We start from the raw sequence: 57,213 nt of genomic DNA, 5'->3' as shown, positions 1-57,213 counted from the left end.
GCCGGACCGGTGCTTCAGCCGGTGCCTGAGATGTAATGTCCCGCTGAAAGAGGTCTCCAGGCAGGAGGTTCAGGATCGGGTGTCTCCTTATGTGTTCGAGCACCACGCCCGGTTCATGACCTGCCCGGCGTGCGGAGGGGTCTTCTGGCCGGGAACGCACAGCGAAAACATCCGGAATCGGATCAGGGCACTGCGCATTCCGTTTCGTCGCCTTTGATCTTTTCCATGGCATGCTTCAGGGCAGGAAGGACGACAGCCAGATTTTCCCGCACGCCCCTGGGGCTTCCGGGGAGATTGATAATCAAGGTCCGGCCTCGAATGCCGGCAACCGCCCGGGAGATCATGGCATGTGGGGTGATTTTCAGGCTTTCCTGCCGCATGGCTTCGGCCATTCCCGGGAGGGCCCTGTCAATCACTTCCAGCGTGGCGTCGGGCGTCAGATCCCGTGGGGTGACGCCCGTTCCGCCCGTTGTAACAATCAGATCCAATGCCTTCTCGTCGGAAAGATCCGTCAGGGTCTGGCGGATCCGATCCTTTTCATCGGGGATGATAACCTTTTCAGTGACCAGTATGGAAAGCTCCTGAAGCATTCGAATGACCTCTTTTCCGCTCAGATCTTCCCGCTCACCCCGGGAGCCCTTGTCGCTGACGGTCACAACCCCCGCTCGAAATTCCATCAGTTATCAGGCCTCTTCCTTTTTGGATTCCGCAATGATTTTTTCAGCCAGGTGGGCCGGCACCTCTTCATAGTGGGAATGCGAATAGGTGAATGTCCCGCGGCCGCTCGTCATGGAAGTAAGATCCGGCGCATACTTTAGGATTTCCGCAAGGGGAACCTGCGCCTTGACAATCTGGTGATGGCCTTTACTGTCCATACCCAGGACCTTTCCGCGGCGACTGTTCAGATCGCCAATGACGTCCCCCATGTATTCATCGGGAATCTCGATCTCGATGTTGACGATCGGTTCCAGCAGGATCGGCTGGCAGAGCATGACGCCCTTTTTAAAGGCCATGGAGCCGGCAATTTTAAAGGCCATTTCAGAGGAGTCCACGGTGTGGTAGGAACCGTCAACAAGAGAAACCTTGAGGTCGACGACGGGATAACCGGCAATGACGCCGTCCGCCATGGCCTCGACGATGCCCTTTTCCACCGCGGGCCGATACTGCTGGGGAATCACGCCGCCGACAATCTTGTCTGCGAATTCAAACCCGTTCCCACGAGGCATGGGTTCGATATCGATCCAGCAGTCACCGAACTGCCCCCGACCGCCGGACTGTTTCTTGTAGCGGCCCTGAATGTTTGTTTTGCTCTTGATGGTTTCCCGGTAAGGAACTTTGGGCTGCTTGAGCAGAACATCCACGCCGAATTTCCGCTTCATTTTTTCCACATTGACTTCAATGTGAACCTGTCCCATTCCCGAGAGGATCATCTCTTTGGTTTCCTCGTTGCGGCTGAAGGTGAGGGTTGGATCCTCTTCGCTGAGGCGAAGGATGGATGACACGATCTTCTCTTCGTCGCCCCTCGTCTTCGGCTCGATGGCAAAGGACATGACCGTGGGCGGGGGCTCTACCTTCTCGAAAGCAATAGGGAACTTCTCGGCGCAGAACGTGTCGCCGGTCACCGCTTCCTTGAGTTTGGCGACGGCGGCGATGTCTCCGGGAACGAGGAGTTCGGCAGGCTTCTGACTCTTGCCTTCCAGGTAGAAAACGTTTCCGAAGCGCTCGCTTGATTTGTGTGACGGGTTGTAGACGGGCGTATCGGATTTCAACGTTCCTGAATAGACGCGGAAGAGAGTCAGGCGGCCGGCATAGGGATCCGCAATGGTCTTGAAAACATAGGCTGAGAAAGGGGCGCTTTCATCGGGGAGACGCTCTTCCACCTCGTCGGTGCCCGGCTTAGTGCCGACAGCAGGGCCGCGGTCCAGGGGAGATGGGAGGTAACGGACAATCACGTCCATCAGGGGACCGATTCCGATGTGCTTCAACGCAGAGCCGCACATCGCCGGAACGATGGATCCGGAGATCACGCCGGCCCGCAAGCCCGCCTTCATGTCTTCCGCACTGATTTCCCCATCCTCCAGGTACTTTTCCATCAGGTTCTCGTCAGATTCGGCGATGTCCTCCATCATCGTTTCCCGCATGCCTTCCGCCTCATTTTTCATGTCCTCCGGGACATCGACGGTTTTATATCCGCCTTTGGGGTCATCAAAGACATAGGCCTTCATGGCAAGAAGATCGATCACGCCCTTGAAGGCGTCTTCGGAACCGATGGGAAGAAAAATCGGCGTAATTTTTTTAATCCTGGATTTAACGCTCTCCACGGCATTAAAAAAGTGAGCCCGTTCCCGATCCATTCGATTAATGAATACCACACGGGGAAGTTTATATCTGTCGGCATATTCCCAGACTTTCTCCGTCTGGAACTCAACGCCGCTCACGGCGTCGACCAGAATCACCGCTGCATCGGCGGCGCGAAGACAGCTTCTCGTATCATAGGCAAAATTTGAATCCCCGGGAGTGTCCACGATATTCACTTTGTGCTTGTCCCAGTCAACAAAATTGGTCGCAGAAGAAATCGAGATGTGCTTCCTCTGTTCTTCAGGCTCGTAGTCGAAAGAGGAAGTGCCTTCATCCACCCGGCCGGCTCTTTCATTTTTTCCGCTGACAAAGAGAAAGGATTCGCAGAGCGTGGTTTTTCCGGTGCCACCATGCCCTACGATTACGACATTTCTCAAATTTTTTGATTCGTATTTTGCCATGAAAACTCCTTTCCGTAGATATCCATTCCTGTCATGAAGACGCTCTATGATGCAGCGGCTGTTTAGCGTATTATTTCCTTTAAAGTCAAGTCAAATTTGGCTCTTACAAACAATCTGTCCTGGATTCCGCGGAGATATTCCCGGCAGGCTCCGGAACGTCACAATCTGATTGACAGCATCCCGGGAACCCGATATAAATTCTCATTCTGAAGAATCATCACGCTCTCAATAGATACCCTCCTGTTGCACACATCCGTCGCATATTCCAAATATCTAAGGGATGAAGGGCCAGCGCGCGGGCGGTTTGACCATCCGCACAGGCAGGGTAGCTGAACACTAAATGAGGAAGAACAAACATGGGTAACCAGAAGAAAAAGATCCGGAAGGTTCTCATCGCCAACAGGGGCGAGATCGCGCTGCGCATCCTGCGCACCGTGAAGGAGCTTTCCATGGATAGCGTCGTGATCTACGAGAAACAGGACAGTGAAGCTTATTACATCCGACTGGCGGACGATGCCATCATGATCGGTGATGGTCCCCGAAAGGATTATCTGGATATCGAAAAAATTCTCTGGGCGGCCCGGAAAAGCGGTTCCGATGCCATTCATCCAGGTTACGGATTTTTATCTGAAATTCCCGAATTTTCTGCGGAATGCGAACGGGCCGGAATTGTGTTCATTGGCCCGCCGCCGGATGTCATCCGGAGTCTTGGCAATAAAGTTATCGCCCGGGACATCATGCAGAAGGCCAATATTCCCTTTATACCGGGAACGAAGGATCTGTACCGCGGCGATGCCGGACTTCGCGAGGCCATTGCCTTCGGGCGAAAATATGGCTACCCCGTCATGCTGAAGGCTTCTTCAGGTGGAGGCGGCCGGGGCATACGAAAGGTGACGGGAGAGGCGGATCTTGAGGTTCAGCTTCCCCTGGCTCGGGCCGAGGCCCTTTCCGCCTTCGGCGATGAAAGCGTCTATGTTGAAAAATGCATCGAAGCGCCGCGGCATATCGAAATACAGATTCTGGCCGATCAATACGGCCATATTATCCACCTGGGATCCCGGGACTGTTCCATTCAGCGGCGCCATCAGAAACTCCTGGAAATTGCCCCTGCCGACCTGCCTGCGGAGGTCATGAACGCCATGTACCAGGCCGCCATTGAAGCGGCCCGTGTGGCGGGATATGTAAATGCCGGAACCGTGGAATTTCTCGTGGATTCAAAGACCAATGAATTCTGGTTTATGGAGATGAACACCCGGCTCCAGGTGGAACATACCGTCACGGAGGAACTGACAGGGGTGGACATCGTCCGCGAACAGATCAGAATTGCCGAAGGGGAACACCTGAGGATCCCCATGGAAAGGATTCATCTGCTGGGCAAAGCCGTTCAGGTCCGGATCAATGCGGAAGATCCGAAAAACAATTTTCTCCCGGAAGGCGGCAAGCGCCTCGAAGTTTACCAGTCTCCCGGCGGGCCGGGAGTCCGCCTGGATGGTCTGGTTTACCAGGGTTATAAAATTCCCACGGAGTACGATTCGCTGATGGTGAAGATGACCATCCGGGGGTTTAACTGGGAGCAGACAATCCAGCGGTTGAAAAGGGCCCTTCAGGGATTTCTCATCGTTGGCCCGAAAAGTACGATCCCGTTCTATATGGCGATTTGTGACGAACCGGATTTCCTGGCGGGAACGTTCGATACCGGCTACCTCGAAACCCATCCAGAGATCTTCAATTATCCGGAAGGTGAGCGGGAGATTGCAAAACTATCCAGGTTGATCGCGGAGACGCACGCAAAGAAGATCAATCCGTATGCTTATTGAAAGAAGAAGCAACTTATGAAGATACCCGAAAAACTGCTTGAAGAGAGAATATCGCCGAGAGATCTGAAGGAAAGGGGGGTGTCCTTTGTCCTTGAGAAGATCCGGCGGACTGCCGGCTACTACCTAACCAACACCGAACGGGATCTTTCCCAGTCCGATTTCAAGAACCGGGTCATGCCCCACACCCAGCTTCTTGTGGCCAAGGAAAGAAACGACGCGGGCTATTTTTCCATCGAGATCACCGGAGGGGCTTCCATTCATGTGGATATGCTGCGCAAGCAGATGAATCCCCTGGAGAAACTGGAAGTGTTGAGCGCAAACATGCCCGATACGCTTTTTCAGACCCTTTGCCGGGGAATCAACCTTTTTGGCTACAGACCATACCCGGAGAATGTGATCCGCTTGACGGTTCGGTCCTTTGCCCGATATGTCCATGTATGGCGGGTTTTTGACTTCCTGAATTTCGTTCCGAACATGGTGCCCATCTTCGAAGAGGTCCAAAAGGCGGGATGCCTCCTGGAACCGGCCATCTGCTTTTCCACGGGTCCGGAGCATACCGATGACTTCTATGTGAAGAAGGTAGGCGAAATTCTTGAGGTGACCGGCCCGGAAATTTTGCTGGGAATCAAGAACCACGGGGGCCTGGGAACCCCGAGGCGCATCGGAAGGCTGGTAAAGGCCATATTGAATGCCCATCCGGAGCTTATTGTCCATTACCACGGCCACAACACCGATGGGGCGGATATCGGACGGATTGTGGAAGCCGTTCAGAACGGGGCGAAAATCGTGAATGCCGGAGATCACGCCTTCACCGGTTTTTACGGCCCGCCGCCACTCCTTTCCGTGATCGACATCCTGGATGACCTGGGATACCACGCAGCGGGGCTCGATCGTCAGGCTGTGATAGAGACTTCCAATAAACTCCGGCCTGAGAGGGAATACTATCGCGATTTTGAATCGCAGTTTCTCGGCTTTGACCCAACCGTCCAGACTCACAAACTTCCCGGCGGGGCCACCGGATCAAGCTTCGAACAGGCCCTGAAAGGCGGTTTTCTGCATCGCATGCCGGAAATTCTTCAGACGGAACTGCCGCGGGTGCACGTCGAACTGGGAAACTGGTGGAGCGTTACGCCCGGTTCCCAGATCCTCTGGACGACCGCGGCAAACAATGTCCTGAAAGGGAAGCGCTATAAGGACGCTACGGACGATCTGAAAAATCTCATGCTGGGGCGCTATGGAGAGTTTCCCTTCTATCGGCCCTCCGATGACATCTACGAGTCCGTTTTCGGGCCGGATTGGAAACGGATGGTGGATGAGGAATACGGAATTCAAAAAGTGGACGATATCGATCTGAGCGTTGAGAAAAAAGTGCTGGAGCATCGCCTGGGGCGCGAAGCTTCGGAGGATGAACTGGTCCTTTATCTGCAGCATCCCAACGATGCGGTGGATTTTTTCAAGTTTGAAGCAAAATTTGGAAAAACCTGGGTCCTGCCGCCCCGGATCTGGTTTAAAAAGGGCGGCTTCAACCTGGGAGAAAAGTTTGAAATCCTCGATGTCTTCGGAAAACTGCACATCATCGAAATCGGGACACAGCGGAAGACCAAAACGGGCGATGCCGTGACCTATATGCTCATCGATCACCATTCGCAACCCATTTTGACGGAAATGGAAATCGAGGGCACGGCGAAGGAAAGAAAATTGCAGTTGACTCCGAAGGAGATTGACGCCTTGGCCTTGTCCGGTGATATTCGTTCGCACATTACGGGGACTGTGAATGAAATTCCCGTCTCGGAAGGAGATGAAGTTTCCACGGGGCAAATTCTCGTCATCCTGGAGGCGATGAAGATGCTGAACAATGTCGTTTCCGACCTGAACGGCCAGGTGTCAGAAATCTTTGTCGGGCCGGGAGACAAGGTCGAGGTTGGCACTCCCCTGCTCATGATCAAGAAGGAATAAGGCGATCAAGAGAATCATCCTCCGTATAAACAGATGGGATATCGCCTGTCTTCAATTTCTGCTTGAAGGGTATGAAGGCGTCTGCTCCGTCTCTACGATAGATCCGCGGATTGCACTGCTTCAAATCTCGGCGATGCCGGGTTTTGAAGACACGGTCTCGGAGATCCTTTGCCGGCTGAAAACAGAAATTGAATTTCATGAGCCATTGCTTCCAGGGAACTGACAAAGCGCTCCTTTAAGAACGCAGAAAAAAGGCGATCTTTCTTTCGTTTTCCAGAGGCCCAACAATGTTCATGATGACTCATACCTGGATCCTTAAAGAGTTTCTCGGTTCGAATTTCCGAGAGTCTCTGGATCTCTACGTTTATAATGTCTGTCCGGATCTGCTGCCGATCCAAAAGGGCATTACCGCTGAATTTACCCATGGAATTCCACGGCGTTTTTTCTACCCCCCGCAACATCAGAAGGCCGCCTATGTGCTTTTTCATCTCCTGGTGGATGACATGGCCCACCATGGTCAGATACATACCGATCCTGTCTGCGGTTTTAATCCAAACTCCCAGGGGTATGCCTACCGGCGCGGCCAATCGCTGATAGAGCCGATTCTGGAATTTCAGCAGAGGATGGGAATGGACGTCGATCGCAGGACGGCCGCTTATCGGGCCCACACCATCATTGAACTGACCTTTGATCTGCGGCTTGTACAGGAAGCGGGGGAGGTGAGGTTATACGAATTGTTCAGTGAGGCGGTCGATCATACGGTAGACAAAAAAATGGATGAGCTCTGCGAAACCCTTGACTGGTTTTTTGGTGTGGAAGCGGCGGTGATTCGGCAGGCACTTGAGAAAGGATTGAGTTCAGGCACCTTGGAAAGAATCAAGAGCCTCAAGGATATTGAAGGCCGAATCGGCTTTTATATCGACCGGTTCGGCCTGGATCGCGATAACGATGCCGCTTGGGAAGGAACCAGGACGCTTCTGCTTCAGGCGATGCGCCTGGTTGACGATTTTGACGCGTTTCTGAGTCCTACCCTTTGCGCAATAAAAAATTCAAGTATCCCCTGCTTTTTATAAGGCCTTCTTCACAAATCCGGAACGCAGGCAACGGGTACAGACCTTCACCCTCTTGACAGTGCCCGTCTTGCTGTCTATGCACCGGATCTTCTGAAGATTCGGGTACCATACTTTTTTCGTTTTATTGTTCGCGTGGCTGACATTGTTTCCAACGACGGGCCCTTTGCCACAAACGTCACAAATTCTAGACATGTCTCTTCTCCCTTCAAAAGAATGCGTTGGTTACTAAACCAGAACGGATCATTTTGCAAGCTTTATTTATGTCAAAGCGCATTACCATGTATACAATTTGCTTATCGAATATGGTATCATATTTCTAAGAGATACGTTAAATTTCCCTGGGTGGAGAAGAAAAATGAAGATGAAACTTGCCGTGTTGACGGGTGGTGGTGACTGTCCGGGTCTCAATGGTGCCGTTAAGTGGGTCACTAAAAGTGCCATGGACTCATGGTTGAGCTCAAAGCGCTCCATAAACTTTGAAGTAATAGGGGTTACAGAGGGATGGCGGGGTCTTGTTGATGTGAATCCGGAGGACCCGAAAAGCCTGGAAAAATACATAAGGCCCTTGGATGAGGAAACCGTGCGAACGTGGGACCGCTACGGCGGAACGAATCTCGGGACCTCGCGGACCAATCCTTTCAATCCGAAAAATGACCGGTCGGAAATCCTGCTTGACAACATCAAGAAACTCGGGGTCGATGTGGTGGTGGCCATCGGAGGGGAGGATACCCTGGGCGCGGCCTACCGCCTTCACAAACTGGGCGTTAAAACGGTCGGCATCCCCAAGACCATTGATAACGACCTGATGGGGACCGATTATTCGCTGGGATTCGATACGGCCGTCAACGTGATCATGGAAGAAATTGACCGGTTGCGGACAACGGCAGGTTCCCACAGCCGTATCTTCGTTGTGGAGACCATGGGACGTCATGCCGGATGGCTGGCTCTCCATGGAGGGGAATGCAGTGGCGCTTACATTATCCTCATTCCCGAATATCCCTTCAATCTGGATGAAGTCGCCCATCTGCTGCAGGAGAGGAAAGGCAGGGAGATCCGCTACGCCATTATCGTCGTGGCCGAGGGCGCCAAGGTGGCGGGCCGGGACGAATTCATCCAGAGTGGCAAGATGGACGAATTCGGGCATGTCGCTCTTGGAGGAATCGCCAAGTATGTTGCGGAGGAAATTGAAGCCAGAACAAGCTTTGAAACCCGCCATTTGACTCTGAGCCATTTGCAGCGGGGAGGAACACCATCAGCCCACGATCGTTTGATGGCGAGATGGTACGGCATTGCCGCCGTGGACATGATCATTAATGAAGATTTCGGACGGATGGCCAGCCTCCAGAGGGGAGAAATCACCAGCGCCCCCCTGAAGGAATGTATCGGTAAATTAAAACTTGTCGATATTGAAAAAAATTACGACAAAGATCGGTACAACGGAAGGCGTTCCATCATCGGCTGACGTCAGCATGGATCATCCATCATGGTGGTGGGCTGCCCCGTTGATTCAAGAACCCGCATCCAAAGATTTCCCTCCGGATCGATCTGTTTTCCGGAGGTGACAACCCTGATGGGCAGGTGGACATATTCATCTTTCATCAGGGCGACCAACATTCCGGTTTTGCCTGCCATGCCGGCATGAACGGCGTATTGTCCCAGGGCGGAGCAATAGATGCAGTCGCTTGCGTTTGCAGGGACACTGCGGATCATGTAACTGGGGTCTATGTACTTGAGGTTGATCTCAAGGCCGGTTTTTTTGAAATATTCTTCAATCCGGACTTTCAGGAAAAATCCGATATCCAGCAGGCGGACATTTCCGGAAGCATCGGTTTCCTGAACCATCTTGTCGTTGCGCATCAATTCCTGGCCTGCGCCTTCCGCAACAAGAATCACGCAGTGTTTCCTTGCTTTCAGCCGGGCTTCCAGAGACTTGAGCAGGCCATGTTCCCCTTCCAGGCAGAAGGGGACCTCCGGGACAAGGACAAAATTGACGTCGTTTTGTGCCAGTGCGGCGCCGACGGCAATTTGTCCGGACAGTCGGCCCATGATCTTCACGAGGCCGACTCCCATGGGTGCACCCCTGGCTTCGGTATGGGCGCAGGCGATCGCCTTTACGGATTCAGCGATTGCCGTGTCAAAACCGAACGTCTTTTGAACAAAATTCAGGTCATTGTCAATCGTCTTCGGGATTCCAACCACACTGATGCTCAATTGCCGCCTGGTGATCTCCTCCGTGATACGTTCGGCCGCCCTCATGGTTCCATCACCGCCGATGCAGAAAAGAATGGAGACATTCATCCGGACAAGGGCGTCCACCATTTCCCCGATGTTCTGCTGACCACGAGAGGAGGATAGAATGCTTCCTCCTTCACGATGAATGTTCTCTACGACTTCAGGGGTCAGCTCGGCAATCTCATGGCCAAAAGACGGGATGAGCCCCTGAAACCCGTACTTGATGCCGATAATATTGCGAACTCCATAGCGGTGATGCGATTCCATCACAATGGCTCGGATCACATCATTGATGCCGGGGCATAAGCCTCCGCAGGTGACAATGGCCGCTTTGGTCTTGGGGGGATCGAAGAATAGTTTTTCCCGAGGCCCTGCCAACTCCACTGAAGATGAGCACTCCCTTCTGCCCCTGGTCGTTTTTGCCTTTGCCGGGGCCTGATCATCCAGATAATTCTGAAGCAGAAGACGCTTATTGTCCGATGTATAGTAATTCACCAATACGGGAGTCTGGATGTTGCATCTGCCCAGGGTCTGTATGGTGTAATCCGTAACGGAATCCTTATTCATGGCCTTTTGTTTCCTCCTGCCAGTCGGGCGTTAATATGCACTCCTGTCTGACTTAAAAGCCGGAAAGGTTTGGGTTGTGAAGAGATGAATGCTCCTCACAGAGTCCTTCAGAAATGATCACTTTACGGTTTTTGAGATGGATTCTTTCTGAGGCGAAAAACTGGATGGCCTGGGGGTATATCCGGTGTTCCTCTTGTAATATCCGGGCAGAAAGAGTCTCTTCCGTATCGCTCTCTAGAACAGGAACCACGGCTTGGATGATGATGGGACCGGAGTCAACTCCGGAATCGACGATATGAACGGTGCAACCGGAAAATTTCACGCCGTAATCGACAGCCTGGCGCTGGGCATGCATCCCGCGAAACGACGGAAGCAGCGCGGGATGGATGTTCACAATCCTGCCGGGATAGGCGTCGAGTAGAACAGCGGTAATAATGCGCATGAAGCCGGCCATGACGACAAGTTCCACGCCGCTCTCGTTTAAGATATGAACGACTTCTTCATCAAAGGCTTCACGCTTCTGAAACTTCTCGTGAGGAATGACAAACGTCGGAAGGGAGTGGTTCCGGGCACGCGTCAAGGCGTAGGCGTCCGGAACGTTGCTGATCACGGCCTTGATGTCTGCATTCAGCCGGCCCCGGTCAATCGAATCGATGATGGCTTGAAGATTGGAACCGCTTCCCGAGACAAGAACTCCAATGGGCAGTTTTTTTTTCATAGGGAGCTAAAGCTAAACGGATTAGATAAAGGAAACGGAAGGTTGATCCGAGGCTGCTTTTTCAATTGAACCGATCATATAGGCCTTTTCTCCCAGGATATTCAGGCGTTCCAGAATATCGGCGGCCTCCTTTTCGGAAACAACAAGCATCATGCCGATACCCATGTTAAAGACACGGAACATTTCATCCAGGTCGACATGGCCGATTTCCTGAATCCTGCGGAAAATCTCCGGGACCGGCCAGCTGTCTCTCTTGATTACCGTGCAGCACTGGCGGGGAACAATCCTGGGTATGTTGTCAAAAAAACCGCCGCCTGTGATGTGAACAATTCCCCTAATGCTGAAATTCTTGAGTAAATTTAAGACGGGTTTGACATAGATTCGAGTGGGTCGAAGGAGTTCTTCTCCAAGAGATTGCTCCAATCCGTCCAGCTGGTCCTGAACCGTCAGCCCGGCTTTTTCAAATAACACGTTGCGAACCAGGGAATAGCCGTTGCTGTGAATCCCGTTTGAGGCGATCCCGATGACCGTATCGCCGACACTGATGTCCGATCCGTCGATAATCCTGCCATTTTCCACAACGCCAACGCAGAAGCCCGCCAGATCGTATTCGTTCTCACCGTATATTCCCGGCATTTCGGCTGTTTCGCCGCCGATCAGGGAGCAGCCGGCTTCCTGGCAGCCTGCCACGACCCCTTCAATCAGTTTCACATTGCGTTCGACATCCATCCGGCCAATGGCGATGTAATCCAGGAAAAAAAGAGGTTCGGCACCCTGAACAACAATGTCGTTGACCGACATGGCGACGAGGTCGATGCCCACCGTATCGTGCTTGTCCATCATCTGGGCGATTTTGATCTTTGTCCCGACGCCATCGGTCGAGGCAACCAGCACGGGATCCTTGATTTTTTTCAGATCCAGATGAAAAAGTCCGCCAAATCCTCCAATACTGTTCATGACCTCTTTTCTTGAGGTCTGTTTAATGAGAGGAAGAATCTTCGTTATAAAGAGGTTGGCTTGATCGATGTCAACACCCGCATCTTTATATGATGCCTTTTCGTCCATAGAGGCTCCCTGACCGGAATGTAATGATCTTGTAAACAGCCGTCGTAATCTTCATCCTTTATTTTACATCGTTCCAAAAGTCAAATCTTTCCTTGCGCTAATCCTGAATATTTGTTAGCAATACGTTTCTCCGGATTTACAATTATATCGCAGAATCAACGTGTTTTATCGGTGAAAACGTATTGGTTCGAAGGGTTCCTTTTCGATGAGGCTTGACATCCTGCCGCCTGGAATCCTCGAAGTAGAAGGAGACTTTTGTAGATGAGACATATTCACTTGGGGCTGATCGGCTTCGGGAATATTGGAACCGGTGTTGTGAAGCTGTTGAGAGACAATGCCGATATCCTGGAAAAACGCCTGGGAACAAAGCTTGTTCTGAAAAAAATCGTGGATATCGATATCGAATCGCCGCGTCTGACTGCCGTGGAACCGCAGCTTCTGTCAACAGACGCCGACGCGATCCTCAATGATCCAGAGATCGATATTGTCATTGAGCTTGTGGGGGGCTATCAACCGGCTCTGAAATTCATCTCGGACGCGCTGAACAACCGGAAGCACGTGGTTACGGCCAACAAGGCGCTGCTGGCGACCTATGGGAACGACCTCTTTCAACTGGCGGCGAAAAAGCAGCGGAACATCTGCTTTGAGGCCAGTGTCGGGGGGACAATACCGATTATCAAAACGATCCGGGAAGGTCTGGTGGCCAACCGGATCAGGTCTGTGCTGGGCATCATGAACGGCACGTCCAATTACATCCTGACGAAAATGACCACAGATCGGGAGGATTTTGAAACCGTTCTGAAAGAGGCGCAGGAACTGGGTTTTGCTGAAGCGGATCCGACCTTTGATGTCGAGGGAGTGGACGCGGCGCATAAACTGGCGCTGGTTCTGACGCTGGCCTATGGCAGGAGAGTTCCCCTTGACGATCTCTACCGGGAGGGAATTTCAGGCATCAGTCAGCAGGATGTCGAATTCGCCGGGGAGCTGGGGTATCACATCAAGCTGCTGGCTATTGCAAGGCAGCACGATGAGCTTATCGAGGCGCGGATTCATCCGACGATGGTTCCCTTTCATCACCTCCTGGCCAATGTCAATGGAAATTACAACGCCTTTCACATCATCGGCGATGCTTCGGACTCCGTCTTTCTCTACGGCCAGGGGGCGGGCATGATGCCGACGGCCAGCGCCGTCATCAGCGATGTGATCGACATTTCCCGTGATATCCTGAAGGGCGTTTCGTGGCGCGTACCGGCAAGATCCTTTCAGGAAGAGACCATTGAGGATATCAACCTGATGCCCGTTGAGAATATCATGACCCATTATTATTTCCGTTTTTCGGCATTGGATCGACCTGGGGTTCTCTCGCGGATAGCCGGCATTCTTGCCGAGGAAAACATCAGCATCGCCACGGTCATCCAAAAAGGGAGAAAAAAAGGGCAGGCTGTACCCATTGTCATGACAACGCACAAATCCACTGAACAGAATGTCCGCAGGGCACTCGAACAGATTGACCGTCTGGATATTGTTCAGGGACAAACCGTATTGATCCGGATCGAGGACGACAGGCTGCCATGAAATACGTCATTATTTTAGGGGATGGAATGGCGGATTATCCCATAGCTGAACTGGACGGCAGAACGCCCCTGGACGCCGCCGTCACCCCTTTTATGGATCGAATGGCTTCAGAGGGGACCCTGGGGCTGGTCGATACGATTCCGCAAGGCCTGTTGCCGGGAAGCGATGTGGCCAATCTCTCCGTTCTGGGCTATGATCCGGAAAAGACCTATTCAGGAAGGGGGCCTCTGGAGGCCGCGAGCATGGGGCTGGTTCTGGGTCCCGATGATGTAGCCTTCCGCTGCAATCTTGTGACTCTCGGACCGGGGGAAGACCCGGTCATGGTGGATTTTACCTCGGGGCATATCAGTTCGGCAGAGTCAAAGGAAATTCTCGCCGATCTTAATCGCGAACTGGGCAGTGAGAACATACGGTTCTTCCCCGGTGTGGGTTACAGGAATTTGATGATCTGGCGGTCAGGCAGGAATGCCGTCAAGCTGACCCCACCTCACGATATTACCGGCAGATCGGTTCAAGGCTATCTTCCGGAGGGCGAAGCAGCCGGGAAGATCCTCGAACTGATGCAGCGTTCCCGGCAGGTTCTGAAAAGCCATCCTGTAAATCGGAGGCGCGTGGAGTCCGGCTTGAAACCGGCAAATTCCATCTGGCTGTGGGGGCAGGGAAGGGCGCCGAACATTGTTCCGCTCACGGACCAGTATTCAATAAAGGGCGGCATGATCTCCGCCGTTGACCTGCTCAATGGAATCGGCATCTACGCCGGCCTTGAAATCATTCCTGTTGAAGGCGCCACTGGCTACACAGATACCAATTACCTCGGGAAGGCCAGCAAGGCCCTGGCCGCATTAAAGGAACTGGATTTCGTATTTATCCACGTCGAAGCGCCGGATGAAATGGGGCACGAAGGCTCTGTTGCAGGAAAGATTCGCGCGATCGAGGATATCGACGAAAAGGTCCTGGGCACGATCCTCCAGGGGATCCGGGATTTTCATGATTACCGGGTCATGATCCTCAGTGATCACCCTACGCCGATAAGCCTTCGAACCCACGCAGCGGATCCAAGCCCCTTTGCCGTTTTCTCGTCGAAAAAAGAAGAAAATCTTTGCCAGGGTCTGTCTTTCTGCGAATCTTCGGCCCAAAAAAGCGGCTTGCTGATCTCGCCTGGGTATCACTTGATGGAATTGTTCATGAGGAGCTGGGGGGCTTTCGTTGAAAAAAATCATAGCTAAAGTTCGTGTCATGTACGCGGATACGGACGCTATGGGGATCGTTTATCACACGAACTATATCAAATGGTTTGAGATCGGCCGGTCTGAATTCCTTCGAGAAATCGGTGTCCTGTATTCTCGAATGGAAGAGGAGGGATTCAACCTCCCGCTGACCGAAGTGTACTGCCAATATCTTCTGCCCGCCGTTTATGACCAGATCCTCCGCATTGAAACGGAAATCGCCTATGTCAACAGGGCAAGTTTAAGATTTAATTATCGTATTCTCGATGAGCAGGGAGAGAAGGCCTTCGTTGAAGGCTACACGATCCACGCCTGCACGACACGGGAAAAGAAGATCGTTCGACTCCCGAAGCATATTCTAGAAATACTGAGGGTTCATGCGCCGCCCGAAGAAGGAGCCAGGAGAAATTCATGAGTAAAAAAGACGTGGAAGAGCTGAAGAAACCGGATCAGTTTCAAGTATTTTTCAATAAGCTTCTTGACTATTATGCACTGAACAGGAAAAAAGTTCTGTTGATGGCCGGTGCGGTCATGGGGCTCCTGGCTGTTGTTGTTGCGTGGGGCACCTATCGACATTATTATCAGAAGCATGCTTGGGAGCAGTATGTCAAAATTGAAGGAACAGCCGTTAAGGAATCCTCATCCAACCCGGCGAATGAACTGATAAAAAACTACAAACGTGTCATTTCGAATTACCCCGACAGCCAGGCTGCCAATCTCAGCTATTATCGGCTGGGAAATCTCTATTTCGATCAGAACGATCTCGACGCGTCGATTTCTTCCTACGAGACCTTTCTGGCGAACGCTTCAGATCAAAATGAACTGAAAGTGCTTGCCTACAGCGGGCTCTCTTACTGCCATGAGGCGAAGAAAGATTTTCAAAAAGCCCTGCAGGCCTTGCAGCAGGCAGAAAAAATCGAAGCTGTGAGAAGCCTGGAAACTTTTGTTTATCGGGATATGGGAAGAATCTACGAAAAGATGGGCAATTCAAAAGAAGCCCTGAAAAGTTATCAAAAAGCCCTGGAGCAGTCGGCGGATCCGACATTTACGATGTTCATCAAGCGGAAAATAGCGCTTCTTTCTTAAGTGCCTTATCATAGGGACTCTTTTTTATCTGCAACCTTGACAATGGCAATCTCGTTTCTATTTTTAGGGTAATGACAGTATTTAACCCTGTTTCCAAAGAAATACGTTAGCAGGATGATTACGATTCGGGCCTATGGCGGAAGACTATTATAAAATTCTGGGATTGGAAAAAACTGCAAGCAGTGATGACATCAAAAAAGCTTACCGAAAGCTCGCCTTGAAATATCATCCGGACAAAAATCCGAACAACAAGGAAGCTGAAGAGCAGTTCAAAAAAATAAGCGAGGCTTACGCCGTTCTGAGCGATGCGGAAAAGCGCAAACAGTACGACAGCTTCGGCTCCGATACCTTCAGCCAGCGGTATTCGCAGGAAGACATCTTCAGAAATGTGGACCTGAATTCGATTCTCCGTGAATTTGGATTTGGAGGTATGGGGGGCCGTTCGGCTGGTGCCCGTACCTATCGAACGACTGCCGGAAGAAGAACCGGGCCCTATGCCACGCAGGGAGGATATGACCCCTTTGCCGAACTCTTCGGAGGATCATCGCAATACGCGAAGATCCCTCAAAAGGGTCAGGATCTTCAGTACAATCTTTCTATCAGCCTTGAAGAGTCGGTCTTTGGCACCGAAAAGAAAATTGCTCTGCAAAAAGCCGATAAAATCGATGAAATCAATATAAAAATTCCCAAAGGAATCAGCACGGGAAAGAAACTCCGAGTGACTGGAAAGGGAAATCCAGGAATCGACGGCGGGCCTCCGGGCGACCTGTATTTGAACATCACCGTATTGCCGCATCCTCTCTTTGCGCGGGAGGGAAATGATATCTATATCGAAAAAACGATCAATTACACTCAGGCGGTTCTGGGAACCACCATTGAAGTCGCCACGATCGACGGTTCTACCAAGCGGATCAAGGTTCCCCCGGGAACTCAAAACAACACGCGAATTCGAATGAAAGGTTATGGCGTTCCCGGCCTCAAGGGAGGTACAAAGGGAGATCAGTACGTCAAGATTTCGGTGAGTATTCCCAAGAAACTTTCAGAGGCTCAGGCTAACTTAATTCGGTCCCTTGCAGAAGAAGGCCTGTAGAAATCTGATTCTGTACGTCTTATAAGATATATTATGTAAACCAAGCGATCCTGCCTTCAATTCAGCTCCATATTCCCAATGACCCCCATCGACTTTTCCACAATGATCAGAACGCCCAGAACGCCTTGAATCTTCCTGCCCGCCTCCAGGGCCTTTTTTATTTCACGCTGATTTTGAACGGTGTTGCCGATGGCCGTAGCTGCGGCATCCGCAAGAGCGGCTGACTTTGCCTTGACACACACCGCATCCGCAATGCCCAGGCTCAGGGAATGCCCCACCGTTGCCGAAGAAGTGCAAATGCCAAGCGGGGTGTCCTCCGGACGGATTTTCAGGGCGACGCGGTAACTCAAGGGGGATTTGCCGGCGAAGACGGCGATGTTCAATGCCCGGGTTGCCTTGAGATAAAGGTCCCCGCCGTTTTCAATGATGACATTCAAGGAATGCTTTAATAAATTCTTTCCCACAAACTCGGCCATGGCGCCGGCCACGGCGGCCATGGGGCCGACACCTGCGAGACGGCTTGCTTGAAGCATCGCTTTAACAATGGGGGGGGCAAGAGGATCGTCGGGGAGTGGATTCAGGGAGGTCAGGAATCGGGGGTGGGTTAAAATATAATTTTTAAGGGAAACCCGGTGCAGATGAACGGAAGAGTTGGCCGGTCCCGTTAAATCGTGATCCGCCTGGATGAAGAGGTCTGTCTGCTCTTCGCAGACATGAAAGCTCTTCAGGAAATTGTCCTGGACAAGATTGCGGTAGGTTCTTTGAACATACTCCATCACATGAACGTCATGACCCCTTCCCCGAGAATTCGATCCGCCTCCCTCTTCAATTCAGGAGAAATGGTAAATTTCGCCTGATCGCCGAGATAGACCAGGGTTTCACAGGATGAATTCAGGATGTGGAGGTAGGCATCATACTTCCCCTTATAGGTTTCGCCTAATCGATGGAGTGCGTCGATCAGGTTTTCCGAACCTTTTTTCCGGGCGTCAATCGAGAAATGGACGCTTGAGAAGGGATTGTATTCCGTTTCCGACAACAGAGAGGCCTCTTCAGCCAGGACCTTAACGTTTTCCTCCGCCACATCCAGGACCCCCTTCACAAAAACCGGCGCCTCTCCATGGAGGATATCGCGGACCTTTTTGTAAATCTCGGGAAAGAAGATCACGTCCGTGGCCCCCTTGAGATCCTCGAGGCTGACGTAGGCCATGATTTCCTTTTTCTTGGTGAAAACCTCGCGGATGCCGGCAACGATTCCCGCAATGGCCACCGATTCCTTGTCTGCCTTCTCAAGAATGGAAAGGGAATCCCCACTGGTCACCATGCTGATTTTCGATGCAAAACCTTCAAGGGGATGGCCGGTAATATAAAATCCAAGAAATTCCTTTTCATAGGCCAGCAGCTCTTTGGGATCCCATTCCGCAATATCTGAACGGGCCGATTTTCGGGAAGTATCCTGTTCAACCCCTCCCTGATCTTCAAGGTCATCAAAGAAACTGGTCTGCCTGCTTGCCTTATCCCGAAGACGCTTCTGCGACCGTTCGATGATCGTTTCGAAGTCCGATAGGAGCTGCCGGCGCGTTTGTCCCGTCGAGTCAAAGGCGCCGCATTTGATCAGACTTTCAAGGACCCTTTTGTTGATCTTCCTGAGGTCGGCCCGGTTGCAGAAATCCTCAAGGGAGAAGAAAGGCCCCCCCTCCTGCCGGGCCGATATCATGGCTTCGATGGCCCCTACCCCGACATTTTTTATGGCGGCCAGACCGAATCGAATCGTGTCTCCGGCTACGCTGAAATCGCGGAGGGATTCATTGATGTCCGGGGGAAGAATCGGTATCCCCATTTCCTTGCAGACATGGATGTATTTGATGATCTTGTCCCTGTTGTCTTTTTCACTGGTCAGCAGGGCGGCCATAAACTCCACTGGATAATGCGCTTTGAGATAGGCCGTCTGGTAGGTAATCATCGCGTATGCGGTACTGTGCGACTTGTTGAAACCGTACTCAGCGAAGGTTTCCATCTGCTCCCAGATTTTTGCGGCCTTCTGTTCCGGAATGCCGTTCTTTTTTGCGCCTTCGAGAAACTTCGGCCTTTCTTTTTCCATTTTCGCGGTGTCTTTTTTACTCATCACCTTCCGAAGCGTATCCGCTTCAGACATGGAATATTGACCGATGACGCTGGCAATCTGCATGACCTGCTCCTGATAGAGGATCACGCCATAGGTTTCCTTCAAAATCTTAGCAAGCTGCTGAACTTCGTATACGATCGGGGTCTTCCCCTGTTTTCGATCGATGAATTCCGGAACCATTTTCATTGGTCCGGGGCGATAGAGGGCGATAAGGGCGATGAGGTCTTCGATACAGTCCGGCTTCATGCGCACGAGGATGTCCTTCATCCCTTCGCTTTCAAGCTGAAAGACTCCGTCCGTTTCGCCCTTGCTGAGAAGCTTGTAGGTCCCCTCATCGTTCAAGGGGATACTTTTCAGATCCAGAGGGACATCTCGGCCGTTGTTGATGAATTCAAGGGCGTTCTTGATGACGGTCAGTGTTTTCAGCCCGAGAAAATCAAACTTGGTCAAGCCCGCCGTGGAAAGGTCGTTCATGGAAAACTGGGTCGTAACATCATCCTTTGGGCTCTTGTACAGTGGCACTCTCTCTACGAGAGGCACGTCCGAGATCACGACTCCAGCGGCATGCACGGAGGCATGTCGATTCAATCCCTCAAGCGATCTGGAAAGGGTGAGCAACCGGCGGATCTTTTCGTCCCGTTTCGAGACTTCCTGGAGTCGCGGCTCCATGTTCATGGCATCCGCGAGCGAGATGTTCAGGATGTTGGGAACCAGCTTCGCGATGGCGTCAACTTCGCCGTAGGGTATGTTCAGTGCTCTTCCGACATCACGGATCACAGCCCTGGCCTGCATCTTACCGAAGGTGATGATCTGGGAAACCTTATCCTCACCGTATTTTTCGGTCACATAGCGGATAATCTCGTTTCGGCCTTCGGGGCAGAAATCGATGTCGATATCGGGCATACTGATTCGATCCGGATTGAGAAATCGTTCAAAAAAGAGGTCATACCGGATCGGATCGATGTCCGTGATGGTCAGGGCAAAGGCAACCAAGCTGCCGGCGGCGGAACCGCGCCCCGGTCCGACAGGGATGTTCTTTTTCTTGGCGTAGGCCACAAAATCGGAAACGATCAGGAAGTAGCCGGCAAATCCCATGGATTTAATGATTTTCAGCTCCTCGGCAAGCCGTTTTTCGTAAATCTCCTGAACGTCCTTTCCCTGCTCTTTGATGATGAGGGGCATACGCTCCGCAAGCCCCTGGATGGCAACGCTCTCCAAGCGATCTTCCAGTGTTTCATCGCTGCGGATCTCGAATTTGGGCAGGTAAAACTGACCAAATTGGAAAGACAGATTGCATTCATTTGCGATATCTATCGTATTATCAATCGCCTCAGGGCAATAGTTAAACAATTGCTTCATCTCACCGGGAGACCGGAAATAGAAGGCATCGGTGGAAAATCGCATCCGGTCTTTATCATCAAGCGTTTTGCCTGTCTGGATGCACAACAGGACTTCATGGGATTCGGCATCCTCGCGATTCAGGTAATGGCAGTCGTTTGTTGCGACCAAGGGGATCGAAAGCTGTCTGGAAATCTCCAGAAGACCCTCGTTTGCCTTTTTCTGTTCAGGCAAGCCGTTCTCCATAATCTCGAGATAGAAGTTTCCATCTCCGAAGATATTCCTATAGATCTCGGCTGATTGCATGGCGTTGTTCATCTGATTTTTTAAGATCAGATCAGCAATCTCTCCGTGGAGACAGGCGCTTAACCCGATGAGACCCTCGTGATATTTCTGTAAAATGTCTTTATCAATCCGCGGCCGATAGTAAAATCCTTCCAGGTATCCCAACGAGGACAGCTTCATGAGATTGGCATAACCCTGTTCGTCCTTGGCCAGAACCAGGAGATGCCTGGAGATGTCGCTGATTCCGCCGCCCGTTTTGTCGAAACGCGTGCTCGGGGCCACATACAGTTCACAGCCGATGATGGGCTTAATTCCCTCTTTCATGGCCGTCTGGTAGAAATCGATGGTTCCGAACATGTTGCCGTGGTCTGTCATGGCAACAGCCGGCATGCCGAATTCCTTTGCCTTGGCAATCAGGTCACGTATCCGGATGGTGCCATCCAGAAGACTGTACTGGGTATGGACATGAAGGTGTACAAACTGATCAATGGACATGATGGATATACGCTTTTTGAAATACCTTTAATCGAGCCAGTAATTGGGGGCTTCCTTGGTGATGATCACGTCATGAACGTGGCTTTCACGAAGGCCTGCAGAGGTTATTTTCGTAAAACGAGCCTTTTCGCGGAGCTCCTGAATCGTACGACATCCCACATAACCCATGCCGGCGAGAAGTCCGCCTTTCAGCTGGTGAATGCTCGCCGACAGGGAGCCGCGAAAGGGTACCCTTCCCTCTATGCCTTCGGGAACGAGTTTCAGGTGACTTTCCATGTCGTCCTGATAATAACGGTCACGGCTTCCCATTTTCATGGCTTCCAGCGAACCCATGCCGCGGTAGACTTTGTAGCTTCGGCCCTGGAACAGGATGGTTTCTCCCGGGCTTTCTTCGGTTCCCGCAAAAAGGCCACCGATCATGACCGTGTGGGCGCCTGCGGCAAGGGCCTTGACGATATCGCCTGAATACTTGATTCCGCCGTCGGCAATGACGGGGATGTCATAACGGGCACAGATTTTATAAGCCTCGGCTATGGCTGTGATCTGCGGGACTCCGACACCTGCGATGACCCGGGTCGTACAGATGGAGCCCGGACCCACGCCTACTTTTACGGCATCGATTCCGGCATCGATCAGCGCCTGGGCTCCTTCGGCTGTGGCCACATTGCCCGCCACCAGCTCGCAATTCGGAAAATTCTTCTTCGTATCCCTTACGGCATCAATAACCCCTTTTGAATGGCCGTGAGACGTATCGATGACGATAACATCGACACCGGCATTGAGTAGTGCATCCACCCGGGCCTCCCGATCGAGAATTCCCACCGCGGCCCCGGCCCGCAACCGCCCCAGGGAATCTTTGCAGGCATTGGGGTATTTTCTGATCTTCTCAATGTCCTTGATCGTGATCAAGCCCTTGAGATGATAGGATTCATCGACAACCAGCAGCTTTTCGATGCGATGCCGGTGGAGCAGTTTTTTGGATTCTTCAAGGGTGATGTTGGCGGATACGGTGATCAGATTATCCTTTGTCATGACCTGAGAAACCGGTTGATCCAGGTTTTCTTCAAAACGAAGATCCCGGTTGGTCAGGATGCCTACGAGCTTCTTATTCTTGACCACCGGGACGCCGGATATTTTGTACCGGTGCATTAAATCAAGGGCTTCGCGGACCTTCTGTTCGGGTTCCATCGTGATGGGGTCCACGATCATTCCGCTTTCTGATTTTTTAACCTTGTCGACTTCGAGGACCTGCCTTTCAATGCTCATATTGCGATGAATGATTCCAACACCCCCCTCCCGGGCGAGGCAAATGGCCGTGGCGGATTCGGTGACGGTATCCATTGCGGCTGCCACAATGGGAATATTCAGGGATATTCGATTTGTAAGCCATGTTGAAACATTCGCATCCCGGGGGAGTATATGCGATTCCGCCGGCTGAAGAAGAACGTCATCAAACGTTAACGATTCCTTGATGTACTCATCCAACATGTCAAACCTCCACATTGAAAAAGGCGGGTTATAGCCTGTTTAAATCTATTTAAAATCAGTAGCCCTGGACGCGGGCATCACTTCTTTTCTAGGTATCTAACTGAAAATGTCATGGCGGAAGATGCAGGAATTGCCAATGCTGACTAACCTTTAGGTGAAATTTCATAAATGGTGTCGTCGAGTTTTATATAATACATATTTTTGTCCGAATCATATTGGATGTGTTCGGCAAACTGATAATAACTATTTCTCGTAAATCGGGCTTCAAAGCGTTTATCTTTTACAGCGCAGTACAGGACATTGTCATCTCCCATCCGCAGTGTCGCAGGATCCAATGTTTCCACACTGTCATCCGTCAGCAGAATATTGAAATGCCCTTCCCTGCCCTGCTCATCCTGCGAAGGCTCGATGGACTTGACCGCAAAGGGGACATCTTCAACCGTGATGGCAAAGATCTGTTCATTGTGCCGAATGACATATCTTCCCGTTGAGTCCCTCTCCAGTTCCTCAAAGAACGTGGAAAGAATATCCTTGCGGAACATTTCATTCCCTTCGTAATACCAGACACCTTCTTTATCTATCCGGATGTCGATGGAGGGAATCTCGTATTTTTCATTTTCAGTCATGCACCTCTCCTTGCCTTAAAAAAGCTTTTTGCTGTCAAGCAGCAGTGTAACCGGCCCGTCATTAATAAGCTCGACCTTCATCATTGCCTGAAAAATTCCGGACTTGACGACAGGAATCTTCTCCTTGGCTGAACTGATAAAATAATTATAAAGCATATTTGAACGATCTGGTTCCTCAGCACATGTAAAAGCAGGCCTCCTGCCCTTGCGGCAATCTCCCAGGAGCGTAAACTGTGAAACGATGAGCATTTCTCCGGAAACATCCATAAGAGAACGGTTCATCTTGCCTGCATCATCTTCAAAGATCCTCAAATGAATGACTTTGTCCACAAGGTAGTTCGCGTCGGGATAGCCGTCGCCTTTCTCAACACCAAGAAATAACAGCAGACCCTTTGAAATTTCAGAAACAAGTCGATGGTTTACTCTCACGCTGGCCTTCTCGACTCGCTGAACGACAACCCGCATAAAGCACCCTTAATTTCTGATGGGGTCGCATGTTAGCAATTATAAAAACAGCCATCAAGTATTTTCTCCAACTTCAATTCCTGCTAAAATCAGTTGACAACAAAAAAAAATGCCTATATATGACTGCATCTCAAAGCGACTTCGGTCTTGAACGGATGCCGCAATATTAAGTTACAATTCGTATTATGGGCCCTTAGCTCAGCTGGTAGAGCAACTGACTCTTAATCAGTAGGTTGTCGGTTCGATCCCGACAGGGCTCACCAATAATAAAATAAGGCACTTAGATCAATTTCTGAGTGCCTTTTTTATTGTCCTTCGCTAAGATTTGGCTAAAGTCCCCTACCCTGCTTAATATTTCGTAAATCCCAGCAAGCGCAAATATCTCTGGCATGTGCTTAAATTTGAATGGCCGAGCCGGTTCATTATCTCGATTATCGTCATGCCATCGTTTGCCCATATTGAAGCCCGGCGATGGCGGAGGCAATGCCAGTTCCATGGCTTCTGCCCTGCTTCCTTTATATACTTCTCCAAAAAGCCGGGATGATCCGTCCATTCAAAGACCTTTCCCCTTCCTCTATATCTTGTTAAGCATTCCGGCTTCGGTATGCGCCTCGGTGTCAAATTGCTGTTCTTCGCTTTCCGGGTCCATAGGGTTATCAGCTCACCGTCGATATCTTCCGCCCTGAATCTCAAACTTTCCGATACCCGGCAAGCGGTCTGGTCAACAAAGTCGAACAGAAATTTTTGGCTATCGGTCATTTTCTCCCTGACGGCCGAAATTTCAGCTTCTGACGGTATTCTTTTCAGCTTGACATCGATCGAATGAAGCTCTGCCATTAAAAAAGGATTCTGTTTTAAATCATAGATTTTAATCCCATAGTTAAACAATGCCTTTAAAGAACGGAGCAAGGCATTTACGGCATAATTCTGCCGCTTGCTCTCTTTCAGCCTCTTGGCCTCGGCCAACAAAAGATCATGGACGTCTTTCTTGGTTATGCTGTCTGCTGCCCGATCCCTGCCCCAGTAGTCAAGAGCGATTTTGAAATACCGCTTATTGTCGCGATAATACATTTTTGACTTCTTGGCTTCCAGGTAGTCAAGGCGTGCTTCCATCAATTCGATCAAAGTAATACCGCTGATCGGATTTCTGGCCAGCTCATCAAGCTCTTCGATTTTTTCCCTCTCCGCCCTCTTCGCCTCCTGTTTTGTCAGGTAGATCGCCCGGCTAAAATATTTCTGCCCCAAATATTGGCCTGAATAGAACCACCGAACGCCGCGTTTTAGTTTCCTTGAATATTGGCCCACGCCATCACCTCCTTGATAATTTTTAAAAGAACGGTTATTTTAATCAAATCTCAATTAGGTAAGGATCTTTGAGTTAAATTTTGGAGTTTAGGAGGAGTGAGGAAAAGGAGCGCCAGATGGCAAGTCCTTTCCTTAGTCCGTCAGAAGTTTCATCGTTGTTGAGAATCTGCCTGAAACAAACTTATAAGCTTCTGAATAAAGGCGAATTGCCTGGGAGTTTTAAGCTGGGCGGGATATGGTTCATTGATCGCGATATTCTGATGGACGGCCTGAAAGCCAAAGCTCAAAAACCCAAGCCGCGAGGCATAGAGAACGGCGGCCGGAACAGCCGCCATAATCTCTAGCCTCACCCCTTGCCCGGACCGGACGTGTCCGGGCATTTTATCCCTACAACGACAAATGAAAGTTAATGGAATTGCTTTTTCTTTCTATGAGACAAATAGGCACGATGATTTCGCCTTTGTATTCCGGCCACTAAAGAAATGGCGCTGTCAACATCAAATTTTCGGAGGGGAAGCACGACCTCCAATAAGATCCTAAGCTGCGATAGCGTAACAGAGGGTGCTTTTTTTCCCCAACCTGATCTTGAGGTGCCAGAGAAAAAAGTGAGCCAGCATACAGGTCAATATGTGATGATGCCATCCGGAGAATTTCCTGACCTCGTACTGATCAAGCCCCAATTCCGACTTGGCTTCTTCAAAACATTGTTCGATCGCCCATCGAACGCCGCTGAGCCAGACAAAAACCGGCAGGCGGGTGCTTCTGGGAGCATTGCTGATGAAGTAAGAATAAACGGGCTCCGCACCAAGGGTTCTTTTGACAATCAGCCACACGGATTTACAGGGCAGGCCATCTCGGTGCAGAAAGATCTTTCTCCTCATAAATTCGTAAGCAATCGGCCCTTTCGCGCCCTCGGCAACGATTCTCCTGTACCAGAAGTAGTTGTTCAAATTCCGGGCAAAAGCTTCCACCGTCACCGGGGCTTTTTCAGTTTCCGAAAGAACGGTCCGAGAGCGCTGCTCTCCTTTGTAAGTGTAGGCCTTCTTGTGGGTAACGGGAGAGGTGAGCCAACAAAGCGTGTCACAGGGCACCGCAAGAAGGTAAGTCTTTCCCGGATGTTTCTCAATGGCCTCGATAAACTCGATGCTTCTACCATAGGCCGTATCGGCAACCACGTATCGAAAGGGAAGAAGTTCCTCCTTCTGGACATGATCAAGCATCTCGATGGCCAGTTCCACCTTGGTCTTAAACGTTTCGCTATCGGGCAATCGGCACTTCGACCGCCTGTCTTTGTAAGGTTCGGAAAACCACTTCTCCGGAATAAACAATCGCTTGTCCAGAAGGGCATAGCCATGAGGAGAGGCATAGGCTGCAAAAACTCCGACCTGGCAGTTTTCCACTTTTCCCAGAGAGCCGCAGTATTGACGGGAAACACCGATGGAATCATTGCCCTTCTTGACAAACGATGTCTCATCAAAAATCAAAATGCCATCGCCATGCGCCATATCATCCCCGATCAATTGATGATAACGCTTCGCGATCAGGTCTTCGTCCCATTGGGCATCGCTGATCATCCGCTGCATGGAACGGACGGTCCCACCTTCGACCGTCAATGCAATAGGCTCTATCGATTTCCTGTCCAGTTCGCTGAATTGTCCAACCATGTAATGAAAGAAATTCTCGCGAGTTTCGCTACGCGTAAAGCAACTCTGAAAGGTGCTATGAAATCCTCTCAATTCATCCATGAACCCTTCAACGTCAGTCTTTTCTACAGCGAACTTTGGTATGCTAAAAATCTCTGTTTCACTGAAATTGTTAAAGATCATGCTGTCCTCCTTCTGGATAATTGATCCTTCAGGAGGATTATTGTTCATTTAATTTTTGTTGTCAAATATTATATGTCGTTGTAGTGATACTGTATTCCAGATCTTTCAAGCAGGAGGAATCGGAGTTGCTGAGGATGGATCAGTATGAATTGGTAAGAACCCGGATGGCCACTTGAAAATCCCCCACCTGTGGCCGGGTCAAAATCCCCCACCCCAAGGTCGGCAGAACAGGTGTTAAGCTAGTTATTTTTCTTTTCTAACGCGAGTCTTTTAGAAGCCTCCTTGAGCCGGTAACTCTTTCCTTCAAATTTCAGCAGATGACCGCGGTGCAACAGACGGTCCAGAATGGCCGAAGCTGCAGCATTGTCGCCGAGGAGCTTTCCCCAGTCCTCAATCGGCCGGTTTGAAGTGATCATCGTGCTTTTCCGGTGGCGATAACGCTCCAGAATCACATCCAGCAGATCATCAGCGGCGGCCTGCGGCAGACGTTTTTTCAGAAACAGATCATCAATCACCAAAAGATCGGCGCCGCAGAACAGCTTGAACAGCTTTTTGCGCTTGCCTGTTTGCGTGGCTTCAAAGATGTCTTCAAAGAAGCATTGCGCTTCCCGGTAGGCCACCTGATAACCGGCCTGGATCGCGGCATGCGCAACCGCTTTGGCAATGTGGCTTTTACCAGTGCCGGGGTGGCCGATCAAAAGCGCATCGGCGGCAGATTGCACAAACTTTACGCTGATCAGCTCAAGAATCTCCTGTCTGGGGAGACGGGGATTATAACCCTACAACGACAAATGAAAGTTAATGGAATTGCTTTTTCTTTCTATGAGACAAATAGGCACGATGATTTCGCCTTTGTATTCCGGCCACTAAAGAAATGGCGCTGTCAACATCAAATTTTCGGAGGGGAAGCACGACCTCCAATAAGATCCTAAGCTGCGATAGCGTAACAGAGGGTGCTTTTTTTCCCCAACCTGATCTTGAGGTGCCAGAGAAAAAAGTGAGCCAGCATACAGGTCAATATGTGATGATGCCATCCGGAGAATTTCCTGACCTCGTACTGATCAAGCCCCAATTCCGACTTGGCTTCTTCAAAACATTGTTCGATCGCCCATCGAACGCCGCTGAGCCAGACAAAAACCGGCAGGCGGGTGCTTCTGGGAGCATTGCTGATGAAGTAAGAATAAACGGGCTCCGCACCAAGGGTTCTTTTGACAATCAGCCACACGGATTTACAGGGCAGGCCATCTCGGTGCAGAAAGATCTTTCTCCTCATAAATTCGTAAGCAATCGGCCCTTTCGCGCCCTCGGCAACGATTCTCCTGTACCAGAAGTAGTTGTTCAAATTCCGGGCAAAAGCTTCCACCGTCACCGGGGCTTTTTCAGTTTCCGAAAGAACGGTCCGAGAGCGCTGCTCTCCTTTGTAAGTGTAGGCCTTCTTGTGGGTAACGGGAGAGGTGAGCCAACAAAGCGTGTCACAGGGCACCGCAAGAAGGTAAGTCTTTCCCGGATGTTTCTCAATGGCCTCGATAAACTCGATGCTTCTACCATAGGCCGTATCGGCAACCACGTATCGAAAGGGAAGAAGTTCCTCCTTCTGGACATGATCAAGCATCTCGATGGCCAGTTCCACCTTGGTCTTAAACGTTTCGCTATCGGGCAATCGGCACTTCGACCGCCTGTCTTTGTAAGGTTCGGAAAACCACTTCTCCGGAATAAACAATCGCTTGTCCAGAAGGGCATAGCCATGAGGAGAGGCATAGGCTGCAAAAACTCCGACCTGGCAGTTTTCCACTTTTCCCAGAGAGCCGCAGTATTGACGGGAAACACCGATGGAATCATTGCCCTTCTTGACAAACGATGTCTCATCAAAAATCAAAATGCCATCGCCATGCGCCATATCATCCCCGATCAATTGATGATAACGCTTCGCGATCAGGTCTTCGTCCCATTGGGCATCGCTGATCATCCGCTGCATGGAACGGACGGTCCCACCTTCGACCGTCAATGCAATAGGCTCTATCGATTTCCTGTCCAGTTCGCTGAATTGTCCAACCATGTAATGAAAGAAATTCTCGCGAGTTTCGCTACGCGTAAAGCAACTCTGAAAGGTGCTATGAAATCCTCTCAATTCATCCATGAACCCTTCAACGTCAGTCTTTTCTACAGCGAACTTTGGTATGCTAAAAATCTCTGTTTCACTGAAATTGTTAAAGATCATGCTGTCCTCCTTCTGGATAATTGATCCTTCAGGAGGATTATTGTTCATTTAATTTTTGTTGTCAAATATTATATGTCGTTGTAGTGGTATCTTCTTAGCAGGTCTCTCGTGCTCTGGGGTGGTCAATTTTGGGTTAGCACAAGGCCCTTTCCCTGATCAATTTTAGGTTAGCACAACCATAAGTAAGGCGATAACAAATTTTGTTTTTTTGAAATACAATTTGTTATCGCTCACTCCTCTCCCCTGCCCCAAGACTTGTTAAACTCGCCAGAGTATTTTTAATCCGTTGGCCGTGGGTTCAAGTCCCATACGGCCCACCAATGTCCCGTTTTGGCATCCCGAACATTATGCGCCAACTGGACGTATGTGGTTGTCGATCCGCTCTTGTTTTTTCTGGAGATTGTTCTGATGTACATGTCTACTCATGTAACGTAGACTACCAACGATGTCAAGCATAATTACATATTTCGCATGCCTACAGGTTTTTCAGTTTTTTGAGAGTCCGACTGTGAAAATTCAATGACTTACGCTATTCAAAAGGTCAAAATATGCCTACGACTGTCGAACGCGGGGGAATGGTAGAGAGGATCATTCTTGCCAGAACGCATCTACAAATTCTTACTCTGAGTTACTTTCAGTACTAACGATTACGATCTGAAAACATATATTAAGAATATTTTCAAATAATATAGGCAGAGCCATTTCTGACTCTGCCTTTGCTTACCTCATTTCCTATTTCTATTCTGAAAGAAGTGATGAAGGGTGTCGTTAAAGAGTAAGCTTTTACCAACCCCACATCATGCCAGGACCTCGACCGCGCCCACCCCAAGGTCCTCCTCCATGCCACCCACCAGCCTGTAAAGCGTGCTCAAACATGGCAAGGTGGTAGCGTGTTTGGATCAGAAGGTTGTTAAGAATCCCGGCAGTGTCGCGATCTTCGGCATTCTTGATCAGCCATTCATAACGTGGGATGAGGTCGCGTTCCATTTTTACACATAATTGATAGGCCTCATCAAGGGTCTTCGTGTCTTTCACAACTGGGGACTTCCCATCTGTAGGAAGGCCGTAGGCTGCGAAAAGTCGCTCGATTGTCAAGACATGGTCTTGCTCCTGCGGTATGATCATGTGATACGGCATGTAAGTATTGTACTTCTCCGAATCCACTGCGTACTGCTCAAAAGAAAGTCTTTCCAGTGCCAGGATGTCACGCAGCTTCCCGATCCACTCCTTATTCTTGGGAACTGGCAGTTTGTTCGGCACAGAATAATATCCTCCATAGCCCATCATCCCGCCCCGTCCCATTCCGTAGCCAGATCCCATGCCATATCCAGAACCCCATCCACGCCCATAGTATTCATCGTCGTATCCTGGCCCATAATCATAGCGAGATTGGGTCATTGCCGGTAAAGCCATGAGTAAAACGATGAGAACGACACTGATTTGCAGCATTTTTCGTTTCATATTTTCCTCCTTATATTTTGGCTTCTGGGTCATTCGTGTTGCCTACTCTGAAAGTTCACGCTTAATCCGGTCAAACTCTTCCTTAGTTATTTCACCCTTAGCGTAACGTTTTTTCAGAATGTCGAGGGGAGTCTTCTCCGACACTTCCCCGCCATTTTTTCTCTTGGCGGTCTGGATTACAAAGTAGAGCAGGATACCGATCATTACGAGTAATAGGATCCACATAAACCCACCTCCGTAACCATAGTACATCATGTGACCCCAGTCCGGGCTTGAACCGTAAGGATAATCCTTGGTACAACCTGTTAGGATTGATAGAAACAAAGAAAGAATCGGCAATAGTCTTCCGTTCATGTGTCCCCTCCAATCAAACAGAATGAAAAACACCTTACAATAGATGAACGAGACCAATGTAAAAGTATCAATTTTACATATATTTTTCAATACTGATTGATTACGGAAATGATCTTATCTGAAAAATGTAAACAATAGTCGAAATTGCAAACTGTTTATTTGTAATTGAACTGTCGCATTATTCTGATGATATGATTGCGATTGATAACAGGAAGAAATGGTGCTTTCAACCTAGACGTAATATTTGCAGATGAAGCAAATGAAAGAGAGAGTGTCAAATATATAGGGTATTTTGATTTTTGCGAAATAAATACTTTTTCAATTAAGTATCCCTACAACGACAAATGAAAGTTAATGGAATTGCTTTTTCTTTCTATGAGACAAATAGGCACGATGATTTCGCCTTTGTATTCCGGCCACTAAAGAAATGGCGCTGTCAACATCAAATTTTCGGAGGGGAAGCACGACCTCCAATAAGATCCTAAGCTGCGATAGCGTAACAGAGGGTGCTTTTTTTCCCCAACCTGATCTTGAGGTGCCAGAGAAAAAAGTGAGCCAGCATACAGGTCAATATGTGATGATGCCATCCGGAGAATTTCCTGACCTCGTACTGATCAAGCCCCAATTCCGACTTGGCTTCTTCAAAACATTGTTCGATCGCCCATCGAACGCCGCTGAGCCAGACAAAAACCGGCAGGCGGGTGCTTCTGGGAGCATTGCTGATGAAGTAAGAATAAACGGGCTCCGCACCAAGGGTTCTTTTGACAATCAGCCACACGGATTTACAGGGCAGGCCATCTCGGTGCAGAAAGATCTTTCTCCTCATAAATTCGTAAGCAATCGGCCCTTTCGCGCCCTCGGCAACGATTCTCCTGTACCAGAAGTAGTTGTTCAAATTCCGGGCAAAAGCTTCCACCGTCACCGGGGCTTTTTCAGTTTCCGAAAGAACGGTCCGAGAGCGCTGCTCTCCTTTGTAAGTGTAGGCCTTCTTGTGGGTAACGGGAGAGGTGAGCCAACAAAGCGTGTCACAGGGCACCGCAAGAAGGTAAGTCTTTCCCGGATGTTTCTCAATGGCCTCGATAAACTCGATGCTTCTACCATAGGCCGTATCGGCAACCACGTATCGAAAGGGAAGAAGTTCCTCCTTCTGGACATGATCAAGCATCTCGATGGCCAGTTCCACCTTGGTCTTAAACGTTTCGCTATCGGGCAATCGGCACTTCGACCGCCTGTCTTTGTAAGGTTCGGAAAACCACTTCTCCGGAATAAACAATCGCTTGTCCAGAAGGGCATAGCCATGAGGAGAGGCATAGGCTGCAAAAACTCCGACCTGGCAGTTTTCCACTTTTCCCAGAGAGCCGCAGTATTGACGGGAAACACCGATGGAATCATTGCCCTTCTTGACAAACGATGTCTCATCAAAAATCAAAATGCCATCGCCATGCGCCATATCATCCCCGATCAATTGATGATAACGCTTCGCGATCAGGTCTTCGTCCCATTGGGCATCGCTGATCATCCGCTGCATGGAACGGACGGTCCCACCTTCGACCGTCAATGCAATAGGCTCTATCGATTTCCTGTCCAGTTCGCTGAATTGTCCAACCATGTAATGAAAGAAATTCTCGCGAGTTTCGCTACGCGTAAAGCAACTCTGAAAGGTGCTATGAAATCCTCTCAATTCATCCATGAACCCTTCAACGTCAGTCTTTTCTACAGCGAACTTTGGTATGCTAAAAATCTCTGTTTCACTGAAATTGTTAAAGATCATGCTGTCCTCCTTCTGGATAATTGATCCTTCAGGAGGATTATTGTTCATTTAATTTTTGTTGTCAAATATTATATGTCGTTGTAGTGGTATTGGAGTGGGAAGTTAAAAATTTAATTCGGCAGCCAAGATGCTCGTTGACATGTAGCCAATTTAATAGATATGAATATTATGTAATATTTAATATGTACTCTATAATACTTATATATCTGTCAGTAGGTTGTCGGTTCGATCCCGACAGGTCTCACCAAAACAAGAAAAAGGCAGAACCGTTTGATCCTGCCTTCATCATTAAATAGGAGTTTATCTGTTAAACTTTTTCTTGAGTGTCAAAAGCCCTATCAGACCAGGTCCCAAGAGAAGCAACGTGGCCGGGATGGGAACAGTCGGCCCATATCCGTCAAGTTCATAGATTCTTGGTCCCTGAGCGTCACCATATACCCACGAACCTGTGCCGTATTGAGTAAATTCAGCTCTAAAGTATTGGGCTGTCGTCAGCGGCACATCTGCAAAAAGTTCAAGATAATTTAATCCTGAGTAATTCGTTCCCCCGCCGTACACGGGTTGCCAATTTGAGTCCAGCACGGGATTGACCGTATAGTCATACAGTAATGCCCATGGTCCCGACAATTCGGTGCTGGAGAATAATTTGAACCTGCTGATTCCTCGATGATTGATGTTTCGGTATTCACCCATGTTCAGGCCATAGTCATGAATAGCGACCAAGTTGAAGCTCTGCAGGGTAACAGGGGCTGACGTCTGCCAATTCACCCAATGAACATAACCTTGAGGCTGGTAGTCTTTGAAGATAGTGTTATTTTTGGTATCAGAATTCGTGCCATAGGCACCCCCGAACATGTTCCGTGGGTCTGACCACCATCCTCCTGCCAAGGCGCCGCTGCTTGCGCTCACGGAAGTTCCCTGGCTGACATCCCATAAATCATCAAAGATGGCCAAACGAGCATTCGCCGTCAGTGAAGAGAAAATAAGGAGCACCGAAAACGTAATTGTAAGCAATAGCTTTTTCATCTGCTTGCCCTCCTTTGGTGGTGTATTTAGAAAATTCGACTTTTGGTACCTCTTTATTAAGGATACTTCCCAGCTTAGCTGCCGTAAATGAGATCCTTTCAAGATGTTTTGCCCGCCTTTTGATCAATAGTGCCCATGGATTGATTGGTGAGGCTTCACCCCCTTCTTACAAGCAGAAGAATATTTAACGTTATTGTTAAGATGAACGATTCGGCGATTACATGACCCATATCGGGAACACCGATTAAAGCATTGAAAAAATAGGGTTAAAATCGATGCTGATCCCGAAATAGTCATCCTTATTGATGACATCCGGTCAAACTATTTACGGATCTTTGAGTAACAGGCCGATCTGTTGTCAATCAGATATTACCTGGAACTAACATACACCAGGATGTCTTGTCTTACAATCCGGTCTATTCATGACGGGTAATCATCCAAATCCTGATGGTGGAATAATAATGACCCTATCCGGACCAGCCTGAGGATTAATGTGTTCTTCGAGCTGGCGGGATAGGCGGCTGTTCTTTCAGTATGCCGAGAGAGGCACTGCGTATGAGAGCCGTCATGAGGCCCATGATGGTTCATCGGATAGGTCAGAAGACCTGTATCAGGTTGGACGATGGCATGTATTGGCCCTCAAATAAATTATTTCTTGACATTCAAATAAATTAAAGGCAGAAAATTGCAGACATATTAGATAGTTTCAAGCGTTTGATGAATATCATCCTTTTATCTTATTTTGAAAAGGCATCCCTTGGAGAGATGATTAAAATGTTGCTTCTAATTAAGGGGGCAAGATTTTTTTGTTTTCAGGAAGAGCTTTTTGTTTGAACCAGAAATGTGGTCTTTGTTTCGACAAATCTTTAGTCACTATCGATCATCTTAAGGAGGTGCTCCATGAAAACAGAAAAAGATCCGTTGTCATGCAGTGGTATGAGTAGGCGTTCCGTGCTCAAAGGGGCCATTGCCATGGGTGCGGCCATGGGAAGCGGCCTGGCTCTCAACATGGCCACACCGGGAACAGCGGAGGCCATGGCTCGAAAACTTCCACAAAAATGGGACGAGACATGGGACGTCGTGATTATCGGCTCCGGATTTGCCGGGCTGGCCGCAGCGGCGGAGGCGGCGAAGGCAGGGGCCAAGGTGGTTATTCTCGAGAAAATGCCTACATATGGCGGCAATTCCACTATAAATGGCGGCGGATATGCAGCCTGGAACGATAAGCTGAATCTCCGGGAAAAACTTAATCTTGGGAATGACAGTCCGAAGCAGCATCTGGAAGACACCCTAAAAGGGGGCGATTACTACAACATTCCCGAGCTGGTTGAGGTTCTTGTCAACGGTGCCCCGGATGCCCTGAACTGGATGATGGATGAGGGCGGTCTTGAGATTCGCCAGGCGGTGAACAGAGCTGGCGGGCATAGCGCCTATCGGGCACATTTTTCAAAAACCAGTTGGGGGCGCGACTACACGGAAGCCCTCAGAAAAATCGCCGAGAAATACGGCGCTAAAATTGTTCTCAATTCTGAAGTGACCTGGATGTGGCGGAAGGATGCGGACCCGAAAAGCCCGGTGCTTGGATTGGAAATCAAGCGGGGCAGAAGGGTTTTAAATATCAAGGCCAGCAAAGCCGTCGTGGTTGCATCGGGAGGCTTCAGCAGAGACGTAAAGATGCGGATGGCCCATTATCCGAAGCTGGTGGCAGAGTTTAACTGCACCAACCACAAAGGCGCCACCGGGGAGATGATTCGCTACGCCCAGGCCATCGGAGCCGATACGGTTCAGATGAATTTCATCCAACTGTACCCGTTTGCGGAGCCAGCATCGGGAACTCTGGACAATCCGGCCGTTTATGCTTTCAGCGCTCCGGGTCGCGGATGCATTTATGTCAACAAACTTGGTAAGCGCTTTGTAAGCGAATTGGAGCGCAGGGATGTCTGTGCCTTTGCCCAGATCAATATGGGTGACAAGATGAAGCCTACCTACACCATTTTCAATGCCGCCATGGTTCCTCTTATCGGGGAAACGCAGGAAAGCCTGAATGCCGGGCTGAAAAAAGGCCGGTTTACAGAGGCGGATACAATAGCCAGCCTTGCAGAAAAGATCGGCATTCCGGTCGATGCCCTTGTGAAGACAGTCACCGACCACAATCGCTATCTTCAGGAGGGAAAGGATCCTGAATTCAACAAGCCGATATCAAAGGCCATGCTACCCCTGGACAAGGGCCCCTTTTATGCCCTCCCGCAGTGGCCTGCGGTCCATCACACCATGGGCGGTCTAAGAATTAACACGAATGCCCAGGTCATCGATGTGTTCGGAGCTGTTGTTCCGAAATTGTATGCTGCGGGTGAGGTTACAGGAGGAATACATGGGTCGAACAGACTTGGCACAAACGCGACAACCGATTGCGTAGTCTTCGGGCGCATCGCAGGCGTCAATGCCGGCAAGGAAAAACCGACGGTGTAAAGCTCAAAGAGGTGGGGGGGAATGGGGCATCACCCCCCCACCCTTGAAAAATGACGGATTTCATCAGAAGAAGACATTTCATTCAGAAATAATCTCCAACTTCCCTTCCCTTCCGAATTTTTAGAATCTCTGGAGTGCCTCCAATACAGATCGTAAATAGATAAAACATCGTTGAGAAGGCCAGTCCGTTTCTTCCGCCGATGATATCAGATATTATCTGGTATATATTCAGTACCCAGGCCGTATTGCTTATTACGAAAGAGGCATTATTATTAATAAGACGATCAACAATCCGATTCAAACAAAAGCTTTGTGAATCTAGAGATCGAGCTGCTGGAAAAATCGAATGACAACTATAGAGGAATAAGATGAAGTCCAAAGAAAGAAAAATGAAGCGGATGGAAGAACGACAAAAAGAGATGCTTCGTGAACTGGAAAACCGGAAAAGGATATGGAATGCTGCAATGGCTGGAGACGAAAAGGCCTGCAGGTTCTTAGCCAAGCAGTATTTGGGAAACGAGGATGAGAAGGGGGAAGAAGTCATGCGCTCTGCGTGATATGGTTCACTGGTAACAGATAACTGTTTCTGTCTTTTGCCTGGCTTTTCAGCATATGGCATCTACCGAGCAATCTGTTTTGTAAACAGCGGTAGTCCTCAGTATCCAAAGATTTTGCGGTATTGCTTATGCTGGTCACATCCGAGTCAGGAAGCCTCCGCCGTGCAAAAAATCTCTGTTTGGTAATGAACGGGATATTCTGTTTTGGATGGACATTTGAGAAAAGAAATGTTTAATAATTGGAAAAATAAAGGGTACAAGCTTGATCCAAAAAAGAAGGAGAATAAAAAGTGTTGCTGAAGTTAACGGAAGAACAGATAAATTACGTGAAAATTACCTTTAACACGGATCGATTTGTCGTAAAAATAGGCGAAGTTGAACCCGTCGTGAGGGAATATTATTCGGTACCGGACATGCTCAGGGAATTTGAAGAAAATGGGATCGAATCTGCTGATTTTGACGGTCTATCCCATGAGGTCTATAACAGGTTTCTTGAGAAATCCTATAAATTGAGTGAAGTATTATCCTGATTTCAGAAAAGGGGCAGGTTTGGGCTTTTAATCTATTTAAGGAAGAGACATCCGCTTTCCCGTCAAAAAAAGAGAATGCACGAAAGTGAAATCGATGGTCTTCATCCGCCGCAGGATGGCAGCTGAAGGCATTCGGGATCATCTCATGAGCATTCTCTCTATCCTCGTCTGTTGAAAAACGTTCCGTTGGACATTGTCGTACACATGCGGCCTGACGGCATATAGTTCGTTGAGCCGGAGATCGTTTTCTGCAAAAACATCAACGTTGATCCGATTTGTGACAGGGAACTCCCCAGCAGGGTCACATTTCTTGAGATACGGTTCTTGACGGCCTCGATCAGTCGGCAGCGTTTGTCCAGGCATTCCAGTAGTTGATTCCTGAGATGGTCATCCGCATGTTCGGCGATGGAATAAAGTGTCTGTTCATCGTCACAGCCGGGATAAACCGTTTTATTGAACGATTTAAGAATTTTCTCCTTCTCGTTTCTGCAGATCTGGACGTTGAGAAGACATGCTTCCATTCTCGAATGGTTGGTGCGTAAATCTACAAGAGAGGGGTGTCGTAAGATCTCTCGTTCCCGTTCGATCAGTTGAACTAATTCCCTGTAAAAATTCGTTTCAGCCTGAAGATTCTTTATGAAAGAGTGGACAGGGGCATTGAATGCAGTGGCTGAAGGTTCGGCAAAGGGAGGCGTTATTCTCGCGTTGTTCATATCCTGAAAAGTATTCCGGGATCTTCTGATGAGTAAAGTTGATTAAGTTCGGTGCATGGACTCCAGCTTTGTGTGTTCACAAAAAGCCCGACGCACAAAAAGAGCGGTGCCTCTCTCTTGAGAACGTAAATAATCACGCAACGGCAATCTTGAAATGACCCTAAATTCGGGGATCAGGCAAAAATATCCAGGAAGTTTTCGCCTAACATTTTATTGGCCACTTCTTCTCCGCTTACGTTGTAGGTCCCATCTTCAATCTGTGATTTTATTGCCGCGACCTTATCCTCCCGAATGCTCTGAACGTCAGTCATTGCGCTGCTTATTTGCTGTATTTCTCTCGCCTTATTGGAAATATCCACTTTTTCTTGCGGAATGGCCGAGGATTTTTCTTCCGGCACCTCCCTGCCTTTCCCAAGTGTCTCATTCAACAGATACTGTTGAATATCTTTCGGTGATATTCCATTCGAATTGTTGATGTTCATCGTGCGTCTCCATCATTGGCTTTGTTTATTATTATTCATCGGTATAATCTACAAAGTCTTTAATGATTGTTCTCCCCAAATCTGAATTTACAAAAAAATCCGGCTCAGGAAACATAAGATTCTGCTCTATTTATTCTTGATATCCTGTTTTTTCAGTTGATGATACAGGATCGTCTGCAGGCCCATTCCGCTTCCCTTGTGGGATAATTCTTCGGCGATCTTCTGATCGAACATCATGTTGTAGGTATCTTTGCCGAAGGAGTGCGTGACAGGACTTCCCGCAGGTATTGTTTTTCTCATCGTCTGCAGCAAATTATAGACAAAAAGGGATTCGAAGTCAGCACATACTTTTTTAAGCTGATGGTCCTCTTTATTCTTCATCTGGTTTTCGGCATTCGTTGGAGAGGTGAATTTTCTATGCGGCATGCTGATGTTCATCCCGTTGTCATTCATCTGTGTAACCCCCGATCCATCGAAAAAAATTCGATGTGCAATGTCAGATGATTTTCAGCTCGGCCTGCAATGCCCCCGCCGCCTTGATCGTCTGCATGATGGTGATAAGGTCTCGGGGCGATACCCCGATCGCGTTGAGCGCCCTGACGACATCCTGAATCGTTACCCCCTTGGATACGACCATGACCTTGTTTTTCTCCTCCGCCACGCCGACATTGGTATCCTTGGTTACAACCGTGTGCCCCCCCGGGGCCAGGATCGTTCCGCTTTTACGATCCTTGACGGGAGAGTCTCCTTTCGTCGGAGGAGGCGAGAAAGGAAGGGGCTGAGAAACCAGCACATCCTCCTTGATCTGAATACTTAAATTGCCATGCGCCACGGCCACGGTTGCGATCCGGACATTCTCACCCATGACGATCGTTCCGGTTTTTTCGTTCATGACCACCACAGCCCTCGAATCTACTGGAACTTCAAGATTCTCCATTAATGAAATAAGCTGCATCATATTCATAGGGTCTGTTTCTCTCATCCTGACGTTTACAGAGAAGGCGTCTACCTGGCTCGCCTGGACATATTTTCCCAATTCCTTATTAACGACGTGGGTCAAATGACTGGAGGTTGAAAAATCGGGGTGCAAGAGATTAAGCGTCAATGAACGGAGCTGGCCTAAATCGTAGTTGAGCTCCCTTTCAACGAGGGCACCGTTGACGATCCTGCCTGCGCTGGCATGATTTTTCCCGGCATTGCTGTTTGCTCCGCCGAAGGCGTATCCGCCTAGAATTACCGGACCTTGCGCAACGGCATAGATGGCTCCATCCGCCCCTTTCAGTGGGGTCATCAGCAGAGTCCCGCCATGAAGGCTTGTTGCGTCCCCGATGGATGAAACAATGGCATCGATCTTTGAGCCGGTTTTTGCGAAGGCGGGCAGTGTTGCCGTAACCATCACAGCGGCCACATTGTCGGATTTCAGAGTCTTGCCCTTCATGAATATGCCCTGCCTGTGGAGCATGTTGGATAGAGACTCGCTGGTGAATCCGTTTTTGATATCGTCACCCGTTCCGGCCAGCCCGACAACAAGGCCATACCCGATGAGCTGGTTGTCTCTCACCCCGCTGATGGAGGCAATATCCTTCAATCGGGCGGAAAATCCCGGCCGGGTAAACATGCCGGTCAGGGCGATCACCATAAGGATTATGAGTGTCATTGCCTTTATACTTTTCATAACGTTCCTCAAGCAGGAAACATTCCTTAAAGACCCATTTTGAAGGAGAGCTTAAAATGGCCATACCCAATCGACAACTCTCGTCATCCAACCGGGCTTCATCTTGTCGTTGATGACTCCATGGCCGGTATAGACCATTCTGGCATCGGCGATATACTGTGAATAGATGCTGTTGTCCGATCTGATATCTTCGGGCCGGACGATCCCGGTGAGAATGATATACTGATCCTCGTTGTTTACGGATAGCTGACGCTTCCCTTCAATAACGAGATTGCCGTTGTCCAGCACTTTCGTAACACGCGCGCTTAAAGTGGCCACAAGCTGACCACCGCGGGAGGTATTCCCCTCCCCCTTCAGATTGGAAACCGCGCTTCCCCCGATTTCTATTTTTGACCCCATGCCGGCGTTGCGGCTCAAAATCGAATGATCCAGACCCAGAAAGGCGTCGATTCCGGCCGAGGCACTTGAATCTCTGCTGGTGTTTGTCGTGGCTTTATTGGTTCCGAGAGAGGATTCACTAATGAGAATCGTCACGATATCATTGACAAACCTGGCTTTTTTGTCGGAAAAGAGCATGTTGGCCGAACTTTCACCAGGCCAGATGGAGCCCCTTGCCGGCTCTTCTCTTGGGGGAGTCGGTGTCTGAAGAGGCGGCCCTGGCGGAAAATAATCCGGTTTGCTCATACAGCCCGGGAACAGCAAAACAATCACCCAAAATGTGCATAATATTGAAAGTCGACGATACATACCCGTTTCTCCCGTTCGTTACGCTCGATCATTTACAATATTTTTCTGAAATTCTTCTGCCTTTGTTTGATGATCCGTCATATGTCAACCTTCACGATGGAATCGCCGATGACCCTGCCATGAATGACCTTGTTCGAGGAAATGTTTCTGACTTTTACCGTGGTCCCGAAGATCCCCTCTTCCTCGGCAACGCCAAGCGTCGAGATATTCAGCGTATCATGAATGCAGACGATTTTGACGATCTTCCCTTTCTTAAACATGACGGGATCGCCGATCATACTCGACGTCAATGGCGTCTGGGCATTAACGGAGCGAAGCATTCTCCTTCCTATGACGGTCTGCGGATCGTCAATGAGGTCTTTAGGCAACCGGCTGAACCATTTTTCCGAAAGGGCAATGTCCTGTGCAGAGACAGTTTCCCCTTTTCTGAGAAGTTTTGCGCTAAGGGCGACTTCCATGAAGACCTCGATCCGAACTGGAACGAAGATCTGTTTGTAATCATGATCTTTATGCCGTACGTTTACGCGATAAAGCTTATGGCCGATATATTCGTCGTTTTTGTTTTCCTTGACCTCCAATTTGAAATTCCTGGAAGGAAGGACCATTTCCTTGAGATCGGATGGAAAAAACATCCTGACCGCCCCCTTTGGCCATGGCATATGTTTTTCGATATGGCATCTTACGGCAGCTTTAACGAGTGACTTCTCAAGAATTGTCGGATCAGAGGCATAAAGGGAGGCAGCGGCTAACAGGAGAAAAAAGCCGCAAAAAAGAAGCATCTGAAAGAGAGGGGGCCAAAGTATCTTTCTCTTCATTGCGTTATCTCTTGAGGTTGTTCGTTACTTCAAGCATGTTGTCCGCCGTCGTAATCGCTTTTGAGTTGATTTCGTAGGCCCTCTGCCCGACGATCATCTTGACCATCTCATCGACCACATTCACATTGGACATTTCAAGAAAACTCTGGGAAGTGGTTCCCATGCCATTCTCTCCCGGATTGCCTGTCACCGCTTCGCCGGAGGCTTCCGTCTGGGCGAAAAGGTTCCGCCCCATGCCCGTCAAGCCTGCAGGATTAATGAATTTTGCCAGTTCAAGCCTACCGGTGGCCAGGGCTTTTCCGTTTGCATCAGAGGCGGTCCAGGTTCCACCGCTGTCCAGGGTGAAGGTTACGGTGTCCGCCGGGACGCTGACCTCAGGAATCAATTTCAGCCCTTCGGTGGTGCAGACGACCCCGTCCTTGTTGATCTTGAAATTGCCGGCCCGTGTGTAAACCGTTTCCCCGTTGTTATCCAATTGGAAAAAACCGTCCCCTTCAATGGCCCAGTCGAAGGGATTGCCGGTGGATTGATAATCGCCCTGAGAAAACATTTTTTGCGTTGCAACGGGTTTGACGCCCATTCCCACTTCTATGCCAACGGTCATTTGATTTCCCGATGATGTTTCCGATCCTGCCTTTGATGAGAGCTGATACATGAGATCCTGGAAATCCGCTCTGGATTTCTTGAATCCGACGGTGTTGACATTGGCAAGATTGTTCGCCACTACATCCTGTTCGAGCTGCTGAGCCTGCATTCCAGTCGCTGCGGTCCAAAGCGATCTGATCATCGCGAATTCCTCCTTACGTTAAGTTTAGACGAGTTTCCCAATTCGGCCTGTTGAAAGTTTATCCTGATCGCTCATGGTGTGGATAAGCTTTTGGTAGGTTTCGAAGGTTCTCTGAAGGTCAATCATTTGAATCATTTCCTTGATCGCACTGACATTTGAACTTTCAAGCGATTCATTCACAACATGCGGGGCGAAATCCTTTTTGAGCAATCCGTTTCCATTGTCCTTAAAAGCGCCGCCTCCCACATGAACCAGGGCTTCCGGATTCTCGAAACTGACGATGCTCAGCATGTCCGCCTGGTTTCCATCCATCATGATGTTTCCCGATTCATCAACCCGGATGTCTTTGCCCTCGAGAATGATTTTTCCTGTTCTGCCCAGAACATAATCACCGGACTTTGTAACCAGTTCACTCCGTGAATTGATGGTGAAATCTCCCTTTCTTGTGTACACGATTCCCTGATCGGTTTGCAGGGTAAAAAAGCCGTCTCCTTGAAGGGCAAAATCCAGGGGATTATCCGTTTTCTGGAGGGTGCCCTGTGAATAATCCGTAAAGACGGATTCCGTATAGGGCGGCACCTGATCTCGAAGGTCTGGAGCTGGCGTATTCATGACATAGCTCAAATATTCGGCCTTGAACCCCGGGGTGGCGACATTGGCCACATTGTTGGAAGAGTGATCCAGTTTTGCCAGGGTTCGGACACATGCTTTTCCTACATCAGAAACATCATAAGAGGTCATAAGCCCCGCTCCGTAACTGTTTTCGATGGAGAATTGCAATATGTGAACCAGATAGAATTAACAGGGCGAATCCATGGGCGGTAACTCGCTAAGTAGCTTATAATAAATGGTTATTACGATGTGAATTCTGCACGATTTTGCGGTTCTGGAAGCGGATGGATCACCTGGATAGCAGATTTGGATCTGGAGGGGAAAGAGGTGAAAGATTTTCTCCCTTTTTTGGGGGATAGCCTGGAAATATTTTCCCCTTAGGATAACCCTTGGGAATGATCACGATAATCGGAGTTTACCGCATAGATGAACGAAAGAATTTCTGCTACGGCTCGATACAATTCTTCCGGGATTTGTTTATCAATGTCCAGCTTGCTGAGGATCTGAACAAGCTCGGGGTCATTTTTGATGGGAACGCCGTTTTTCATAGCCAATTCTATGATGTTATCGGCGATTATCCCCTGCCCCCTGGCCGTTACTCGTGGCGCCGCATCACGGGAACCGTCATATCTTATCGCTGCGGCAACCCTTCTTTTTTTTGTTTCTTCCATTGGATCAGGCAAAACAGTTAATGATTTTTTTTGAATAGATGACCCGATTGTTGATAAAATCGAGTTTCTCTTCAGCAAGACGGCTGCATCGGCAGACCGTAAAGTTAGCCTGACTGTATCCCGCAGAGGTCATCCGGTCGTTCAGAATCTCCAAAGACTTTTGTAGAAAACGATCCGAATCGACATGGCTGCATTTAAAGGTGCCCCATACCTTTTTCTGCCTGCAGTTGACATCCACCATCAGGTCGCCTAATGCGTCCATGGTCACGAACACGACAAAGCGAAACCGATCAGGAAGGTTCTTTGATTTTTGACCCTTCAGGTCTACGAACAGATCGGCCATGGTCAAATGCTCCGAAGATTTTACGGGAATCTGGAAGTAATAGCCCTGTTCCTCCTCCTGGCCAATGACATTGATCACCTGGTGGTTGTAAATTGCCTCCAGCGCATCGTCGGCATAGGTGACCAGATTTTCAAGGGCCTTCAGGAGGCCGGGATTCAACTCGGAACCCGTTGCGCCGGACAGAAGCGGGCGCATTCTTACAGAAAGGCGAGACAAAAGGTCTTTTAAGGTTTTTGCCGAAGAATTCCGGAGGTCATCCTCCTTTTCCGTGTAACCGGATGAGAATCTTCTCAGGGATTTCTCAACCAGGAAGCCCAGGTTGATGATAAACTGCTTGATAAAAAGGGGGTCGTTCAGGCTTTTCTCTGAATACACAAGAGAAGAAAGCATTCGTTGAAGAGAGTCCGCTTCTGCTTTTTCAAGCAAGGGGAGGAGGGATTGCAAATCGCCGTCGCATAACGCAAGGCCATTTCTTATCACGTTGAACAGGGAATCGGGGCTGGATCGGAACATTGCCAGGTTGCTTTTGGCAGGGTGGAAGGCCTCTTCGGAGGATTGAACCAGGCTCAGCAGAATCTGTGGCTGGAGTTCTTCCACTTTAAGAAGCATGCTGTCTCCCCGGTTAAAGGAATGGTTGGATTGGGCAGACAACATCCCCCTGCCGGTCTCGATGAGGATTTCGTGACTGCTTAATTTTCGTACGACCTGGGCCCGGAAGACGTCCCCCTTCGACAGGGAGAGTGTCTCCTCTGCTGCTTGCCTCGAATGAGTCAAGACCGGAGAGTCGGGACTGCCTGGGGGCAGCTTGTGAATTGGATACATGGACCTTATCGGCTTCTGGCACGGGAAAGACTGAGGATCAGCTCGATTTCACCTTCCGGAAGTCCCAGTTGCTGAGATATCTGCCCTTCATTCAAACCTTGTCCTGCCAGATCAAGAATTTTACGATAGGGCTCCTCAGAAGAACAATCTCCGTTCTCTTTATGGTCTGTTTTTTTTGCATTCCCTGTGATGGATAGATGGTCGAAACGCATGGCCTGTTTCAGAAGATCATCCAGCTTTTTTTCCCTTTCCTCCAACGATGAAGCGAGTTCTTTCATTTCACGCTTCCCCCGCTCCAGTTCCTGAAGAAACTGATCGGAAAACCGTTTTGACTCAGCAAGCATTTGCTTTAATTCACTGATGGAGTCTTCAGAGAGTCCCGTGGAACCCGGCTTGAAGTATTTACGGAACCTGAACAACAACACAAGGATCCCCGCGCATATCATGATGTCCGTTACGATCTGGAATCCGAACAAATACTGGATATTCATGTTAAATCCCGGCGTTAAATCTTGATATTAACGAACTTCCCCTTCCCTGCCGATTTCCCGTCTTCTTCGTTTTCCGCATTCTCATCCTGTTTTTGGGTCCTGGGGCTCTTCCGCTGGGGCATATTGTGTTTCGTTGACTCTTCTCTATCCCGGATCAGGGCCCTTTCTGTTTTTGAAGAGTCCTGGACCTTCTCTCTGGCCAGCTTCTGCTCTTCCTTAAGCTGCGTCTCGATGTAGTTTTGCTGGATGCTGGATTGCTGTTTTTGGACATGATGGATCTTTTCAATGGCCTCCACTTGCGATACGATTTGCTGGATATCAATGGGTCTTACCATGGAAAGGCTCCCGTGGTCCAAGAGGCGCTCAAAGCCAGAAACGGCCCTGGAGATTCATTGGAATCAGGAAAAGGCAGTCCCCTGTTCAGTAAGCTATTTTTTTGTCACAGGGAATTCAATCGTTATCCTGTTCCTGTCCTCCATGCCTTCAAAAAGGCAGTTTATTCCATATTCATCGAAGATGGTTTTAATGTATGCAAAATTTCCATCCGAACGTCGGGGCATTGAGCTCGGAGCGGAATCGGCATCGTCCGCAGGATTGTCGATCCCTGCACCGGTATCCTCAATCGACACTGAAATCACGGGATGGGTATGGACCATTTCAATGGACAATTCCTTTCTGTCTCCCCTTTTCATCCTGCCCATGGCATCCCGGAACAGGGCGGAAAAACAATAGGAATAGTCCGACAAAACCCCATATACGAATGGCAGATCGCCTGCAGGCTTAACGGTTTTTTTTACTTCATGTTTGAAATCCAGATAAAAATCCAGAAAGCGAATCTCGTTTCTTATAAGATCTTCCAGGTTAATCTGATCAAGTCTTCTGTCCGCAACGGCATAGAACTTTGATGCCAGATCCTGGAACATATAAAAAAAACGGTCGGATTCCTTACAGATGGAAGCGATGTCGCTTAACAGTCTCGTCTGCTCGGCCCCAAGCGGATCCATCCATTCCGGATCGTGCGGATTTGTTTTCTTGAGATAGTCATTGAGCCTTCTTTCCAGCAGCCTCGATCGCCCCATGATTCCATTGAGAGGGTTTGCAAAATTATGCAGAATGCCCGGCATCAGGTCATTGATGAAGGTAGACTCAAATTCTCTTTCCAGCGCTTGGCGGGCAACTTCCAGCTTCGTTTTTTCGTTGCTCAAAATCGATTCCCCCACGGTCATAGTTCTTGTTCAGTTTGACAAAAAATCCAGCTTGCTGCTTGCGTCTTACAAAATAACAAATTTAGTAAAATAAATCCCGGATAAGAACCTGTTGCCGAATCGCTGATTCATTTCCTGGACTATGTGATCCTTCAATCTGTTTTTGTCTCTCATCGCCGCCGGATCTTTTGTTTGCTTCTCAAGAACTATTTTATAAACAAATTTTCTCAAATCGACAACCTGCTGCCGAGATAAAAACCTGTCGTCAGAGCCCGCATCGAGCACCAGAGAGCAGACCAACAGTCTGTCCTTTCCGCTGTGGTCTTTGAAGCTGATGATCATGTCCTGCAGCGCCGCGGATCGCTCGCGATCCTGTTGAGTCGAAAGGGCCTGCCTTCCGATGGCATGGCCATCCGGCTTTTTTGTAGGCCATGCGAAAATAAACAACGCCGCCGTCAGGGATGCAGAAACTAGGATCAGGCAAAGGCCGATCAGGATCTTCTTCGATGTTGGCCACTTCCCTCCGGGGCTCCCCTCCGGCGGATCCCCGGAGGGGGATTCGCCGGTGGAATCCAGATCGTTTGCCCTCTCAAAGAGGCTTACATCAAGAACGTCGATTTGAACTTTCTGTTTCATGTGACTGCATCAGGATAAACGTTCATGGCATCCCCTGTCCCTGTTCCATGGCGTTGTACAGAGGATCCGGGACTGACCGGGCCATGCCTTCACCCGCTTATTTTTTTGACCGCCGCCTTAAGCCGGATTATGGCCTGAGAATGAAGCTGGCAGACCCTCGATTCCGTTAATTCAAGGACGCTGCCGATCTCCTTCATCGTCAGCTCTTCGTAATAATACAAAGTCAAGACGACGCGTTCTTTATTCGGAAGCTTTTCGATGGCTTCCTTAAGTTGGATTTTAAATTCCCGATCTGTGATTAAATCAAGAACGCTGCCTTGATCGACTGCTCTCATGACATCGGAACGGGAATACTTCTCCAGATAATCCCCCGGCAAATCCTCGCTGCTGATCAGGGAAAGACAACGTGATTCATCCAGATATTTAAAGTATTCCTCAAGAGATAGCCCCATATGATCCGATATTTCCTGATCTTCCGGATGGCGTCCCAACTTCTTCTGCAATTCTGAGATTGCCCTTGCTATTTCATGATCCCTGCTACGCACATTCCTGGGGACCCAGTCTCTTGCCCGCAATTCGTCCAGAACGGCGCCTCGAATTCTAATGCCGGCATAGGTCTCAAATCGGACATTTCTCTCGTCATCAAAATGTTCTATGGCGGACATGAGTCCCATGATCCCCACATTGAACAGATCTTCCTTGTCCCCGGCATCAATGGGCAGCCTCGATACGATTCTCCCCACCACCGCTTTGGCGAAGGGAAGATATTTCAGTATCAAGGCGTCACGTTCTTTTTGCTCTACGTTCATTTCCTAAACTTTTATCTCCGAAAAAACTGATGTTTCCGTTTTCGTCGTATTCAGGATTTTCGCTACAGATCTTTTCAGCCACCTTTTTTATGCAGAGGCTCGCCGCGGAGCGGGGATAAAGTTCCACAAAGGCCCTCTGCATCCTTACAGCCTCCTGGAGTCGTTTATCGTAAAGAATGTATCCCAGATATTCGATGGTGACATTCAGGAAATGCTCCGTTGCATGGCTCAACCGCAGATAGACACTCCGGGCTTCCGCGGCACTGCTGACCATGTTGATCACTATTCGGAACCGCTTTTTCGCATACCTCTGCTGGAGAACTTTTATCAAGGCATAGGCATCCGTCAGAGAGGTAGGTTCAGGAGTGGCGACAACGATGATCTCCCGCGCCGCCATGTTGAAGTACATGACGTTGTTTGCAATCCCGGCCGCTGTGTCAATCAGCATGAAATCGTGTTTTTCTTCAATGGAATCGAGGTCTTCCAGCAGTGTTAACTTCTGGCCACGCGACAGATCCGTCATTTCCTGTATGCCGGAAGAGGCCGGCAATATCTTAACGCCGCAGGGGCCGGAGACGAGGACTTCAGACAAGGAACGCTCTCCAGACAGGACGTGGTAGAGGTTATATTTGGGGGTAAGCCCCAGGACAACGTCAATATTGGCCAATCCGGCATCTGCATCAAGAACAAGGGTTTTTTTGTTCATTCCAGCCAGGGTGCATGCAAGATTCGCCGTGATGTTCGTTTTGCCCACCCCGCCTTTGCCGCTTGTGATGGCAATGGTCCTGACGCGCTCGGAAATTATTCTCCTGAAGAACATTTTCGTAGATGCGATTTCCGAAGGCGTTGCGGCTTCTGCCGCACTCTTCTCTCGCATCAACTCTCTAAGAGATTCAGCCTGATCCACTAGATACCTCTCACAACCTTTGACGTTTCAATTTTTTCAGAATAGTTACCCTTCGGGGTTCTGTTCAATCTTTATTTCCCGTCCGCGAGTTAGAAATCGTTAATGCAAATCGCTGCCCACGATCAATCGTGCAATTTTCCGGGGATCTGCTTCTTCAATATCCTCAGGGACATTCTGCCCATTTGTGATGTAGGAAACCGGCCTGGCGATTCGATCAAGAATGTCCCAAAGAAATCCGATGCGCATGCACTCATCTGCCCTGGTCAAAATAATCCGGCTGTAATCAAACATTCTGTAACGCGATGCGACGTCCAGCATGCACTCCTTGCTGGATGTCAGGCTTATGAGAAGGTTTGGCTCGAAGGGGGTTTCCGAGCCCAGTGTTTCACGGAGCTTTTTCAAATTGACCATGTCGTTCCTGCTGGTTCCCGGCGTATCGACAAAGATCACGTCTTTGTCGGCAAGCCGGCTGAGAGAATTTTTGAACTCCCTGCTTCCTGATGCGATCTCGAGAGGAATGCCGATGATTCTGGCGTAAGTTTTCAACTGATCGACCGCCGCGATCCGATAGGTATCGGTCGTGATCAGCCCGACAGACTTCTTTTCGCTGAGGGCGTGATAAGCGGACAGCTTGGCCAGGGTCGTCGTTTTTCCAACGCCAGTAGGTCCAATGAGAACCTTGACTCGCTGGCCGTTGTCGGAATTATCTGCAGCCGGAAGCGAATTTTGAATAAAGTTTTCGACGGCCGCCAAGCAGGCCTCTTCATTGACCATGGTTCCACTTGAGGATTCCTCTTTGATCCGCTCAACGGCTCTCCAGGCTTTATCTTTGGAAATACCCTTTGAAATCAAAGTGTAATAAACTGCGTCCGTTCCATTTTGGCCTGTCTTGCTCCTCTTTAATCCGAGCACATCAAAAAATGTGTTTATGGAGTCTTTGACCTCTTCAATTTCAGCTCGTAAGTCTCGAGTATTTTTCAACTCCCGGATAAGCCCTTTTAGCTCCTCAACGTTCTTTTCAAGGTCAAGGGAAGGGCGGAAAGACGGACTTCCTGAAACCATATGTATGTCTTTTGGGGCTTCAGCGGAACGAGAATCGGCAGCCGCCTCGGTAACGTCCAGTTCTCTTGCCGCCAGAACTTCCATCATGGGTCCGCAGGCCGATTTTATCTTTTTTGTCGACAGGATAATGGCATCTGGGCCGAGGTCCTTTTTGATCCTGGCAATGGCTTCCTGAACGCTGGGGACCTCATAACGTTTAATCTGCATCTTACAGCTCCACCATGCCTAAGGATTTGATGGATGTTTCGCGCATCACTTCGTTATGCGCGATAACAACGATATTCGGGAAGAATTTGTCCATGATGTTCCTGAGATGGATTCTTATCGAAGGCGAGCAGAGAATAATCGGCTGAAGCCCTTTTGTCGTGAAGGGGCTGATCAGCTTCTGCACGTTGTTCACAAGCTTCCGGATCATGACCGGATCTGGATTGATGTAAGATTCATGTTCCGTGTGCTGAACGGCCTGGCTGATCGTATCTTCAATATCCGGAGAAAGCATCAAGACCGTCAGCCCGCCATTCTGATCCAGATACTGCCTGGTGATGGTCCTGGCTAAAGCCTGGCGGACATAGCCGGTCAGGAGGTCCACATTCTTGGTCATCGGCACATAATCTGCCAATGTTTCAACAATGGTATAAAGATCCCGAATGGAAACCCGCTCCTTGAGCAGCCGTTGAATCACTTTCTGGAGGATTCCGTAGGGGACGGTTTTCGGTACGAGATCATCGATGACCTTGGGGTATGACTTGCTCAGATTTTCGACAAGGGCCTGCACTTCTTTCCTTCCCATCAATTCGTCGGCGTGCGTCTTGATGATTTCCATTAGGTGTGTGGTGATTACCGTCGGAGAATCGACGACGACGTAGCCCCTTGAGGTGACGCTTTCCTTTTCCCGGTCGGATATCCACACCGCAGGAAGGCCGAACGCCGGCTCTTTCGTTTCAATTCCCTTGATCTTGACGTTTTGATCATCCGTCTTGATGGCCATGAAATGGCCCAGCATCAGTTCACCACGTGCAATTTCGACGCCCTTGAGAATGAAGGAATAATGGTTGGCGTTCAATTGCAGATTGTCTCTTATGTGGATCGATGGCACGATGAACCCCAACTCAAGGGCCAGCTGTTTTCGCATCGTCTTGATTCTTCCCAGCAGTTCTCCTCCCTGGTTCGTGTCTACCAGGGGAATCAGGCCGTAGCCCACTTCAAGCGCCAGGAGATCCAGGGGAGTCAGCAGGTCTTCCGGCTCCTCCTCCGCGGGAACGGCGGGCAGCAGGTCATCATCGCTTTCCTGGGATGTCTCCGCAGACCGGTAAAACGTATAGGCCAGGTAACCAATCAGCGCCGATACCAGCAAAAAGGAAATCTTAGGCATGCCGGGAATGAGCGCGAACACCAGGATGATGCTTGCCGCCGTTGCGATGGCTTTCGGCTGCACCTTCAGTTGATGACGCAATTCCTCACCGAGGTCTGAAGAGGCCGCTGATCTCGTCACCAGCATACCGGCCGCGGTGGAAACGATGAGCGCCGGGATCTGAGTCACCAGGCCGTCTCCCACCGTCAGCAGGGTATAATTTCTGGCGGCGTCCATGGCAGGCATCCCCTTTTGCATCACACCGACGATGAGTCCGCCGATGACATTGATGAGCGTTATGACAATTCCCGCTACGGCATCTCCCCGGACGAATTTGCTGGCGCCATCCATGGCTCCGTAAAAGTTGGTTTCTTTTTCGAGGTCGCTTCTCCTGCTCCGGGCTTCGGCGTCTGAAATCAATCCGGCATTGAGGTCGGCGTCAATGCTCATCTGTTTGCCCGGCATGGCGTCAAGGGTGAATCGGGCGGCAACTTCGGCGATCCTTGTGGATCCTTTCGTGATGACGATGAAATTGATCAGCACAAGTACCGCGAATACGATGAAGCCGACCACGTAATTTCCCCCAACCACGAAGGTTCCAAAGGCGTGGATCACCTGTCCGGCCGCTGTCGTTCCTTCATTGCCGTGCAGAAGAATCATGCGGGTCGAGGCGACATTGAGGGAAAGTCTCAACAGGGTGACAATGAGAAGAACGGAAGGAAAAATCGAGAAATCCAACGGTTTCAGGACATACATCGCCATGAGAAGGATGATGATCGAAATGGTGATGCTCAAAGACAGCAGAATATCCAGAAGAAACGTCGGCAATGGGATCATCATGACCATGAGAATCCCGATGACGCCCAGGGCCATCATTGCGCTGCTGCTCCCAGCCATTTCCGAGAGGATTCCTTTGCCGCCGGATAGAGTCATGAATTTCAATCCTGATGAGTCATTGCTGTTTCAACGAATAGACATAGGCCAGAATTTCAGCTACGGCCCTGTATAAGCTGTCGGGAATCGTTCCATTGAGCTCTACCGTTTTATACAATACCTGTGCCACCGGCTTGTTCTCAAAGGTCGGTATTCCATGTTCCATAGCTATATCTTTAATCTTTTCAGCGACATATCCTGCTCCCTTGGCGACGACTGCCGGCGCAGCCATCGAGCTCTGATCATATTTCAGGGCAATGGCAAGATGGGTGGGATTGGTAATGATTACATCGGCTTTGGGCACATTCGCCATCATGCGCTTTTTCGCCATTTCCCGTTGAAGCCTTCTAATCCTGGCCTTGATGATCGGATCCCCTTCCGTCGATTTGTTTTCTTCCTTGATCTCCTGGCGCGTCATTTTCAGGTTCCTTTCAAACTCCCACCGCTGATACAGATAATCCATCAGGGCAAGGACGATCAAAACCCAGCAGGTTGTCAGAAGTATCTTGAAGGACGTTTTGCCGATGTAAACGACAATGGCCCAAACGCTCTGGTGGGCCAGCGGGAGGATTTCCGTCAGTTCATTCCTGACGGTCAGATAGGCTATGAATCCAACGATGGCCATTTTCAGGACACTCTTGACAAATTCAACAAGGGATTGCATGGAAAAGAGTCTTGCAAACCCTTTAAGAGGGTCTATTTTCGACCATTTCGGCTGAATTGCTTTTGTTGAAATCTTCAAGCCGACCTGCATGACATTGGCCAAAAAGGCGGCGATGCAGACCGTCAGCAGAAACGGCGCCATTAAAGAAATCGATTTGAAAAAGGCCGAAAAAAAAATGGGCTGAATGTTTTCGACGGTGACAATGCGGGAATCCATATGAGAAAAGGAGTTTTTCATCAGATCCATCAACGAAGAGACGAAGTGTCCGGAGCCGAAATAGAAATAGATCAGGCATGACCCCAGTATGGCCACCGAGGCCAGATCACGGCTTCTGGCGACCTGACCTTCCTTGCGGGCGTCTTCTCTGCGCTTTGGGGTAGCTTCTTCGGTTCGTTCCTGGTCTTTATCCTGTTCAGCCATAAGATTCCCACATCGATGAACATCACATCATTCTGAGAAGCACATGGATCTGTTTCTCCAGATTCAAGAAAAGGCCTGAGGTAAAACTGACAAACATGGGGGCGGTCAAACCGAGAAAAATAAACCCCAATGCGATCTGAAGCGGAAATCCGATGATGAAAATGTTGAATTGAGGTACCGTCCTGGCCACGATGCCCAGGGCAATGTTTGTAAAGATGAGGACGGCGACCACCGGGGCGCTGACCTTTACGGCAATGAGAAATACGTCCTTCGAGTAGAGGCAGAGAGTTTGAGTGAGTTGCCCCGAAAGATGAAACTGCAAAGGGGCTATCCGTTCGAAACTTTCCGCCATGGCTGAAAAGAATACGTGATGGGCATTCAGGGTCAGGAAGATCACGATGGCGATTATGTACTGAAACTGGGATATCAAGGGTATCTGGGTGCTTGTTACGGGATCGATGACATTGGCCATGGAAAACCCCATTTCAAAACCGATCAGTTCCCCGGCAAACTGAATTCCTGCGAAGAGGAAGCGGGCGACAAAGCCAATCACGCAGCCAATAAGAATTTCGCCGACCATGGCGGCCGCCATTGGAAAGAGACCTGCAGAAGTGGCACCGAGGCTGATTTTCACGAAGGGAAACAATAAAAGCGTGATGAGGAGAGACAGTCCTCCCTTGACCAGGACAGGGACAGCCCTGTCCCCTCCAAAGACGGGCATCACGGCTATCATGGCACTGACTCTCAGAAAGATGAAAATGAGAGTGTCGATCTGTTCCTGTGTTATGACAGGCAGGTTCATAGGATAATCCCGGCATCTTCGAAGGCTTTTTTTACGGCCCGCATCCTATCGGACGTAATTCGGAATATTGGAATAGAGGTTAGAGGTAAAATTGAGGAGGACATTGATCATCCAGGGCAGTGAGGCCACCAGTGCAACAAGAACGGCTACGATCTTGGGGACAAAGGACAGGGTCATCTCCTGTACCTGTGTGACGGCCTGAAACAAGCTGATCGCCACACCGACCACAAGAGCGACGATTAAAACCGGTCCGGAAACAAACAAAATCACCTTGATGGCTTCCGCCATGATTCCAACAACAAGTGCCGTGCTCATATTCTCCTCACTCCAAAACCCTTCTCAATGGAAGCTCTGCACCAGAGATCCGATAATCAAATACCAGCCGTCCACCAGGACGAACAAGAGCAGCTTGAAAGGCAGGCTCATCATGATCGGGGGAAGCATCATCATCCCCATGGACAGCAGAACGCTTGCAACAACCATATCGATAATTATAAAGGGCAGAAAAAGAAGAAATCCGATCTGAAAGGCCGTTTTCAATTCACTGATGACGAATGCCGGAACCAGAACGGAGAGAGACAGGTCGTCCGGCCGCTCCGGCCTTTTCGCCTTGGATATCTTGACAAAAAGCGCGATGTCCTTTTCCCGGGTCTGCTTGAGCATGAAGGCTTTGATGGGAACGATGGCCTTTTCAACGGCTTGATCCCCCGATATCTCCTCATCGTAGTAAGGCTTGATGGCTTGTGTGGAAATGTTCTGCCAGACGGGGGACATGACGAAAAAGGTCAGAAAAAGGGACAATCCGATGATGATCTGATTGGACGGCATCTGCTGACTGCCGATGGCCTGTCTCAGCAGGGACAGAACAACGACAATCCGGGTAAAGGAGGTCAGCATCAACAGGATGGCAGGCGCCAGGGACAGAACCGTCAGAAGAAACAGCAGCTGAATGACTGTCGCCACCTTGTCCGGCTGGTCGGCTTTTCCTCCGATGCTTAAACTGATGTTCGGCAGAGAAAGAGGCTCGCCCCAGGATAGGTTCGTCAATCCCAGGACAAAAAGAAGCGCCAGAGGAAAGGCCTGCACGAGCAGCGTCTTCCAATCGGCGGAGGTTCTGTAATATTTCATTTTCGGATATCATCCATGGCGGAAGCAATGATTTTCTTATACCGGGCAAACTGACGCGTGCCGGGAAATGAGGGGGGCTCCTCGTGAATCTTCAGGTTCCGGAGCGTGTCCAGAGCCTCCCTGTCGGATATTTTCGTCAACATGGTTATTTGTGAATTTGAAATCCCCACCGCAATAATTTCCCCGGCAATGTCTACCACGAGGATACTGCTCTTGGGGCCCATATAGCGGCTGGCAAGAATCCGGATCAGGGATCCCCGATCCATGGCCGGAGTGGTCGCATGCAGAATTTTCCTGGTTAGATACATGGCCCCGATCATCAGCCCCAGAACCAGCGCCAGGGAAAAAATCATTTTTATCAGAGAAGGAAAAAAAGAAACGGTTTCCACAGTCCCATCCTGACCATTGTGATAACATTCCTGTCCTGTTAGGACATCATCTCAGCTTTTTCACCCGTTCCGCCTGGGAAACAATATCGGTCAGCCTGATTCCGAATTTTTCGTTCACCACGACAACCTCGCCGCGGGCGATCAAACGCTGATTGACATAAACATCCATCGGTTCTCCCGCCAGCTTGGCAAGCTCGATGATGGAACCCTGCCCCAGTTGAAGCAGTTCGCTGATCAGCATCTGGCAGCGTCCCAGTTCGACGCTCAGAGTCAGCGGTATGTCGAGAATGAAATCGAGGTTGAGCTGGGCATCAACGGAAGGAGCCGATGGCATTTCGTCAAAATTTACCGGACTGACCTCAACCTTTTTCGGTGGCGCCTGTGATTGCATCAGCTCTTCCTGGACGTCGTCCCAGCCCAGATTTTCATCTTCGACCGGATCCAGGTTCGAATCGGATTTATCGTTTAAATCAATTCCTTTGAGCAGTTCATCAATCTCATTCTGTTCCATGGTCAATCCCCAATTTATCCTGAAGTATCGCTGTTATTTTGACTGCCTGATTTCCTTTAAAGTTTCCCGGATGGCCCTTGAACTTCAAGACGCCTTCCACAAAAACTTTAACGGGATCCGTGGAATACTGATCCAGGGTTATCACATCGCCCACCTTGAGATTCACGACGTCCTTGGCGGATATGCGCGTGTTTCCAAGTTCAATCAAGAGATCCAGACCCGCGAACATCAGGTTGCTGCGAAAACGGTTCATCCACACTTTATCCACTTCCATCTGTTCGCTTTGAAATCCAGCCTGCAATTTTTCTCTAATGGGCTCCACGGTTGAATAGGGGATGCAGAGCTTCAGGATGCCCGTGATGTACTCAACCTCGATTTCAAAATCGATGACAAAGACCAGGTCGGTAGGGGGGACGATCTGTGCAAATTGCGGATTGATTTCGGAGCGCTGATAGACAACCTGAACGTCGTGAAGAGGCTTCCAGGCTTTTTCGAGATCACACAGGGCGCTGAGGATGACCTTCTTGATCAGATTTGTTTCTATGGCCGTGAATTCACGCCCTTCAACCTTGAAGAGTTCCTTCCCCGCCCCGCCAAAGAGGACATCCACGAGGGTAAAAATGACTTTCGACTCCATGACAAAAATGGCATTTCCCCTCAGCGGCTCCATCCGGAATATGTGCAGGCTGGTCGGAACGGGAAGCGTCTTCAGAAACTCCCCGAATTTAATCATATCGA

The 57,213-nt window shown here is 49.5% G+C and carries 58 protein-coding genes, 1 tRNA gene and 1 pseudogene (2 of these 60 cut by a window edge); 16 read left to right on the top strand and 44 right to left on the bottom strand.

Going from position 1 to position 57,213, the window contains the following annotated elements; genetic code table 11:
* Window positions 1-217, top strand: partial view of a Mut7-C RNAse domain-containing protein gene (locus ACJ77P_RS07770; protein ID WP_408997922.1) — the final stretch only. The gene continues 272 nt to the left of window position 1, outside the view; only the last 217 of its 489 coding nucleotides appear in the window; its start codon lies beyond the left edge, outside the window; it ends in the stop codon at window positions 215-217.
* Here ACJ77P_RS07770 and mog read toward each other — a convergent pair.
* Together mog and fusA are read right to left on the bottom strand one after the other, a co-directional pair.
* A complete protein-coding gene (gene mog / locus ACJ77P_RS07765) occupies window positions 183-677 on the bottom strand; it encodes a molybdopterin adenylyltransferase (RefSeq protein WP_367359163.1) in 495 nt (164 codons plus the stop codon). The genes ACJ77P_RS07770 and mog overlap by 35 nt on opposite strands.
* A gap of 6 nt (window positions 678-683) precedes the next feature.
* A complete protein-coding gene (gene fusA / locus ACJ77P_RS07760; RefSeq protein WP_408997921.1) occupies window positions 684-2,759 on the bottom strand; it encodes an elongation factor G in 2,076 nt (691 codons plus the stop codon).
* A gap of 356 nt (window positions 2,760-3,115) precedes the next feature.
* On the opposite strand from fusA, the gene ACJ77P_RS07755 reads away from it, so the two are divergent.
* From ACJ77P_RS07755 to ACJ77P_RS07740, 4 genes are all read left to right on the top strand, one after another.
* Window positions 3,116-4,576, top strand: coding sequence for an acetyl/propionyl/methylcrotonyl-CoA carboxylase subunit alpha (locus tag ACJ77P_RS07755; RefSeq protein WP_367359165.1), 1,461 nt, complete (start codon window positions 3,116-3,118; stop codon window positions 4,574-4,576).
* Between the two features lie 15 nt (window positions 4,577-4,591).
* On the top strand, window positions 4,592-6,532 hold the full coding sequence (locus ACJ77P_RS07750) for a biotin/lipoyl-containing protein (RefSeq protein ID WP_367359166.1): 1,941 nt from the start codon (window positions 4,592-4,594) through the stop codon (window positions 6,530-6,532).
* A 4-nt stretch (window positions 6,533-6,536) separates the two neighbouring features.
* Entirely contained in the window at window positions 6,537-6,755 is a 219-nt protein-coding gene (locus ACJ77P_RS07745) for a DUF4911 domain-containing protein (RefSeq protein WP_408999410.1), read from the top strand.
* Between the two features lie 70 nt (window positions 6,756-6,825).
* Window positions 6,826-7,605, top strand: coding sequence for a hypothetical protein (locus ACJ77P_RS07740; protein WP_408997920.1), 780 nt, complete (start codon window positions 6,826-6,828; stop codon window positions 7,603-7,605).
* Here the strand turns inward: ACJ77P_RS07740 and rpmB are convergent.
* A complete protein-coding gene (rpmB, locus tag ACJ77P_RS07735; RefSeq protein WP_367359168.1) occupies window positions 7,600-7,797 on the bottom strand; it encodes a 50S ribosomal protein L28 in 198 nt (65 codons plus the stop codon). The genes ACJ77P_RS07740 and rpmB overlap by 6 nt on opposite strands.
* A 163-nt stretch (window positions 7,798-7,960) precedes the next feature.
* Here rpmB and ACJ77P_RS07730 point away from each other — a divergent pair, with 163 nt between their 5' ends.
* Window positions 7,961-9,067, top strand: coding sequence for a 6-phosphofructokinase (locus ACJ77P_RS07730; RefSeq protein WP_367359169.1), 1,107 nt, complete (start codon window positions 7,961-7,963; stop codon window positions 9,065-9,067).
* 2 nt (window positions 9,068-9,069) lie between these two features.
* Here the strand turns inward: ACJ77P_RS07730 and ACJ77P_RS07725 are convergent, their stop codons facing one another.
* Genes ACJ77P_RS07725 through purM form a run of 3 tightly spaced genes read right to left on the bottom strand, consistent with a single transcriptional unit; the run spans window position 9,070 to window position 12,187 of the window.
* The gene (locus ACJ77P_RS07725) at window positions 9,070-10,404 is read right to left on the bottom strand and encodes an ATP-dependent 6-phosphofructokinase (RefSeq protein ID WP_367359170.1); all 1,335 of its coding nucleotides are present in this window, start codon (window positions 10,402-10,404) and stop codon (window positions 9,070-9,072) included.
* 52 nt (window positions 10,405-10,456) lie between these two features.
* On the bottom strand, window positions 10,457-11,122 hold the full coding sequence (gene purN, locus ACJ77P_RS07720) for a phosphoribosylglycinamide formyltransferase (protein ID WP_367359171.1): 666 nt from the start codon (window positions 11,120-11,122) through the stop codon (window positions 10,457-10,459).
* Between the two features lie 21 nt (window positions 11,123-11,143).
* A complete protein-coding gene (purM, locus tag ACJ77P_RS07715; RefSeq protein WP_367359172.1) occupies window positions 11,144-12,187 on the bottom strand; it encodes a phosphoribosylformylglycinamidine cyclo-ligase in 1,044 nt (347 codons plus the stop codon).
* 261 nt (window positions 12,188-12,448) lie between these two features.
* Between purM and ACJ77P_RS07710 the strand changes: the two genes are divergently transcribed.
* The 5 genes from ACJ77P_RS07710 to ACJ77P_RS07690 all read left to right on the top strand — a co-directional run bounded on the left by ACJ77P_RS07710 (window position 12,449) and on the right by ACJ77P_RS07690 (window position 17,164).
* Complete coding sequence (locus ACJ77P_RS07710) at window positions 12,449-13,762, top strand: homoserine dehydrogenase (RefSeq protein WP_408997919.1); 1,314 nt, start codon at window positions 12,449-12,451, stop codon at window positions 13,760-13,762.
* Window positions 13,759-14,988, top strand: a complete 1,230-nt coding sequence (locus ACJ77P_RS07705) for a cofactor-independent phosphoglycerate mutase (protein WP_408997918.1) — start codon at window positions 13,759-13,761, stop codon at window positions 14,986-14,988. Before ACJ77P_RS07710 ends, ACJ77P_RS07705 begins: the two co-directional genes overlap by 4 nt.
* The gene (locus ACJ77P_RS07700; protein ID WP_408997917.1) at window positions 14,969-15,403 is read left to right on the top strand and encodes an acyl-CoA thioesterase; all 435 of its coding nucleotides are present in this window, start codon (window positions 14,969-14,971) and stop codon (window positions 15,401-15,403) included. The genes ACJ77P_RS07705 and ACJ77P_RS07700 overlap by 20 nt, the downstream gene beginning before the upstream one ends.
* Entirely contained in the window at window positions 15,400-16,074 is a 675-nt protein-coding gene (locus ACJ77P_RS07695; protein ID WP_367359176.1) for a YfgM family protein, read from the top strand. The genes ACJ77P_RS07700 and ACJ77P_RS07695 overlap by 4 nt, the downstream gene beginning before the upstream one ends.
* A gap of 133 nt (window positions 16,075-16,207) precedes the next feature.
* On the top strand, window positions 16,208-17,164 hold the full coding sequence (locus tag ACJ77P_RS07690) for a DnaJ C-terminal domain-containing protein (RefSeq protein ID WP_408997916.1): 957 nt from the start codon (window positions 16,208-16,210) through the stop codon (window positions 17,162-17,164).
* 56 nt (window positions 17,165-17,220) lie between these two features.
* On the opposite strand, the gene ACJ77P_RS07685 is transcribed toward ACJ77P_RS07690, so the two are convergent.
* The 5 genes from ACJ77P_RS07685 to dtd form a co-directional block, all read right to left on the bottom strand.
* Window positions 17,221-17,940 carry a UPF0280 family protein gene (locus tag ACJ77P_RS07685; RefSeq protein WP_367359178.1) on the bottom strand — a complete coding sequence of 240 codons (720 nt, stop codon included), beginning with the start codon at window positions 17,938-17,940 and terminating at the stop codon, window positions 17,221-17,223.
* A complete protein-coding gene (locus ACJ77P_RS07680) occupies window positions 17,940-21,404 on the bottom strand; it encodes a DNA polymerase III subunit alpha (protein WP_408997915.1) in 3,465 nt (1,154 codons plus the stop codon). Before ACJ77P_RS07680 ends, ACJ77P_RS07685 begins: the two co-directional genes overlap by 1 nt.
* 27 nt (window positions 21,405-21,431) lie before the next feature.
* Window positions 21,432-22,892 carry an IMP dehydrogenase gene (gene guaB, locus ACJ77P_RS07675; protein WP_408997914.1) on the bottom strand — a complete coding sequence of 487 codons (1,461 nt, stop codon included), beginning with the start codon at window positions 22,890-22,892 and terminating at the stop codon, window positions 21,432-21,434.
* Window positions 22,893-23,035: 143 nt separating this feature from the next.
* Entirely contained in the window at window positions 23,036-23,518 is a 483-nt protein-coding gene (locus ACJ77P_RS07670; RefSeq protein ID WP_408997913.1) for a DUF1285 domain-containing protein, read from the bottom strand.
* Window positions 23,519-23,533: 15 nt separating this feature from the next.
* Window positions 23,534-23,983: a D-aminoacyl-tRNA deacylase gene (dtd, locus tag ACJ77P_RS07665; RefSeq protein ID WP_408997912.1), complete on the bottom strand. Its 450-nt coding sequence runs from the start codon at window positions 23,981-23,983 to the stop codon at window positions 23,534-23,536.
* 187 nt (window positions 23,984-24,170) lie between these two features.
* On the opposite strand from dtd, the gene ACJ77P_RS07660 reads away from it, so the two are divergent.
* Window positions 24,171-24,246: transfer RNA gene (locus ACJ77P_RS07660), tRNA-Lys, on the top strand.
* A gap of 85 nt (window positions 24,247-24,331) precedes the next feature.
* Here ACJ77P_RS07660 and ACJ77P_RS07655 read toward each other — a convergent pair.
* On the bottom strand, window positions 24,332-25,288 hold the full coding sequence (locus ACJ77P_RS07655; RefSeq protein WP_408997911.1) for a tyrosine-type recombinase/integrase: 957 nt from the start codon (window positions 25,286-25,288) through the stop codon (window positions 24,332-24,334).
* A 116-nt stretch (window positions 25,289-25,404) separates the two neighbouring features.
* Here ACJ77P_RS07655 and ACJ77P_RS07650 point away from each other — a divergent pair, with 116 nt between their 5' ends.
* Window positions 25,405-25,632, top strand: coding sequence for a helix-turn-helix domain-containing protein (locus ACJ77P_RS07650; RefSeq protein ID WP_408997910.1), 228 nt, complete (start codon window positions 25,405-25,407; stop codon window positions 25,630-25,632).
* Between the two features lie 192 nt (window positions 25,633-25,824).
* On the opposite strand, the gene ACJ77P_RS07645 is transcribed toward ACJ77P_RS07650, so the two are convergent.
* From ACJ77P_RS07645 to ACJ77P_RS07615, 7 genes and pseudogenes are all read right to left on the bottom strand, one after another.
* The gene (locus tag ACJ77P_RS07645; RefSeq protein ID WP_408997908.1) at window positions 25,825-27,114 is read right to left on the bottom strand and encodes an IS701 family transposase; all 1,290 of its coding nucleotides are present in this window, start codon (window positions 27,112-27,114) and stop codon (window positions 25,825-25,827) included.
* A 239-nt stretch (window positions 27,115-27,353) separates the two neighbouring features.
* Window positions 27,354-27,872, bottom strand: a pseudogene (locus tag ACJ77P_RS07640) (ATP-binding protein); the annotation flags it as partial.
* Between the two features lie 170 nt (window positions 27,873-28,042).
* Window positions 28,043-29,332: an IS701 family transposase gene (locus tag ACJ77P_RS07635; RefSeq protein WP_408997908.1), complete on the bottom strand. Its 1,290-nt coding sequence runs from the start codon at window positions 29,330-29,332 to the stop codon at window positions 28,043-28,045.
* 783 nt (window positions 29,333-30,115) lie between these two features.
* The gene (locus tag ACJ77P_RS07630; protein WP_367361190.1) at window positions 30,116-30,793 is read right to left on the bottom strand and encodes a hypothetical protein; all 678 of its coding nucleotides are present in this window, start codon (window positions 30,791-30,793) and stop codon (window positions 30,116-30,118) included.
* 42 nt (window positions 30,794-30,835) lie between these two features.
* On the bottom strand, window positions 30,836-31,147 hold the full coding sequence (locus ACJ77P_RS07625; RefSeq protein WP_408997909.1) for an SHOCT domain-containing protein: 312 nt from the start codon (window positions 31,145-31,147) through the stop codon (window positions 30,836-30,838).
* 481 nt (window positions 31,148-31,628) lie between these two features.
* Complete coding sequence (locus tag ACJ77P_RS07620; RefSeq protein WP_408997908.1) at window positions 31,629-32,918, bottom strand: IS701 family transposase; 1,290 nt, start codon at window positions 32,916-32,918, stop codon at window positions 31,629-31,631.
* A 300-nt stretch (window positions 32,919-33,218) separates the two neighbouring features.
* Window positions 33,219-33,944, bottom strand: a complete 726-nt coding sequence (locus tag ACJ77P_RS07615; protein ID WP_367359183.1) for a hypothetical protein — start codon at window positions 33,942-33,944, stop codon at window positions 33,219-33,221.
* 900 nt (window positions 33,945-34,844) lie between these two features.
* Between ACJ77P_RS07615 and ACJ77P_RS07610 the strand changes: the two genes are divergently transcribed.
* The 3 genes from ACJ77P_RS07610 to ACJ77P_RS07600 all read left to right on the top strand — a co-directional run bounded on the left by ACJ77P_RS07610 (window position 34,845) and on the right by ACJ77P_RS07600 (window position 37,500).
* On the top strand, window positions 34,845-36,413 hold the full coding sequence (locus ACJ77P_RS07610) for a flavocytochrome c (protein WP_367359184.1): 1,569 nt from the start codon (window positions 34,845-34,847) through the stop codon (window positions 36,411-36,413).
* A gap of 368 nt (window positions 36,414-36,781) precedes the next feature.
* Window positions 36,782-36,970: a hypothetical protein gene (locus ACJ77P_RS07605; protein ID WP_367359185.1), complete on the top strand. Its 189-nt coding sequence runs from the start codon at window positions 36,782-36,784 to the stop codon at window positions 36,968-36,970.
* A 290-nt stretch (window positions 36,971-37,260) separates the two neighbouring features.
* Entirely contained in the window at window positions 37,261-37,500 is a 240-nt protein-coding gene (locus ACJ77P_RS07600) for a cytoplasmic protein (RefSeq protein ID WP_367359186.1), read from the top strand.
* A 158-nt stretch (window positions 37,501-37,658) separates the two neighbouring features.
* On the opposite strand, the gene ACJ77P_RS07595 is transcribed toward ACJ77P_RS07600, so the two are convergent.
* The 25 genes from ACJ77P_RS07595 to fliM all read right to left on the bottom strand — a co-directional run.
* The gene (locus ACJ77P_RS07595) at window positions 37,659-38,213 is read right to left on the bottom strand and encodes a flagellar protein FlgN (protein WP_367359187.1); all 555 of its coding nucleotides are present in this window, start codon (window positions 38,211-38,213) and stop codon (window positions 37,659-37,661) included.
* Between the two features lie 173 nt (window positions 38,214-38,386).
* A complete protein-coding gene (gene flgM, locus ACJ77P_RS07590; RefSeq protein ID WP_408997907.1) occupies window positions 38,387-38,695 on the bottom strand; it encodes a flagellar biosynthesis anti-sigma factor FlgM in 309 nt (102 codons plus the stop codon).
* 126 nt (window positions 38,696-38,821) lie between these two features.
* The gene (locus ACJ77P_RS07585; protein WP_408997906.1) at window positions 38,822-39,148 is read right to left on the bottom strand and encodes a rod-binding protein; all 327 of its coding nucleotides are present in this window, start codon (window positions 39,146-39,148) and stop codon (window positions 38,822-38,824) included.
* 43 nt (window positions 39,149-39,191) lie between these two features.
* On the bottom strand, window positions 39,192-40,352 hold the full coding sequence (locus tag ACJ77P_RS07580) for a flagellar basal body P-ring protein FlgI (protein WP_367359190.1): 1,161 nt from the start codon (window positions 40,350-40,352) through the stop codon (window positions 39,192-39,194).
* A gap of 69 nt (window positions 40,353-40,421) precedes the next feature.
* The gene (locus ACJ77P_RS07575; protein WP_408997905.1) at window positions 40,422-41,054 is read right to left on the bottom strand and encodes a flagellar basal body L-ring protein FlgH; all 633 of its coding nucleotides are present in this window, start codon (window positions 41,052-41,054) and stop codon (window positions 40,422-40,424) included.
* Between the two features lie 140 nt (window positions 41,055-41,194).
* Window positions 41,195-41,575: a flagellar basal body P-ring formation chaperone FlgA gene (gene flgA, locus ACJ77P_RS07570; protein WP_408999409.1), complete on the bottom strand. Its 381-nt coding sequence runs from the start codon at window positions 41,573-41,575 to the stop codon at window positions 41,195-41,197.
* Window positions 41,576-41,936: 361 nt separating this feature from the next.
* Window positions 41,937-42,719 (bottom strand): flagellar basal-body rod protein FlgG, encoded by a 783-nt coding sequence (gene flgG / locus ACJ77P_RS07565; protein ID WP_367359193.1) that lies wholly within the window; start codon window positions 42,717-42,719, stop codon window positions 41,937-41,939.
* Window positions 42,720-42,743: 24 nt separating this feature from the next.
* A complete protein-coding gene (locus ACJ77P_RS07560; RefSeq protein ID WP_408997904.1) occupies window positions 42,744-43,460 on the bottom strand; it encodes a flagellar hook-basal body protein in 717 nt (238 codons plus the stop codon).
* Between the two features lie 248 nt (window positions 43,461-43,708).
* A complete protein-coding gene (locus ACJ77P_RS07555) occupies window positions 43,709-44,002 on the bottom strand; it encodes an EscU/YscU/HrcU family type III secretion system export apparatus switch protein (protein ID WP_408997903.1) in 294 nt (97 codons plus the stop codon).
* A gap of 4 nt (window positions 44,003-44,006) precedes the next feature.
* Window positions 44,007-44,954, bottom strand: a complete 948-nt coding sequence (locus tag ACJ77P_RS07550; RefSeq protein WP_408997902.1) for a hypothetical protein — start codon at window positions 44,952-44,954, stop codon at window positions 44,007-44,009.
* A 218-nt stretch (window positions 44,955-45,172) separates the two neighbouring features.
* Complete coding sequence (locus tag ACJ77P_RS07545) at window positions 45,173-45,511, bottom strand: DUF6115 domain-containing protein (protein WP_408999408.1); 339 nt, start codon at window positions 45,509-45,511, stop codon at window positions 45,173-45,175.
* A gap of 161 nt (window positions 45,512-45,672) precedes the next feature.
* Window positions 45,673-45,993 carry a hypothetical protein gene (locus tag ACJ77P_RS07540; RefSeq protein ID WP_408997901.1) on the bottom strand — a complete coding sequence of 107 codons (321 nt, stop codon included), beginning with the start codon at window positions 45,991-45,993 and terminating at the stop codon, window positions 45,673-45,675.
* A 93-nt stretch (window positions 45,994-46,086) separates the two neighbouring features.
* Window positions 46,087-46,863 carry a hypothetical protein gene (locus tag ACJ77P_RS07535; RefSeq protein ID WP_408997900.1) on the bottom strand — a complete coding sequence of 259 codons (777 nt, stop codon included), beginning with the start codon at window positions 46,861-46,863 and terminating at the stop codon, window positions 46,087-46,089.
* 66 nt (window positions 46,864-46,929) lie between these two features.
* On the bottom strand, window positions 46,930-47,499 hold the full coding sequence (fliL, locus tag ACJ77P_RS07530; protein WP_367359200.1) for a flagellar basal body-associated protein FliL: 570 nt from the start codon (window positions 47,497-47,499) through the stop codon (window positions 46,930-46,932).
* An 89-nt stretch (window positions 47,500-47,588) separates the two neighbouring features.
* On the bottom strand, window positions 47,589-48,308 hold the full coding sequence (locus ACJ77P_RS07525; protein WP_367359201.1) for a sigma-70 family RNA polymerase sigma factor: 720 nt from the start codon (window positions 48,306-48,308) through the stop codon (window positions 47,589-47,591).
* Window positions 48,283-49,215 carry a MinD/ParA family protein gene (locus ACJ77P_RS07520; protein ID WP_367359202.1) on the bottom strand — a complete coding sequence of 311 codons (933 nt, stop codon included), beginning with the start codon at window positions 49,213-49,215 and terminating at the stop codon, window positions 48,283-48,285. The genes ACJ77P_RS07525 and ACJ77P_RS07520 overlap by 26 nt, the downstream gene beginning before the upstream one ends.
* Window positions 49,216-49,314: 99 nt before the next feature.
* A complete protein-coding gene (gene flhF, locus ACJ77P_RS07515; RefSeq protein ID WP_408997899.1) occupies window positions 49,315-50,484 on the bottom strand; it encodes a flagellar biosynthesis protein FlhF in 1,170 nt (389 codons plus the stop codon).
* A gap of 1 nt (window position 50,485) precedes the next feature.
* Window positions 50,486-52,561 (bottom strand): flagellar biosynthesis protein FlhA, encoded by a 2,076-nt coding sequence (gene flhA / locus ACJ77P_RS07510; protein WP_367359204.1) that lies wholly within the window; start codon window positions 52,559-52,561, stop codon window positions 50,486-50,488.
* Between the two features lie 19 nt (window positions 52,562-52,580).
* Window positions 52,581-53,645: a flagellar biosynthesis protein FlhB gene (flhB, locus tag ACJ77P_RS07505; protein WP_367359205.1), complete on the bottom strand. Its 1,065-nt coding sequence runs from the start codon at window positions 53,643-53,645 to the stop codon at window positions 52,581-52,583.
* 22 nt (window positions 53,646-53,667) lie between these two features.
* Window positions 53,668-54,447 carry a flagellar biosynthetic protein FliR gene (fliR, locus tag ACJ77P_RS07500; RefSeq protein WP_367359206.1) on the bottom strand — a complete coding sequence of 260 codons (780 nt, stop codon included), beginning with the start codon at window positions 54,445-54,447 and terminating at the stop codon, window positions 53,668-53,670.
* Between the two features lie 45 nt (window positions 54,448-54,492).
* Window positions 54,493-54,762, bottom strand: coding sequence for a flagellar biosynthesis protein FliQ (fliQ, locus tag ACJ77P_RS07495; protein ID WP_367359207.1), 270 nt, complete (start codon window positions 54,760-54,762; stop codon window positions 54,493-54,495).
* A gap of 24 nt (window positions 54,763-54,786) precedes the next feature.
* A complete protein-coding gene (gene fliP / locus ACJ77P_RS07490) occupies window positions 54,787-55,575 on the bottom strand; it encodes a flagellar type III secretion system pore protein FliP (RefSeq protein WP_408997898.1) in 789 nt (262 codons plus the stop codon).
* Window positions 55,572-55,964 (bottom strand): flagellar biosynthetic protein FliO, encoded by a 393-nt coding sequence (gene fliO, locus ACJ77P_RS07485; RefSeq protein ID WP_408997897.1) that lies wholly within the window; start codon window positions 55,962-55,964, stop codon window positions 55,572-55,574. The genes fliP and fliO overlap by 4 nt, the downstream gene beginning before the upstream one ends.
* A gap of 46 nt (window positions 55,965-56,010) precedes the next feature.
* On the bottom strand, window positions 56,011-56,481 hold the full coding sequence (fliN, locus tag ACJ77P_RS07480) for a flagellar motor switch protein FliN (RefSeq protein WP_408997896.1): 471 nt from the start codon (window positions 56,479-56,481) through the stop codon (window positions 56,011-56,013).
* Window positions 56,462-57,213 carry the 3' portion of a flagellar motor switch protein FliM gene (fliM, locus tag ACJ77P_RS07475; RefSeq protein ID WP_367359211.1) on the bottom strand. Its footprint extends 250 nt past the window's final position, so the window shows 752 of its 1,002 coding nt (coding positions 251-1,002); the start codon falls outside the window, past its right edge — the gene reads right to left on this strand; the stop codon is at window positions 56,462-56,464. Before fliM ends, fliN begins: the two co-directional genes overlap by 20 nt.

The organism is Syntrophus buswellii, from assembly GCF_046097065.1.
Lineage (GTDB): Bacteria > Desulfobacterota > Syntrophia > Syntrophales > Syntrophaceae > Syntrophus > Syntrophus buswellii.
Note: the sequence above shows the minus strand (reverse complement) of the source record. Positions and strands in the feature narration are given on the sequence as shown.

Coding starts and splice junctions, on each gene's coding strand:
- ACJ77P_RS07555 (WP_408997903.1), bottom strand. CDS start 44,002: ATGGAAGAAACAAAAAAAAGAAGGGTTGCCGCAGCGATAAGATATGAC.
- ACJ77P_RS07650 (WP_408997910.1), top strand. CDS start 25,405: ATGGCAAGTCCTTTCCTTAGTCCGTCAGAAGTTTCATCGTTGTTGAGA.
- ACJ77P_RS07680 (WP_408997915.1), bottom strand. CDS start 21,404: ATGTCCATTGATCAGTTTGTACACCTTCATGTCCATACCCAGTACAGT.
- ACJ77P_RS07695 (WP_367359176.1), top strand. CDS start 15,400: ATGAGTAAAAAAGACGTGGAAGAGCTGAAGAAACCGGATCAGTTTCAA.
- ACJ77P_RS07610 (WP_367359184.1), top strand. CDS start 34,845: ATGAAAACAGAAAAAGATCCGTTGTCATGCAGTGGTATGAGTAGGCGT.
- ACJ77P_RS07560 (WP_408997904.1), bottom strand. CDS start 43,460: ATGACCTCTTATGATGTTTCTGATGTAGGAAAAGCATGTGTCCGAACC.
- ACJ77P_RS07525 (WP_367359201.1), bottom strand. CDS start 48,308: ATGAACGTAGAGCAAAAAGAACGTGACGCCTTGATACTGAAATATCTT.
- flhF (WP_408997899.1), bottom strand. CDS start 50,484: ATGCAGATTAAACGTTATGAGGTCCCCAGCGTTCAGGAAGCCATTGCC.
- ACJ77P_RS07615 (WP_367359183.1), bottom strand. CDS start 33,944: ATGAAAAAGCTATTGCTTACAATTACGTTTTCGGTGCTCCTTATTTTC.
- ACJ77P_RS07545 (WP_408999408.1), bottom strand. CDS start 45,511: ATGCTTGCTGAGTCAAAACGGTTTTCCGATCAGTTTCTTCAGGAACTG.
- ACJ77P_RS07670 (WP_408997913.1), bottom strand. CDS start 23,518: ATGACTGAAAATGAAAAATACGAGATTCCCTCCATCGACATCCGGATA.
- dtd (WP_408997912.1), bottom strand. CDS start 23,983: ATGCGGGTTGTCGTTCAGCGAGTCGAGAAGGCCAGCGTGAGAGTAAAC.
- ACJ77P_RS07705 (WP_408997918.1), top strand. CDS start 13,759: ATGAAATACGTCATTATTTTAGGGGATGGAATGGCGGATTATCCCATA.
- mog (WP_367359163.1), bottom strand. CDS start 677: ATGGAATTTCGAGCGGGGGTTGTGACCGTCAGCGACAAGGGCTCCCGG.
- flgM (WP_408997907.1), bottom strand. CDS start 38,695: ATGAACATCAACAATTCGAATGGAATATCACCGAAAGATATTCAACAG.
- ACJ77P_RS07725 (WP_367359170.1), bottom strand. CDS start 10,404: ATGAATAAGGATTCCGTTACGGATTACACCATACAGACCCTGGGCAGA.
- ACJ77P_RS07710 (WP_408997919.1), top strand. CDS start 12,449: ATGAGACATATTCACTTGGGGCTGATCGGCTTCGGGAATATTGGAACC.
- purN (WP_367359171.1), bottom strand. CDS start 11,122: ATGAAAAAAAAACTGCCCATTGGAGTTCTTGTCTCGGGAAGCGGTTCC.
- ACJ77P_RS07575 (WP_408997905.1), bottom strand. CDS start 41,054: ATGAGCAAACCGGATTATTTTCCGCCAGGGCCGCCTCTTCAGACACCG.
- flgA (WP_408999409.1), bottom strand. CDS start 41,575: ATGGAAGTCGCCCTTAGCGCAAAACTTCTCAGAAAAGGGGAAACTGTC.
- fliL (WP_367359200.1), bottom strand. CDS start 47,499: ATGAAACAGAAAGTTCAAATCGACGTTCTTGATGTAAGCCTCTTTGAG.
- flhA (WP_367359204.1), bottom strand. CDS start 52,561: ATGACTCTATCCGGCGGCAAAGGAATCCTCTCGGAAATGGCTGGGAGC.
- ACJ77P_RS07635 (WP_408997908.1), bottom strand. CDS start 29,332: ATGATCTTTAACAATTTCAGTGAAACAGAGATTTTTAGCATACCAAAG.
- ACJ77P_RS07540 (WP_408997901.1), bottom strand. CDS start 45,993: ATGGTAAGACCCATTGATATCCAGCAAATCGTATCGCAAGTGGAGGCC.
- ACJ77P_RS07585 (WP_408997906.1), bottom strand. CDS start 39,148: ATGAATGACAACGGGATGAACATCAGCATGCCGCATAGAAAATTCACC.
- guaB (WP_408997914.1), bottom strand. CDS start 22,892: ATGTTGGATGAGTACATCAAGGAATCGTTAACGTTTGATGACGTTCTT.
- flhB (WP_367359205.1), bottom strand. CDS start 53,645: ATGGCTGAACAGGATAAAGACCAGGAACGAACCGAAGAAGCTACCCCA.
- flgG (WP_367359193.1), bottom strand. CDS start 42,719: ATGATCAGATCGCTTTGGACCGCAGCGACTGGAATGCAGGCTCAGCAG.
- ACJ77P_RS07750 (WP_367359166.1), top strand. CDS start 4,592: ATGAAGATACCCGAAAAACTGCTTGAAGAGAGAATATCGCCGAGAGAT.
- ACJ77P_RS07740 (WP_408997920.1), top strand. CDS start 6,826: ATGATGACTCATACCTGGATCCTTAAAGAGTTTCTCGGTTCGAATTTC.
- ACJ77P_RS07580 (WP_367359190.1), bottom strand. CDS start 40,352: ATGACACTCATAATCCTTATGGTGATCGCCCTGACCGGCATGTTTACC.
- ACJ77P_RS07605 (WP_367359185.1), top strand. CDS start 36,782: ATGAAGTCCAAAGAAAGAAAAATGAAGCGGATGGAAGAACGACAAAAA.
- fliR (WP_367359206.1), bottom strand. CDS start 54,447: ATGAACCTGCCTGTCATAACACAGGAACAGATCGACACTCTCATTTTC.
- ACJ77P_RS07685 (WP_367359178.1), bottom strand. CDS start 17,940: ATGGAGTATGTTCAAAGAACCTACCGCAATCTTGTCCAGGACAATTTC.
- ACJ77P_RS07625 (WP_408997909.1), bottom strand. CDS start 31,147: ATGAACGGAAGACTATTGCCGATTCTTTCTTTGTTTCTATCAATCCTA.
- fliQ (WP_367359207.1), bottom strand. CDS start 54,762: ATGAGCACGGCACTTGTTGTTGGAATCATGGCGGAAGCCATCAAGGTG.
- rpmB (WP_367359168.1), bottom strand. CDS start 7,797: ATGTCTAGAATTTGTGACGTTTGTGGCAAAGGGCCCGTCGTTGGAAAC.
- ACJ77P_RS07595 (WP_367359187.1), bottom strand. CDS start 38,213: ATGAACAACGCGAGAATAACGCCTCCCTTTGCCGAACCTTCAGCCACT.
- fusA (WP_408997921.1), bottom strand. CDS start 2,759: ATGGCAAAATACGAATCAAAAAATTTGAGAAATGTCGTAATCGTAGGG.
- fliP (WP_408997898.1), bottom strand. CDS start 55,575: ATGAAATATTACAGAACCTCCGCCGATTGGAAGACGCTGCTCGTGCAG.
- ACJ77P_RS07755 (WP_367359165.1), top strand. CDS start 3,116: ATGGGTAACCAGAAGAAAAAGATCCGGAAGGTTCTCATCGCCAACAGG.
- ACJ77P_RS07690 (WP_408997916.1), top strand. CDS start 16,208: ATGGCGGAAGACTATTATAAAATTCTGGGATTGGAAAAAACTGCAAGC.
- ACJ77P_RS07630 (WP_367361190.1), bottom strand. CDS start 30,793: ATGAAACGAAAAATGCTGCAAATCAGTGTCGTTCTCATCGTTTTACTC.
- ACJ77P_RS07620 (WP_408997908.1), bottom strand. CDS start 32,918: ATGATCTTTAACAATTTCAGTGAAACAGAGATTTTTAGCATACCAAAG.
- purM (WP_367359172.1), bottom strand. CDS start 12,187: ATGGACGAAAAGGCATCATATAAAGATGCGGGTGTTGACATCGATCAA.
- ACJ77P_RS07550 (WP_408997902.1), bottom strand. CDS start 44,954: ATGCTTCTTAAAGTGGAAGAACTCCAGCCACAGATTCTGCTGAGCCTG.
- ACJ77P_RS07730 (WP_367359169.1), top strand. CDS start 7,961: ATGAAGATGAAACTTGCCGTGTTGACGGGTGGTGGTGACTGTCCGGGT.
- ACJ77P_RS07645 (WP_408997908.1), bottom strand. CDS start 27,114: ATGATCTTTAACAATTTCAGTGAAACAGAGATTTTTAGCATACCAAAG.